Here is a 54,474-nt window from a genome sequence, read left to right on the forward strand (position 1 = left end):
CGGCATGAGTGACCGGGTCATGGTCATGCACGAAGGCGAAATGATGGGCATCCTCGATCGCGGCGAAGCGACCCAGGAAAAAGTCATGCATCTGGCCTCCGGCCACAAGGTTCATTGAGTTCGTACTGCAGGGCTCGGTAGAAGAAGAACAAGAGGATAACGAACATGAGCGACGCGATTTTGCAAAATAAACCGGCCATGACGCCGACCAGAAGCAAACGGCGGCTGCCTACCGAATTGAGTATTTTTCTGGTGCTGATCGGCATCGGGCTGATCTTTGAACTGTTCGGCTGGATCGTCCGCGATCAAAGCTTCCTGCTCAATTCCCAGCGTCTGGTACTGATGATCCTGCAGGTGTCGATCATCGGCTTGCTGGCTATCGGCGTGACTCAGGTCATCATCACCACCGGCATCGATCTCTCGTCCGGCTCGGTGCTTGCGCTTTCAGCGATGATTGCCGCGAGCCTGGCGCAAACCTCCGACTTCTCCCGGGCGGTGTTCCCGTCGCTGACCGACCTGCCGGTGTGGATTCCGGTCGTCGTCGGTCTCGGGGTCGGGCTGCTGGCGGGCGCCATCAACGGCAGCATCATTGCCATAACCGGCATTCCGCCGTTCATTGCCACGCTGGGCATGATGGTCTCTGCGCGCGGTCTGGCACGCTTCTACACCGAAGGTCAGCCGGTGAGCATGCTCTCCGACTCGTACACGGCCATCGGCCAGGGCGCGATGCCGGTGATCATCTTTCTGGTGGTGGCGGTCATCTTTCACATTGCCCTGCGTTATACCAAGTACGGCAAGTACACCTACGCCATTGGCGGCAACATGCAGGCGGCACGCACTTCGGGGATCAACGTCAAGCGCCACCTGGTCATTGTCTACAGCATCGCCGGGCTGCTGGCCGGGCTGGCGGGGGTGGTTGCCTCGGCGCGGGCGGCAACCGGTCAGGCCGGGATGGGCATGTCTTATGAACTGGACGCCATCGCCGCTGCGGTCATCGGCGGCACCAGTCTTTCCGGTGGGGTGGGACGGATCACCGGTACGGTGATCGGTGCGCTTATCCTCGGCGTGATGGCCAGCGGCTTTACTTTTGTCGGGGTGGACGCCTATGTTCAGGACATTATCAAAGGCCTGATCATTGTCGTGGCCGTGGTAATCGATCAATATCGCAACAAGCGCAAAACCAAGCGCTGATTTAATCACCTGCATCAAAGGGCCTTTTAAGGCCCTTTTGTGCGTTGGAAGTTGCAGGAACCGATTCGCTGTCAGTGGGTCAGAGCCTCATCAAGCAACATGCTGGTCAGATGTTCGCCCGCATTTCAGGGGTTTTACGGCATTTGCTGTACAAAAATCCTTCAATTGTGTTGCCGAGCCCGCTAGCCGGCCTTAGACTGCCGCCCCTCGTAAATTGAGTGCCAGGTGGCGCTTGGAGATTATTGGTTTGTACGGCAACGTCAGGCCGCTCCTCAATGCACGTTTTTTTATAGAGAAATAAATGACAAAGGAAAAGTTGCTGGCCATGCCGGCCGATGACTACATGAACGCCGAGCAGCACGCTTTCTTCGTCGAGCTGTTGCAGGGCATGAAGGTCGAGATCCATGAGCGTATCGAGCAGAGCCGCATTGCGATCGAGAGCCTGGACACGCCTGCCGACCCTGCCGACGCCGCTTCGGTCGAAGAAGAGCGTCACTGGCTTGTCAACGTGATCGATCGCGACCAGCGCATGCTGCCCCAGTTGGAAATGGCCCTTTCGCGTATTGCCGATGACACCTTCGGCTGGTGCGACGACAGCGGCGAGCCAATTGGCCTCAAGCGCCTGCTGATCAGCCCGACCACCAAGTATTGCATCGAAGCGCAAGAGCGCCACGAGCAGATCGACAAACACCAGCGCCAGGCCTGATACGCAGGCAGCCGCGACTGAGTGACCAGACCGGGAGGCAAGCAATTGCCTCCCGGTTTTGTTGTGCCCGGAATTTGTCGAAAACGCCTTGATCGCCTTCGTTGGGCCGCTAAGACCAACAGCGCATGGCACAAGGCCGTTATCTGGCGTTTAATAGCACCATAACGACAATTACAGAAGGGGTGACGCAGCATGGCCGAGAACCTATCCATGGCAGCCGGATTACCGCTGGCCGATACGCCCGACGCTGCATCGAACTGGTGGGTGCCGGCGGTGCAAAGCGTCGTTCTGTGCCTGCTGTTCGCCGCCATGAGTGTTGCTGGCCTGTCGATGTATGTCGTCGTTCCTCTGGCGTTGCTGGCGGTCTGGTTGCCGCGCCTGGTGCGCAGCAGGCAGCCGCTGCCACGCGGTGCAGTGGGCAACAGTGATATCGCCTTGTTGGCCCGTGACCTGTCGCGCACCACCAGCCATAACGCCCTGTCTGCGGCCCAGGTGGCCTTTTCCGTTGGCCAGCTGGCTGGCAAGGTGCAATCGCAACTGGGGGCTGCCGAACAGATCGTCAGCAGTGCCGAGCAAATGATCGCCACTGAGCAGCAGACCGCCCAGTTGAGTCAGCAGGCGTTGGTTGCCGCCAGCGAGGCGCGGCAGCGTAGCGAGTCGGGCAGCAGCGTGCTGAATGAGTCCATCGAACGCATGCACCGCTTGAGCAAACGTGCTGTCGGCAGCCGTGAGCTGATCGAGGCGCTGAGCCAGCGCAGTGAGGAAATCCAGCGTGTGACGCTGGTCATTCAGTCGATTGCCAGCCAGACCAACCTGCTGGCGCTCAATGCCGCCATCGAAGCTGCACGGGCTGGTGAGCACGGACGCGGTTTCGCAGTGGTCGCCGACGAAGTCCGCGGGCTCGCTGGCCGTACTGCCAGCGCTACCGGGGAGGTCGGGCAGATGGTCGCGGATATCCAGCAGCGCACCGCGCAGGTCGTTGAGCAGATTCGCGAGCTGTCGTCCGATCTGGATGTGGGGGTCGAGCAGGTCGAGCTGACCGGCGAGCACCTGGGCAATATCGCCCGGCTTGCGGTTGAGCTGGAAAGCCAGGTCGGCGAAATCGCTCAGGGCGCGAGTAGCAATCAGAATCAGTTGGCGAGCCTGTTCGACGCCGTCGAGCACATGCGCAGTGATCTTGCCGTCAGCGATGAGCAGACCCGGCACCTGGCCAAAGCCGCAGTGCAGATGGAGGGGCAGGCCGAGACCATCAGCCAGCGCCTGGCGCAGGTCGGTCTGGATGAATACCACCAGCGCATTTATGACCTGGCTCGCGAGGGTGCGCGAATGATTACCGAAAAGTTCGAGGCCGATATCGAGCAGGGGCGGGTCAGCCTGGAGGACCTGTTCGATCGCAATTACAAACCCGTCGCCAATACTTCACCGACCCGCTTTACGACGCGGTTCGACCGTTACACCGATCAGGTGTTGCCAGCACTGCAGGAACCGCTGCTGTCACGTCATGAAGGTCTGGTATTTGCCATCGCCTGTACGCAACAGGGTTATGTGCCGACGCACAACAACGCCTTCAGCCAGCCTTTGACGGGCGATGCGACGGTGGATAATGCGCGCAATCGGAGCAAGCGCAAGTTCGATGACCGTACCGGCATTCGCTGTGGCAGCCACCAACAGCCGGTCCTGCTGCAAACCTACACGCGAGACACCGGCGAACTGATGCACGATCTGTCTGTGCCGATCATGGTCAACGGGCGGCACTGGGGTGGGCTGCGCCTCGGTTACAAACCGCAAGGTCGTTGATACGTGTAAACAGGCCAGTAACAGACTGGCCTGTTAGTGGGATGGTTAAATGGAAGTATGATTGAGCGGAGAGGATTATCTGCGCGCGTGTAGGTTATTTGTTAGCAAGCAATAAAGTTATTGCGATACAGGTTGTAGGAACTGTCTGAAAATGCATTACCCGTCTTGACTGCTCACTGTCTTTAAGCAAGCTGTTTAAATCAACGTTATTTACGTTTTGATTTAAGTGCGGCCTTTTTATGGCTTGCCTCTAAGGATGGAAAAGTTATGAGCGAGAAATGGAGTTTCCAGCAGTCAGCAGCAGTTTCAGAGGTTGCAACGCGACGCGTCAAGGCGCGCGTAGGGATTTTCTTCGACGGCACGGGAAATAATCGCGTTAACAGTCAGATCGGTGCCGACTGCCAGGCATTGATCGAGATCAATGAGGGTAAGCACATTAAAGAGTGTGCAGGGCGTCATGTTCAACCGGGCAGTAGTTACAGTAATGAGCCGAGTAATATAGCCAGGCTGGTCGATATGTATCGTCTGCAAGCTGTGGCCGAAAATGACGGTGAAGGGCTGAGGGTGTATTACCCGATCTATGTCAGCGGGGCCGGCACTACTTCCGGAGGGCGTGATTCTATATGCCCTGGGCAAAGTTTCGGTCGTGGTGCCACCGGCGTGATTTCCAAGGTGGAAAATGCATTCAGAAAGCTGGAATCGGTATTGAAGGCGTTCCCCCGCGACAACCCCGATTGTGTGCTGGATGCGCTGGAACTGGACGTGTTCGGCTTCAGTCGAGGTGCAGCGTCTGCCAGGCATCTGGTCAATGAAATCCTCAAGCAGCGCTCCGGCATGCTCGAGCCCATACTCGGAAGCCGCAAGGTCAGGTTGAGCGAACGTTTCAGCTGGGTTAATGACAGCGTACGGCTCAAGGTTATCGGCCTGTTCGACACCGTTGCCGCCATAGGCAGCTTCAAGGACATGGGCAATACCCGGGATGCGAGCAACAGAAGGGTCAATCTGTATCTGCCACCCGGGTGCGCGCAACAGGTTTTACACCTGGTGGCACGCGATGAGCTAAGGCGCAATTTTGCGCTGAACAGTGTTCTGCCAGTGTGGCCCAGGGAAATCATTCTGCCGGGTGCGCATTCCGATATCGGTGGGGGTTACCCTCCGCAGATGGAAGAAAGCGTACTGCTCACGCGCCCCCGCAGCAGTGTGGTCAGCCGTGGCAGCCCGTGCGAGGAGGCGCCGAGCTGGAAGGAGGCACAGGCTGACTTGACCCGAATGAACCGCGATCACTGGATCGACCCGCTCGATAGTCAGGCCTGGCTGAGGGTTCAGGCTTGCGAGAGCAAGTGTTATCCGTGCAGAAAAAGCTTGAATGGCATGAGTACAGTTGTTGCCGCAGTGGGCATGGGCCGCCAGGTATTTGGCCACCTGTCGAGGGTATCTTTGCTGGTGATGCACACACTGGCGTGTGACGAGGGCGTGCCTTTCAATCCGGTGCCACTGACCCCCGAATTCCAGCTGCCTCCCGAGCTCGAGAACATCTCTAGCCGGTTGATCGACTATGCGCGAGGCGGGCCTTACCTGCTGGACAGTCATGAAGAGGCATTACTACGCTGGCGCTATATCCATCAGTCTGCGCACTGGAATGCAGTGGTCGGCAGAGCGGGGACTTTTGGCGACGCCGTTTTCGTGCACGCACCACAATCAGGCGGCCGAATATTGCATCCCAATATCGGCCAGCCCGGTTATCCGCAATAGTCATCAACGCCCGAGTAGCTCACTCGGGCTTTTTGTGAAGGCGCACATTCAGCTCGTCGACCACCATCGCCCATTCGGCGTCTTCGTGCAGCTGTTCCTTGAGAAAGTCAGCCTGACGCGGCGTCCAGAACTCTGCATCAATCAGTTTGACGTCGTCGGGCAGGGGATGGCTGGCGATAAACTTTTCGATGCTCTCATCATCGGAATCCAGCGCCAATTGGGCGAACAGGTCGTTGATGGTAGTTGTAGTCTGTTCCATGTCATCTCCTCACCGGGGGATATCCCCGTATTCATCAGTTCTTATGGGAGTGGTGGGCACAGGCAAGAGTTCGATGCATTTGGCCGTGTAGAAAAGATGACTTTTTCTGCAGCGGATATAAGTGATATGTTTCGGCTATCGCAGGATGCACCCACCGCAGGCTGGAACCCGTCCAGTCTTTGCGCCGTGCCCGGGTTGAGCGCAATTTTCAGAGCACCAGCGCTTGCACGACACTGCTGTGTACAAAAGGTATATATCCCGTAGCAGCCATGAGCCGGTAGAATCCGCCACCCGTCTGCACAAGGTTTGTGGCGGCGCTGTCTGCGCCTCTGCGTGCAGCATGCCGAAAAATTTCCGGCCACATGAAGCGGTCTATGGATGAATCACTTTCTCGACTGCCCTGACATCAGGCAGCCTCATTTCATGTTTGAGGGTTTGTACTTTGGCTGTAAGTAATCTGGATACCCATGCCTTGTTCGTGCTCGGCGACCTCCGCGCACAATTGGTCAAGCAGTTCCAATCCCGTTTTGTCTACATCACCGAGCAATCAGCCGAAGGCATTTACATCGCTGAAATCGATACCGAAACCGCACTGGTAGTCGACGACAAGCCGCGTCTTGAACTCAAGGTGGGCGATCATTTCCGCGCTTCTGTTCTGCCCAGCCGCGAGGGCGGCAAGCTTGAATTGAAATTCCGTGAAATCAAGACCACCGTCTACGGGCTGGGCGAATATGCCTTCGTCGATATCCCCGAAGGTCACGGTATCGTGTTCAAGGAAGGTCAGACCGTCTTCATGGTCTTCGCTGCGCAAGAGCAACTGCAGATCGGCATGAGCAAACTTCTGAAAGGCGCAGTCGGCAAGGCCGCCAAATGGCGCAAGGGCGAGCTGACGTTCAAGGCCAGCGAGTAACACCGGCCAGGCGTCGACTCAGCCGCCTGCCGATTCTCCGTTGCCGGTACCGCTGCTGACTTCTGCTGGCACGTCATCACCGGCCATGCGCTTGCGGAACAGCGCCGTGCGCGCCAGCAACAGGGTCGTCACCGGTACCGTGATCGCCAGCAATACCGGGATCAGCCAGGCGTGGATCACCGGTTCCGACTTCAGCGACGAGAAATAGATGATCGACGCCAGCGCAACGCACCAGGCGCCCAGCGTCGACGCCAGGGCAGGCGGGTGCATGCGCTGGAAAAAGTCCTTGAGGCGCAGCAGCCCGAGCGCGCCGGTCAAGGCGAACAGGCTGCTGGCGATCAGCAGCCCGGCGGTCAGTATTTCGACCCAGAAAGGCACTGTATTCGGCAGTCCGGTCATTCGATCACTTCTCCGCGCAGCAGGAACTTGGCCAGAGCGAACGAGCCGACGAAGCCGAACAGGGCAATCAGCATGGCCGCTTCGAAATACGTGTCACTGGCGTAGCGAATGCCAAGCACCAGCATCATCAGCATGGCAATGATGTACAGATAGTCCAGCGCCAGCACCCGGTCCTGGGCTGAAGGCCCCTTGAGCAGGCGCAGCAGGGTGATCACCATCGCCAGGGCGAAGATCAGCAGGCTGATCAGGATGGCGTTGTCGAGCAATGCACTCATTGAAAGATCTCCATCAACGGTCGCTCATAGGTGGTTTTGAAGTGCTCGATGAACTGTGCCTCGTCCTCCAGATCGAAGACATGCATCAGCAACACGCTGCGATCCAGTGCCAGCTCCGACCATACCGTTCCGGGTATTACTGTGGTGACCATCGCCAGCGCGGCGAGGCCGTGGGCGTCGTGCAGCTCCAGTGGAATGCGTACGAAGGCCGAACGTGGCGGGCGTTTTTCAAGCCGCCAGACGCTCAGGCCCACCTGCACGTTGGAGACCACCACATCGCTTCCCACCAACCATAGAAATTTCAGGATCGTGCCGGGTTTGCGAATACGTACCGGCAGCGGGCGCAACGGAGCCATCAACAACGGCGCGAGAAAACCCAGCACCGCGCCCAGCAGCAGGTGGCCGGGGCTGATAGACAGGTTCAATACCAGCCACAGCAGCCAGAGTGCCAGCGACAGGAGCGGGGCGGGAAACAGGCGCTTCATGGCCGTTCCTCCTGGTCTACTTCCTGACTGGTGGGGCCGGGTATCGGGCGTGTGGCGAGCACTGACTGCACATACTGTTTGGGCTCATGCAGCGCTGCAGCGGTGTCCTGGGTGTAGCGCAACAACGGCTCGGCCTTGAAGGTCAGCGCGATGCACAGACCCAGAAGAATGATGATCGGCAGGCATTCGTTGCGGCGCAGCATCGGCGAAGGACGCTCGTGTGGTGTCCAGAAACGTTGCGTGCCGAGCCTTGAAAAAGCGATCAGTGACGCCAACCCGGAAAAGATCAGCAGACCGATCAGCATCCATGCCTGAGTGGAAAGCGCCTCATCCTTCGCGACGTCCAGCCCTAGCGGGTTCATCAGGGCGCTGATCAATGTGAGCTTGCCGATGAATCCCGAGAGCGGTGGCATGCCGATGATCAGCAAGGCGCAGGCAATAAAACTCAGGCCCAGAAAAGCCATGGTCATGGGAATGACCTGACCGACCACCACCTTCTGTTCGTCGTCCAGGTTGGCGCCGGGCGGCGGATGCAGAGACTCCAGGGTACGAGGCAGTTGATCCACGTCGTATTCCAGGGGGATCTCGTTGGCCGAGCGGGAGCGTTCGATCAGTTCGCCCAGCAGGAACATGGCGCTCAATGCCAGCGTCGAACTGACCATATAAAACAGCGCGCCCGAGGTCAGGCTCGGCTGGGCGAAACCGACGGCGGACAGCAGAATGCCTGCGGACACCAGTATGCTCAGGCTGGCGAGGCGTTCCAGGCGTTGGGCGGCGATGATCGCAATGGCCGCGGTGAAAATCGTCGCCATGCCGCCGTAGATCAGCCAGTCGCCGCCGAAGAAGGCCGACGCACCGGCCTGACCGGAAAACAGCAGTGTCCACAGACGCAACAGGGTGTAGACCCCCACCTTGGTCATGATCGCAAACATCGCTGCCACCGGCGCACTCGCTGCCGAGTAGGCGGGGACCAGCCAGAAGTTCAGCGGCCACATGCCAGCCTTGGCCAGAAAGGCCGTGGCCAGAATCGCAGCCCCGGCATGCAGCAAGCCCAGATCGGACTCCGCCACCTGCGGGATCTTGATTGCCAGGTCGGCGAAGTTCAGCGTGCCGGTCACCCCGTAAATCAACGCGGCACCAATCAGAAACAGCGACGAAGCCAGCAGGTTGATCGAAATGTAATGCAGGCCCGTGGACACTCGTGCCCGGCCGGAGCCGTGCAACATCAGGCCGTAGGACGCCGCGAGCAGCACTTCGAAGAACACGAACAGGTTGAACAGGTCAGCAGTCAGGAACGCGCCATACAGCCCCATGAGCTGGATCTGGAACAGCGCGTGGAAGCTGGCCCCGGCCCTGTCCCAGCGAGCCAGGGCGAACAGCAGGGCGCAGACACCGACAATTCCGGTCAGTACCAGCATCATCGCCGACAGGTGGTCCACCACCAGCACGATGCCGAACGGTACGCCCCAGTTGCCCGGCAGATAGACACCGATCGAGCCGCTGCTGCCACTGTGTTGTACCCAGAGAAACAGCACCACGGAAATGCCCAGCCCGAGGATGCTGGAAAACAGATTGATACGCCCCTTGAGCGGCCGATGCTTTTCGCCCAGCCAGAGCATCAGCCCCGCAGTCAGCAGCGGCAGCAGGATGGGCGCGATGATCAGTTGGTTCATCCAGCTCATGCCTTGGGCTCCCGGCCATCTACATGGTCGGTGCCGGTCAGGCCTCTGGAGGCGAGCAATACCACCAGAAACAGCGCAGTCATGGCGAAGCTGATGACAATCGCGGTCAGCACCAGTGCCTGTGGCAACGGGTCAGTGTAATTGAGCAGGTCCTGGGGAATGCCATCCTTGATGATCGGCTCCCTGCCGATGAACAGGCTGCCCATGCTGAAGATGAACAGGTTGACCCCGTACGACAACAGGCACAGCCCCATGACCACCTGAAAGGTACGTGGCCTCAGGATCAGCCAGACGCCCGAGGCGGCCAGCACGCCGATGGCGATTGCAATGACTTCTTCCATCAGAGGATTCCTTGCGGGTTGGCGACAGGCTTGGGCAACTGCGTCGGCCGATGGCTGCGCACCGACTGGTGAGCCAGTGCGGTGAGGATCAACAGCGTCGACCCGACCACCACGGCGTAGACGCCGACATCGAAGAACAGCGCGCTGGCGATGTGGATATCACCCAGGATCGGCAAATCGACATGGGCGGTGTGGGTGGTCATGAACGGATAACCCAGCACCATCGAGCCCGCGCCGGTCAGAACCGCGCACAACAGGCCTGTGCCCATCCAGCGTAGCGGACGCAGGCTCATTTGCGCCTCGACCCACTGGGTGCCTGCCACCATGTATTGCAGGATGAACGCCACCGACATCACCAGGCCGGCAACAAACCCGCCGCCGGGCTGGTTGTGGCCGCGAACGAACAGGTACATCGAGATGATGAAGGCGATCGGCAGCAGCAATCGAACCAGCGCTGCCGGGACCATCATGAAACCGAGTGCGGTATCGCTGGCGCTGCGCGGGTTGACCAGATCCGTCACCACGTCACGGGCCAGCAGGCGCTGCTGTGCTGGCAGCAGGATGCTTTCCTTCGGTGGACGGAAGCGTCGCAACAGGGCGAACACGGTCATGGCAACCGCCGCCAGCACAGTGATCTCGCCAAACGTATCGAAGCCGCGGAAATCCACCAGCATCACGTTGACCACGTTGGTGCCGCCGCCCTGGGGCAGTGCGCGACTCAGGTAGAAGGACGAGATGGCGTTGGGCGTCTGGCGGGTCAGCATGGCGTAGGAGAGTATCGCCATGCCCAGACCCACGAGCACCGCCAGGCCGAAGTCGCGTATGCGCCGGGTGCGGGCACGCAAGCGTGCACTGAGCGGAGCGACGTCTTCATTGCGTCGCGGCAGCCAGCGCAGGCCGAGCAGGATCAGCACGGTAGTCACTACTTCCACGACCAGTTGCGTCAGCGCCAGATCAGGGGCCGAGAACCAGACGAAGGTGATGCAGGTCATCAGCCCGCAGACGCTGACCATGACCAGTGCTGCCAGACGGTGATATTTACCTTGCCAGGCCGCGCCTATGGCGCAGGCAATCGCGATGAGCCATAGCGTGACAAACACCCCGGAGCCCGGAATCTTCGGCCGGTCGCCCCAGGTCAGGCCGCTGAAATACATCGGAATGAAGCCGCCCAATACGGCCGCGAGCACCAGTAAAAACAGTTGTGGCTGCAGGCGGCGAGTGCTGACCTTGCGTTCAAAACGGCGCGCCCAGTGCATCATCACCACCTGGCTGCGCTCGAAAAAGCGCTTGCCATTGAGGCGTCCCACCAGCGGCGGGGCGGTGATGCGCTCGTGCTTGAGCGGCTTGCGCAGCAACAGATACAGGATGATACCGCCCGCCATAGCCACCAGGCTCATGACCATCGGCAGGTTCCAGCCGTGCCAGATCGCCAGGCTGTATTCGGGCAGTGTTCCGCCGACCACCGGACGCGCAGCGGCGGCGAGCAGCGGGGCGACCGATTGCGCCGGGAAAATCCCCACCACCAGACACGTCAGGACCAGCAGTTCCACCGGCGCACGCATCCAGCGCGGCGGTTCGTGCGGCAAGTGCGGAAGATCCTTGGCCGCCGGACCAAAAAACACATCGACCGTGAAGCGCAGTGAATAGGCAACGCTGAAGATCCCGGCAATGGTCGCGATCACCGGCAAGGCGATCTCGACCCAGGCAGTGGCGGAGATGAACACGGTTTCGGCGAAGAACATTTCCTTGGACAGGAAGCCGTTGAGCAGCGGTACGCCTGCCATCGACGCGCTGGCGACCATCGCCAGTGTCGCGGTATAGGGCAGCAGCCTTACCAAGCCACTGAGACGCCGGATGTCGCGGGTCCCGCTCTCATGGTCGATGATGCCGGCGGCCATGAACAGCGACGCCTTGAAGGTGGCGTGGTTGAGAATGTGGAACACTGCAGCCACTGCAGCCAGCGGGCTGTTGAGACCGAGCAGCAGGGTGATCAGGCCCAGGTGGCTGATGGTCGAATAGGCCAGCAGGCCCTTGAGATCATTCTGGAAGATGGCCGCGTAAGCGCCGAGAATCAGCGTGCAGGCCCCCGCGCCACTGACGATCCAGAACCATTGCTCGGTGCCGGACAGCGCCGGCCACATGCGCGCCATGAGAAACACCCCGGCCTTGACCATGGTCGCCGAGTGCAGATACGCCGACACCGGTGTGGGCGCGGCCATCGCGTGCGGCAGCCAGAAATGGAACGGGAACTGGGCGCTTTTGGTCAGTGCGCCGATCAGAATCAGGGTGAGTAACACCGGGTACAGGGCGTGTGCACGAATCGCGTCACCGGCGGCCAGGACACGGTCCAGGTCGTAACTGCCGGCCACATGGCCGAGGATCATCATGCCTGCCAGCAGCGCCAGACCGCCCGCACCGGTGACCATCAGCGCCATGTAAGCACCGCGTCGGGCATCGGCACGATGGTGCCAGTAGCCGATCAGCAGGAACGAGAACAGGCTGGTCAGCTCCCAGAAAAACACGATCTGAATCAGGTTGCCGGACATCACCAGTCCGAGCATGGCGCCCATGAAGGCCAGGAAAAACGCAAAGAAGCGCGGCACCGGATCGTCCGGCGACATGTAATAACGCGCGTACAGCGAGACCAGCGCACCGATGCCCAGCACCAGCATCGAGAACAGCCAGGCGAAGCCGTCGATGCGCAGAACGAAGTTCATGCCCAGGCTTGGCAGCCAGAAATACTCTTCACGAATCACGCCGCCGTCGGCGATCTGCGGGAACCACAAGGCCATCTGCACAGCGCCGATGAGGGCGATCAGACCGGCCAGAAACGATTCTGCGTTACGCGCGTTGTGCGGCAAAAAGGCCGCCAGACAGCTGCCGATGAAAGGCAGAAGCAGTAGAACTATCAGGGACATAGGCTTCTAATCTGCAGGGGAATGTCAAGCATCATACGTGCCAGACACCCCGATACCAAAGGGACGGTTTCCGAAATTTCCTACAAAAAGTGTCTGATTTTTTAATTAAGTAAATAATTGCTTCCGGATATAGCGACAGGTCGTTGAAATAGTTTTGAAGAAACGAGGTGTTTCACGGCCTGCGATACCCACTGTTCATTCAGCTTTGCGCATGCCTTGTTGTTCTTCCTCTTCGTCGACAATGTTCTGTTCATCAGGCGCAGAACGCCGCTTCATTTCGCTGACGATCACCCCGGCCACAATCAATGCCGCGCCCAGCAGGGCGATACCCGGCAAACGTTCACCGGCGAGTCTTCCGACAATCCCGGCCCAGACCGGTTCACCCGCATAAATAACGGTGGCGCGGGTAGGCGAAACACTTTTCTGCGCCCAGTTCATGGCGATCTGGATCACCGCACTCATGGCCCCAAGTCCCACAGCACTGAGCATCAGCAGCCAGGAAAAATCCGGCAAGTGTTCCTGAGTGGGAACGATCATCAGAAATGCCAGCGCCGAGGCGGTCGCCAGTTGCACCACCGTGACTCGCCGCACATCGACCTCACCGGCATAGGCACTGATCATGATGATCTCGGCGGCGATGGCCACCGCGCTGATCAGCGTCACGATTTCGCCGGAACTGAGTTGCAGGGACGCACCCTGCGGCCCGGCTACCAGCATCAGCCCGGTGAAGGCGAGGACGATGCCCAGTGTCGGCATCAACCCTGGCCGCCTGCCGAGTACCAGCCATTGCAACAACGGCACGCAGGGTACATAGAGCGCCGTGATGAACGCGGACTGGCTGCTGGGAATGGTCTGCAGTCCGATGGTCTGCAGACCGTAACCGAGCATGATTGCGATGCCGATGAAGGCGCCGGCCTTGAGCTCGAGAAAGGTAAGACCGCGCAGCACCTTCATTGAAAACAACGCTACGATAAGCGCTGCGGCGGCGAAGCGCAGGCCGACGAAGAACATCGGCCCGCTGACGGTCATCGCGTGCTGGACCAGCAGAAAGGTGCCTCCCCAGAGCATGGTGATCAGAATCAGTACGGCTTCTGCCTTGCTGATGCGGGGTATGCGGCTGATAGACTTCATGTCAGCTCCGGATTCCTGTTAATTGCCATGCGCGCGATGAGAGGCTGAACACTCTGACAGTGTTCCTGGGCTGGGCAGTATAATGCGCAACGGTTTGATGTGAGCACCAGCATGCACAAAGAAAATTCTCAGCGCCCTCCGGTGCTGCAGCACGTCAGCCAGAACGTGCGGCGTCTGCGCAACAGTGCGGACCTCAGTCAGACGGCTCTGGCGGAAAAGTCGGGGGTCAGCCGACGCATGCTGGTCGCTATCGAGGCCGGCGAGAAAAACGTCAGCCTGGCGACCCTTGATCGTGTGGCCGAAGCCCTGCAAGTGGCGTTCAGCGACCTGATCCAGGCACCTGAAAATCGTGATTACAGCCGTATCAACGAGCTGGCATGGGCAGGTACGATCGCGGGCAGCAAGGCGGTTTTGCTGGCCAGGGCTGTTGCCCGGCGCGAGGTGGAGTTGTGGGAGTTCTGTCTGCAGCCTGGGGACGCCTATATCTCGGAAGCCGATCCCGATGGCTGGAGTGAACAGGTCTACGTCGTCGAAGGGCATCTGACGTTGCGCTTGTCCGAACCTGCAGCCATTCAGCAGGTGGCTGCGGGCGAGTTCTTCATGTTCCCCAGCAATCAGCCGCACCGCTATTGCAACGACGCCGATGTGCCCCTGCGATTTGTGCGCAATGTCGTGCTCTGACCTTCCGATTCTTTATCGCAACCCGACCGAGGCGCTGTTCGATGACCGAAGATTCCAACCAGACGGCTGACATTCTGATCATCGGCGGCGGTCTGAGCGGCACCATGCTGGCGGCGCAACTGCTGCGCAGGCCGGGCCAGCGCCGAATCCTGATTATCGAAACCCGCAGCGAACTCGGCCGGGGCGAGGCCTACAGTGCGACGGAGCCGGGCCACACGCTCAATGGCAACGCTGCACGGATGAGCGTCGATCCGGATAACCCGGATGACCTCACTCAGTGGCTGAGCGACTATCTGGCCGCCGGGGGCTGGCCTGAAGCTGCCGAGCAGAGGGTGCCGGTTGCCGAACTGTTTCCGCCGCGCGGTGTGTTCGGGCTTTATGTCCAGCAGCGATTGCGTGAAGCCCGAAGTGCTGGTGAAGCTTTTGGCTCGACCGCCGTGCATGTGCCTGGCGAGGCAGTTGACCTTCAGGTCCATGCAGGTGGCGTCAGTGTCTCGCTGGCTGACGGTCGTATGCTGCGCGGCAGCCGCGCCGTGCTGGCGACAGGCATGTACGCGGCTTCACGTACTCCGCGACGTGATTCGAACGAGCTGAACACTGCAGCGCTGGATCCCTGGGATGTGGCGGTGATGAGAAAGCTTGATCCGCAGTCGAGGGTGCTGATCATCGGCTCTGGTCTGACTATGGTCGATGCGCTGGTCTCGCTGGAAACGGCCGGGCATCGCGGTGCCATTCAGATTTTTTCCCGGCACGGCCTGCTGCCGCATGTCCGGCGTCAGCCGCCGGAATGGTCTGATTTCCTGGGTCAGGATCCGAGTATCCGCAGCACTCGGCAACTGGTGCGCAAAGTGCGTGAACAGTGCGAGCTGGCCATCGAAAGTGGTATTGACTGGCAGGCTCCGCTGGACACCGTGCGCGCCAACGTCGGCAGGCTGTGGAATCAGGCCAGCGACCAGCAGCGCCGCCAGTTCGTCCGTCATGTCCGGCCGTGGTGGGAGAGCCACCACCATCGTTCCCCGCCACCGAGCGCTGCGCTGCTGGCGCGGCTGATCAGGCAAGGACGGCTGAGCATTGATGCGGCCTCGTTGCAGGGCGTGGCAAGCCTGCCGTCAGGTCAGGTACAGATCAGTGTTCGTCGGCGTGGTGAGAGTCAGCCGACGCAGGTCACCGGCGATGCGTTGATCAACTCCACCGGTATCGAGTACGACTGGCGGCGCGTGGATCGCCCGTTGCCTCGGCAGTTGCTGACGCGCGGGCTGATCCAGCCTGGCCCGCTTGCACTCGGTATCGCCGCCGACGCCACTGGCGCAGTGCTCGACGCACAGGGTCAGTACTCGGCGCGCCTGTTCGCCATGGGCCCGCCATTGCGGGGCATGTGGTGGGAAAGTACCGCAGTCACCGACGTGGCGATTCAGGCCAAGGCGCTGGCGATGCATTTGTCATAAAGCGCCGCGCGCTCAGAAGAGGACGCAGAGCGTCCGGAACGGCATACCCACGCGGAGCATGGGCACGATGGTGTTCTGCCGGACGCCGATCGTTCCTCACGCTCCAGCGTGGGAATGCAGTTCGTGGCGCGCCGCGTCAGCTCTCGGCGCAGCGCCGCGGAGCATGGGCACGATAGTGTTCTGCCGGACGCCGATCGTTCCCCACGCTCCAGCGTGGGAATGCAGTTCGTGACGCTCTGCGTCACACAGTGGTTCTGTGATGTCAGGTAGATTGGGGATCGACTCAGGTCACCTTTTCGCCCCTCGGCGACTTACTTTGATGGGGCCAAAGTAAGCAAAGCCCCAAGCTCCGTTTCCGGCCCGACTTCGTCGGGTTCCTTCGCCCTGTCACTGATCCGGGGGGCGCCGCAACGGGCCATCCATGGCCCGGTGCGGCTAGCCTGGCGTCCTGCCAGGCTACCCCCGGATCAGCGCCAGGACTCAGCCGTCACTTACGTCGCACTCTGCGTCGTCAGTACCATCGTGCTCGAAAAGCACTTCGCTGGCAGCGTGCGGACAGCGATCGTTCCTCACGCTCCAGCGTGGGAATGCCTTTCGTGACGCTCTGCGCTTCACACCGACAGGTGCAGCATGCGGTCGCCCTGGAGGTTTTCACCCGGTCTGCGTTTGTTGACTGCCAGCTCGCCAATCTTGATCAGACGTGTGCGCGTGACGTTGCGGGTCAGGCCCAGCAGGCTGGCGGTGTGCACCTGGTTGTGGTGGCAGAAGCGATAGGCGGTTCTGAGCAAGGTGTCTTCGACCTTCTCGTGCAAGGCACCGGCCTGTTCTTCAAACAGCTTTTGAAACGCCCGGTTGAGCAGTTGCTCGGCTGATTCGTCGGACGGGTTCTGTTCATCCTGACGCTCGATTCTGAGGTTGGACATGCGCAGGTCATCACGCTGAATGACGCCTTCACGACACACCAGCAGGGTGTGATGGATGACGTTTTCCAGCTCGCGAATATTGCCCGGCCAACTGTAGGTCTTGAGCTTGTGCTCGGCTTCGGGGCTGATCCGTACCGGACCATGCCGCAGCCGCTGGCTGTAGACCTCTATGAAGTGCCGGGCCAGGGGCAGGATATCGCCCGGCCGGTCGCGCAGCGGGCTCAATTCCAGATTGACCACGTCGAGCCGGTAATAAAGGTCTTCACGAAAATGCCCGGCGTTGATGGCCTTTTCCAGCTGCACGTTGGTCGCCGCGAGGACGCGCACGTCAATCGGCACACTCTTGCGCGAGCCCAGACGTACCACTTCACGCTCCTGAAGCACGCGCAGCAATTTGACCTGCAGGGTCATCGGCAGGTCGCCGATCTCATCGAGAAACAGCGTGCCGCCGTTGGCCTCCTCAAACCAGCCCGCCTTGGCGCTGATCGCTCCGGTAAACGCGCCTTTTTCGTGGCCGAACAACTCGGCCTCGATCAGGTTCTCGGAGAACGCGCCGCAGTTGACCGCCACGAACGGTTTGTCGCGGCGGGCGCTGAGTTCGTGGACGTGACGTGCGACCAGTTCCTTGCCGGTGCCGGTCTCGCCAATGATCAGCACGCTGGCATCGCTGGGCGCAACCTGACGCACGTGAGCGAGCAAGGCTCGGGACTTGGGGTCTTCGAACACCTGCGCAGTGGCCCTGATCGAGGTGGCCAGTGCAGGTGAGTGCGGTAAGGTCAGCAGTTGCCCGGACATCACTTGGCCTGCGGGGGCAGATCGTTGGCGATCATTTCGCCGAACGGGCCCGTCAGGTTGGTGATGCCGCGCCCGGCGAGGCTGGCGTAAGGCTCAGGCAGCAGCGGGAAGACCAGTTCGGCGAAGCGATAAGCTTCCTCCAGATGCGGGTAACCCGAGAAAATGAAGCTCTCGATGCCCAGGTCGGCGTATTCCTTGATGCGTGCCGCGACTTCTTCGGGATTGCCGACCAGCGCCGTGCCTGCACCACCACGTACCAGTCCGACACCGGCCCACAGGTTAGGCGCGATCTCCAGGTTGTCGCGGCGCCCGTCATGCAGCGCTGCCATGCGCCGCTGGCCTTCGGAATCAAAACGCGAAAAGGATTTCTGCGCCGCAGCAATGGTGTCATCGCTGATGTGTTTGATCAGCGTGCTGGCAGCTTTCCAGGCTTCCTCGCTGGTTTCGCGGACGATGACGTGCAGGCGAATGCCGAACTTCACGGTACGTCCCTTGCGCGCTGCCCGCTCACGGACATCGGCGAGCTTCTGCGCCACGGCTGCCTGTGGCTCGCCCCAGGTCAGGTACACGTCCACCTGATCGGCCGCAAGGTCATGCGCCGCGTCGGAGGAACCACCGAAGTACAGCGGTGGATAGGGTTTTTGAATCGGCGGGTAAAGCGCCTTGGCGTTCTGCACGCGCAAGTGCTTGCCTTCGAAGTCGACCGCTTCGCCCTGCAGGACGCGACGCCAGATTTTCAGAAATTCGTCGGTGACTTCATAACGCTCGCTGTGGTCGAGAAAGCTGCCATCGCCACGGTTTTCGTCCGGGTCACCACCGGTCACCACGTTGATCAGCAGCCGGCCGCCGGAAAGGCGATCCAGCGTGGCTGCCATGCGTGCCGAGACGGTCGGCGAGATGATGCCCGGGCGGATCGCCACCAGGTACCTCAGGCGCTCGGTCAGCGGCACCAGCGCCGAGGCGATGACCCACGAGTCCTCGCAGGAGCGACCGGTAGGAATCAATACGCCGTAATAACCCAGGTCATCGGCGGCCTGCGCTACCTGTTTCAAATAATTGAGGGTGACGGGACGTGCGCCCTTTGTCGTGCCCAGATAATGGCCATCGCCGTGAGTCGGAAGAAACCAGAAAACGTTCATGACAAATCCTTGGAAGTAATCAGCCAGGTAGTAGCTGAAGGAACCCGCTGTCGGTTGGCAGACACCTCACCAGCAGCGTTCGAGGTGGGGCCATTTATAGAACGTCTTTTTTATTCCGCAAAAGAACGTTAAACCATATTTTTAGATCCTAAATGCATATGAGTGTCGCAACCCCGATAAAGCCTGCAGGGCAGCCCTTTGAATACAACGCTTTGGCGTCGGGCGGAGCCGCACCGACGCCTTATCTGTCGAGCGTCGACGTACTGACGGTCTGGCTGTCAGGGTAAAAAACGTCCCCAGCCCGGCAGGTTTCCCGGCGCTCGTCAGGCTGCCGAAACTTTTCTCCGACCGGCCCTGTCACTTTTCCAGGACCAACAGGAGTCAGACCATGGCAAGGGCAATCTGGAAGGGCGCAATCAGCTTCGGGCTGGTGCATATACCGGTCGCGCTGGTCTCGGCGACAACGTCGACCAGTGTCGATTTTGACTGGCTCGACAAACGCAGCATGGACCCGGTCGGCTACAAGCGAATCAACAAGGTCACCGGCAAGGAAGTCACCAGCGAAAACATCGTTAAGGGCGTGGCGTACGAGAAGGATCGCTATGTGGTGCTCAGCGAGGAGGAAATTCGTTCTGCGCACCCCAAATCGACGCAGACCATCGACATATTCGCCTTCGTCGACAGCCAGCAGATCCCTTTGCAGAACATCGACACGCCTTATTTCCTGACCCCCGACAAGCGCGGCGAGAAAGTTTACGCGTTGTTGCGCGAAACCCTGGTCGATACCAAAAAGGTCGCCTTGGCCAATGTCGTTCTGCATACCCGCGAACACCTGGCGGCGGTCATGCCGCTGGAATCGGCGCTGGTGATGGTGATCCTGCGCTGGCCTGCCGACGTGCGTGAACTGGACACACTGGAACTGAGCGATGCCGTGACCGATGCCAAGTTGAACAAAAGCGAACGTGACATGGCCAAGCGTCTGGTCAAGGACATGAGCGCTGACTGGCAGCCTGAGCAGTATCGCGACACCTTTCAGGACAAGATCATGCACTTGGTCAAGACCAAGGCAGACGAAGGCGAGATCGAGGATGTCGAGACCGATCCGGCCGAGGAAGAACGCAAGAGTGCCGATGTCATCGACCTCACCGACCTGCTGCGGCGCAGTCTGGCGGGCAAGGGCGGTGCCAGTAAAGGCAAGGCGAGCAAGCCTGCGGCGAAGGAAAAACCGGCCGACAAGGACAGCCCCAGGCCCAAGCGGCCCGCCGCGCGCAAGAAAACCAGCAAAGCCTCTTGAGCCCTACGGAGTGACCGGTGATGGCCAAGCCCGCCAGTGAGTACACCCGCAAGCGCAATTTCGACATCACCTCCGAGCCTGCGGAAAGCAAACGCAAGGGCAAAGGCAAATCGCAGCCCGGTGCGCTCGGTTTCGTGATCCAGAAGCATGACGCGCGTAACCTGCACTACGACTTCCGACTGGAGCTGGATGGCACGCTGAAGAGCTGGGCCGTGCCCAAGGGCCCGAGCCTGGACCCCACGCAAAAGCGTCTGGCAGTGCATGTCGAAGACCATCCGCTGGACTATGCCGACTTCGAGGGGAGTATCCCGCAGGGGCAATACGGCGGCGGTGATGTGATTGTCTGGGACCGGGGTGTCTGGCAACCGCATGGTGATCCGCAAAAGACCTACGAGGACGGCAAACTCAAGTTCACCCTGGTCGGCGAGAAGCTCAGCGGCGACTGGGCGCTGGTGCGGACCCGGCTCAAGGGCAGCGGCAGCAAGGAACAGTGGCTGCTGATCAAGGAAAAGGATGACATCGCGCGACCTGCTGCGGAGTACGACATTACCCATGAGCAGCCGCAAAGCGTGATCAGTGGTGCTCATGTGGGCAAGCATCGCAGCACTCCGAAAAAGTCTGCGGCCAGTGCTGCAAGCGGCAAAGCCAGGGCCGCGACACCTGCTGCATCAAAGGCGGCGAAGGCAGCTGCAAAGCCGACGCGCAGGAAAGCGAAATCGGCTTTCCCGGACACGCTTTCGCCGCAACTGGCAACGCTGGTAGACGCGCCGCCAGCCGGTGACTGGCTGTACGAAATCAAATTCGATGGCTATCGCATGCTGACCCGTATTCAGGGTGACGATGTGCGTCTGTTCACCCGCAACGGGCATGACTGGACCGAGCGACTGCCGGAGCTGGTCAAGGCGCTAAAGGGCATGAAGCTGCGCGACAGTTGGTTCGATGGCGAAGTGGTGGTTCTCGACGAGCGGGGGCTGCCCGATTTCCAGGGGCTGCAGAATGCCTTTGACGCGGGGAACAGCAAGGACATTCTGTATTACCTGTTCGACATGCCGTTTCTGAGCGCGGAAGACCTGCGTGAAGTGCCGCTTGAGCAGCGTCGTGACGCCTTGCAGCAAGTCCTCGACGCGCAGAAAAGTCGCCTGTTGCGTTATTCGGATGCCTTTCAGGCGGGCCATCAGGACATTGTCGCGAGTGCGGCGGCAATGGGTCTGGAAGGGGTCATCGGCAAGCGTGCCGGCAGCGCGTATGTCAGCAAGCGCAATGCCGACTGGATCAAGCTCAAATGCCGCTTGCGGCAGGAATTCGTGGTCGTCGGCTACACGGCGCCGCAGGGCAGCCGTTCGGCGTTCGGGGCCCTGTTGCTTGCGGTCAATGCCGGTGAGGACGGGTTGGTCTACTCCGGGCGGGTCGGCACGGGGTTCACTGAAGTGAGCCTTGAGCAATTGCATAAACAGCTGAAGAAATTGCAGTGCAAGGATTCACCGCTGGCCAGAAAGCTCACCGCGTCCCAGGCCCGTGGCGTGCAGTGGGTGAAGCCGCAACTGGTCTGCGAAGCCGAGTTCGCCCAGTGGACCCGCGAAGGTATCGTCCGCCAGGCCGCCTTTGTCGGACTGCGCAGCGACAAGCCCGCCAAGGACGTGGTGCGTGAAGACGCTCAGCCTGCCAAGGCGGCCAGCCAGACTCCAGCCGCAACGGCAGCGCCCAAGGCGCGCAAAAAGGCCGCGCAGGGAAAAGTTGATGTGGCGGGCACCGGGATCAGTCATCCGGACCGCGTCATCGACAGCAAGACCGGCACCCGCAAGATCGAACTTGCGCAGTTTTACCAGTCCATCGCCGACTGGATTCTGCCCTACCTGAGCAAGCGTCCCGTGGCCCTGCTGCGCTGTCCGGAGGGCATCGACGGTGAGCAGTTTTTCCAGAAGCATGCCGAGCACCTGGCGATCCCGCACATCAGGCAACTGGATCGTGCGCTGGACCCGGGGCACGCCGCGCTGATGGAAATAGATTCGGTGTCGGCACTGGTCGGTGCTGCGCAAATGGGCGCCATCGAGCTGCATACCTGGGGGGCGACGCGTGACAGGATCGAAACGCCGGACCATTTCGTGCTGGACCTTGATCCCGATCCGGCACTGCCCTGGCGCAGCATGATCGAGGCCACGCAAATGGTGCTCGCTGTGCTGGAAGAGCTGGGTCTGGAGGCGTTCCTCAAGACCAGCGGCGGCAAGGGCATGCACATCATCGTGCCCTTGGCGCGGCATGCAGACTGGGACACCGTGAAGGCGTTCGCCAAGGCCATCGCCGAGTTTGCCAGCCGTCAGTTGCCGGAGCGCTTCACCGCCACCATGGGACCGAAAAACCGCGTCGGAAAAATCTTCATCGATTACCTGCGCAACAGCCGCGGCGGCAGCACCGTGACCGCCTATTCAGTACGCGCCCGGCCAGGGTTGCCGGTCTCGGTGCCGATCGCGCTGGATGAACTGGCGGGTCTTAAGTCTTCGGCACAGTGGGACATCACCAACCTTGAACAGCGTTTGAAGCGGCTCAAGGACGACCCGTGGGCCGGCTACAGCAACCGGCGCAAAATCACGCAGAAGATGTGGAAACAACTGGGCGCGAAGCGGCCTTGAGGCGAGGTCGCTGTCCGGGGTTTGCAAAGGGATGCGTGGCCGGCACGCCTGGCAATAACCGACATGCCGGCCGCACGCTGAGTGCTTAGAGAATCCGGTACAACAGACGCTCGACCCGGACGCGGCTGACACGCTTGAGAAACTTGCGCACGCCTTCCGGGTAGTTGGCCAGAGTGTCGAGTTCGTCGTACTGGTTGACGCGCTGTGTGTTGCGCATCAAATGAGCGATTTCCGCTTCCCGTGGCTCGCTCCACTGGCCCTTCGGATCGTCGATCAGCAAGGCGTTTTCCAGGTCCAGATTGAAGGCGCGCGGGTTCAGGTTGTTGCCGGTCAGCAGGGTATAGCGCTGGTCGACCCAGATACCCTTGAGGTGGAAGGTGTTATCACCGTGTTTCCACAGATGCACATTGAGGCGGTGCTGGGCGATTGCCTTCTGATGCTTGTGGGCAAAGCGTCGCAGGCTGATCTCATAGAGATAGGGCAGGGCGGAGATCACCTTGAAAGGCTCATCCGGATCGATGAAGAAGTCGTTGGCGGTCTTGTCGCCAATGATGATATCGACCTGCACGCCGCGCTTGAGCGCCCGATTGATCTCGCGGGTGACGGCGACCGGCAGGTTGAAGTATGGCGTGCAGATGGTCAGCTGGATCTTGCTCGACGCGATCAGGTCACAAATGGCGCGGTTGAGACTGTTGCGCGGTCCGACGCCCAGCAGCGGAATGACGCGCATTTCGCCGTTTTCCTTTTCGCCCGCCGAGGTGTCGTAGGCGGCGCGTTTCAGGTCGCCGCGAAACGCGCGGATCTCGCTGCGCAAACTGCGTGAGCTGGGCGGCGATTGCAGATCGAGGCGGTGCACGGCCGGCGAGGAGAGTATTTCTTGCTGCACCAGATTCTGGAAGGCGTCGGCCAGTGCTGCGCTTTCGATCAGGTGATAACGGTCCAGACGATATTTGTCGAGCTTGTGCAGGTAGACGTTGTTGATGCTTGCGCCGCTGTAGATCACACAGTCGTCGATCACACTGCCCTTGAGGTGCAGCACGCCGAACAGTTCTCGGGTCTGCACCGGCACGCCGTAGATCGGAACTTCTTCATCGTATTCGAGGTTCTGCGCCTGATACCACGTCGAGTTGCCGGGCTGGCGTCCGGCACCGATCAGCCCGCGCTGCGCGCGGAACCAGTCGACCAGTACCACCACATCCAGCTCCGGCCTCGCGGATTTGGCGGCGTACAGCGCGTCGAGAATCTCCTGGCCGGCTTCATCCTGTTGCAGGTACAGCGCAATGATATAGATGCGCCGGGTGGCCGAGGCGATCCTTTCCAGCAGGCAGCGTCGATAGTCGGCGGCAGAAGGAACAATGGAGATTGCATCGCTCTGCACGGCAAAACCGCGAAGTGCTGCCAGGGTCGAGCGTCGGAAAGTGGACTGCATAGGCCTCTCGATGGGAAAACCAATAGCCTGTGAGCTTACACGACAGTCGGCCTTCTGTGGCTGTCGCCAACCTGTTTCAAGGCATTGCGGAACGCTACGGGCCGCCATGCGCGCTGATTGCTCACGCTGCAGCGCGGGAACGACGCGTTTGGCGTTGCGCGGTTATCACTTTTCATGCGTAAACAAATGATAAGCATTACCAGTAACATCTGATATCATTTCGCATCCCCCGATCGGTGATGTCCAGGACGGTTGCTTCCGATCTCGTTCAACTTGTCTTCAGGACCTATTGATGAACTCCCCATCGTTCCCGATGCGCCTTACGTTGCTCGCGTTTTGCTGTTCCATTGGATCTCCGGCCTGGGCCGCTGCAGAGGCTGCTACCCGGCAGGACGGCCCTGTGGTGCTGGGCGAGACCGACATCAGTGCCGACAAGGCCGACCCGCATGCGCTGCCGCCGGTCTATGCCGGTGGGCAGGTGGCGCGCGGCGGGCAACTGGGCGTTCTGGGCAATGCCGACATCATGGACGTGCCGTTCACCATGACCAGTTACACCGAACAGCTGATCGAGGACCAGCAGGCCGAAACCGTCGGCGACGTACTGCTCAACGATGCATCGGTGCGTCAGTCGAGTGGTTATGCCAACGCTTCGCATATCTTCGTCATTCGTGGCCTCAAGCTGACCACCGATGATATTTCCTACAACGGCCTTTACGGCGTACTGCCACGCCAGATCATATCGACCGATGCGCTGGAGCGCGTTGAAGTGTTCAAGGGCCCCAACGCCTTTATCAACGGTGTGACCCCGACCGGTTCCGGGATTGGCGGCGGCGTGAACCTGCAGCCCAAGCGCGCGCAGGACACACCGACGCGTCGTTTTACCACCGACATCAGCACCGACGGTCGGATCGGCGAGCATCTCGATCTGGGGCAGCGCTTTGGCGAAGGCAATCGCTTCGGCGCGCGTCTCAACCTGTCGCAGCGCGAAGGCGAGACGGGTGTCGAGGACGAAGAGCATCGCAGCAAGCTGTTCGCGCTGGGGCTTGATTACCGAGGTGACAACTTCCGTCTGTCCGGCGATTTTGCCTACCAGAAGCAGCGCATCAACCAGAGCCGCAACACGGTGTTTGTCGACAGCGCCCTGACCAGCGTGCCGCATGCCCCGGACTCGGACACCAATTACGCGCCGAACTGGACCTGGACGGAAACCGAAGACACCTTCGGTATGAGCCGCGCCGAGTACGACCTCAACGAAGACTGGACGCTGTACGCCGCAGTGGGCGCCAAGCACACCCGCGAGGTCGGCATATACGGCTCGCCAACCGTCCACGATGCCGCAGGCAACACCACGGCCGCACCGTCCTTTATCCCGCACGACGAAGACAACAAGACCGCCATGGCCGGCATCAACGGCAAGCTACAGACCGGTGCGGTCAGTCACAAGGTCAACGTCGGCCTGTCCGGTATCTGGACCGAACAGCGCAGTGCGTATCTGTTCGGCGGCACCTCCAGCAACAACCTTTACGACCCTGTTTCCCAGGAGCGTCCGGCACTCGACAGTTTCACCGCAGGCGATCTGAATGATCCCGGCATTGTCGGCAAGAGCCGCATGCGCAGCGTCGCGTTCTCCGACACATTGGGCTTTTTCGATGATCGTCTGTTGCTGACCGCAGGCCTGCGTCGCCAGCAACTGCGCGTTCAGGGGTATGAATACGGCAGCGGCCCGCGCAATGCACTGTACGACGAAGCCATCACCACGCCGGTCTACGGGGTGGTATTCAAGCCTTGGCAATATGTGTCGTTCTACGCCAACCGCATCGAAGGTCTGGCGCAAGGTCCAACGGCTCCGGATACAGTCACCATCAACCCTGGCGAAGTTTTTGCGCCGTCGCGTTCGAAACAGGTGGAGGCGGGCGTCAAGCTGGACATGGGCACGTTCGGCGCGAGCCTGGGCGTGTACCGCATCGAGCAACCGGCTGACGGCTACCAGGTTCTGGAAGGCACCGAGTCGCGTTATGTTCGTGATGGTCAACAGCGCAACCGCGGCGTGGAGATGAACGTGTTTGGCGAGCCTGTCAGCGGCCTGCGTCTGCTGGCCGGTCTGACCCTGATGGATACCGAGGTGAGCGGCACGTCCGGCGGCAGCAACGACGGCAATCGCGCCGTGGGTGTGCCGACCTTCCAGTTCAACGCGGGTGCCGATTGGGATATCCCCGGGATCGAAGGTGCGGCCATCAATGCGCGCATGCTGCGCACCGGTGGGCAATATGTCGATGCTGCCAACAACCAGAGCATCCCGACCTGGAATCGCTTCGACCTGGGCGCACGCTATACCTTCAACGTTGCGCAGAAGGACGTGACCCTGCGTGCCAATGTCGAGAACCTGATGAACAAGGATTACTGGGCATCAGCCAATGGCGGTTACCTGACTCAGGGCGAGCCGCGCACCCTCAAGCTGTCGGGCACTATCGACTTCTGATTGACTGGCCGCATCGCAGGATGCGGCCAGCCGCTGGATCAGTAGCCGTTACGCTTCAGAATCGTTTCAATGCTTTCTTTCGCTGGCCGCTCGTAGAACTTCAACAGTTCGGCGGTGCGGTTGGTGAAGAAGCCGTCCGCGCCATCATGACTGATCCGCTTGAAGTCCTCTGCGTCGTCCACCGTGTACGGGTGGATCACCATGCCTTTCTCGTGGGTCAGGTTGTTCATCCAGGGTTTGACCAGGTCCATGTAGCTCTGGTCGCCACCCTTGGCCAGTTGCGACGAAGGGCCGGTGCCGATGGCGCCGTGGGCCTTGGCCCAGTCAATCCACTGCTCGAACTCCTGCGGTGATTTGACTTCCTGTGTCGCGTAATAGCTGGCCTTGTCCTTGGCCCCGGAGTCCTTGAACGCGACGCTGGACTTGGGCTCTATCGAGCCTTCGCCAATCCACAACAGCATGACCTTGGGCACTTTCGGCATTTCTTTCTGCAGCAGTTCCAGGCTTTGCTTCTCGAACGTCTGCAGGACCACGCGTCCCGGCATGTGCGCGACGTTGACATGGCCGGCCGCTGCCGCAGGGCGCTGGTCGAGCCAGCCGCGTTTGGCCAGTAGTTTTTTCAGGTCGGCTTCGACACCGGGAAACTTGTTCGGCACCTTGGTCTCGATGTACAGCCCCGGCTTGTTCGCGCCGCCCTCGGCGATGTCGATGACCTCATCCAGCGTCAGGATCTGCAACCCGTTGTAACTGTCGCGGGCCCTGTCCGGGTAAGCCTTGTTGAACCACGAACCGGCGTCCAGTTGCTTGAGCTCCGCCAGGGTGAACGTGCTGACCGGGTCTTTCACCCGTGCCGGGAACACTTGTGCGATGTTGGTCGTGCGTTCAAGCACGTCATCGTGCAGTGCTATCAGCACGCCGTCCTTGGTCCGCTGGATGTCCATTTCCAGGTAGTCCGCGCCCAGATCGCGCGCCAGGGTGTAGGCCGGGATGGTCTCTTCCGGCGCGTCGAACGAAGCACCACGATGGGCGATCACGGCCGGCCAGGGCAGGCCGTATTTCTCGCTCAGCACCTTGCCTGGGGCGTCCGCCGCCGCTGCCATGCCTGACGACAGCATCAGGCCTGACATGACAGCCGCAGCCAAAAGGGTCTTTTTCAACAGGGTGGTGGGAAATCCTTGCATGGGCGGGTGTTTCCTTGTTTTTGAGAAAGCCTGTTTTATGGGCAGCCTGCGCGCCAGCTCATAGCGGCACTGCTCGCGCCGCTGCGCGCGACGATAGCGCACTCTGCTGATTGCCAGGTCTGCTTGCTGGTTAGTCTGTCCGGAAAATGCGTCCACTTTATGAATGCCCGGCGCGTTCGGGAAGGCTTTTTTCAGTTCCAGCGTCAGCAGCCCTGCACAAGCGCGTCGAGTCGCGTTAAGGTCAGCGTTTTGCTGATCGAGCGGGAGCGCGCATGACAACGGTATTGGTGCTGGTCGAAAACCTGGACACGTATTTGCCGATTCTTGAAAGCAGCGGTTATCAGTTGATTCGCGCCCCGACGGCCGAACTGCGCGCCGAGGCGATTGCTACGCACGGGCAGAGCATCAACGCAGTGGTGACCCGCGGGCCGCTGGGATTTTTCGCCGAGGAAATGGATGCACTGCCGCAGCTGCGCATCATTTGCGTAAGCGGCGCCGGTTACGAGAAGGTCGACCTGCCTGCCGCGCAGGCGCGGGGCATCGTCGTGACCAATGGTGCCGGCGTCAACGCCGCCACCGTGGCCGATCATACGATGGCGTTGCTGCTGTCGTTGGTACGCGACATTCCGCAGGTCGATGCGTCGGTGCGACGCAGCGAATGGCGCAAGGTGGTACGCCCGTCACTGGCAGGCAAGCGCTTGGGGATCGTCGGGCTGGGGGCAGTGGGGCTGGCGATTGCCAGGCGTGCTGCCGCCTTCGACATCGCCATCGGTTACCACAACCGCAAACCGCGCAGCGACTGCGATTACACCTGGCATGCGACGGCGCAGGCCCTGGCGGCCGCGTCGGATTTTCTGGTCATCGCCACGCCCGGTGGCAGCGGCACGCAGCACCTGATCGACGCTGGGGTGCTTGAAGCGCTGGGCCCTGAGGGGTTTCTGGTCAACATTGCCCGCGCCAGCGTGGTGGATACCCAGGCGTTGGTCAGTGCACTGCAGAATCAGCAGATTGCCGGAGCCGCGCTGGACGTGTTCGACGATGAACCAACGGTGCCGGACGTGTTCAAGACCCTCGGCAATGTGGTGCTGACACCGCACGTGGCAGGTCTGTCCCCCGAGGCCTCGAGAGACAGTGTGCAAATGGTCAACGATAACCTGCTGGCGTTTTTTGCCGGGCAACCGGTGCTGACGCCTGTGACTGAATGAGCAACCGTGCAGCGTTGCATGCGAGGCATTGCTGTAACGCCCATTCTGCTGATTTTGCTGCCTGTTTATAGTCCGCCCGGGCTGTACGACATCAAACAGGGAGCAGGACATGGGCAAAGCAGATAACACGCGCAACGGGATACGGATCGGTCTGGTAGGGGACTTCAATGCGGATGTCCCCGCGCATCAGGCCATTCCATTGGCCTTGCAAAGGGCGGCGGAGGCCAATCACGTATCGGTCGGCTTCGAATGGTTGCCGACGCCGCTGATCGGCAGCGGTGCGCAACTTGCCGGATTCGACGGCCTGTGGTGCGTGCCGGCCAGTCCGTATCTGGACATGCAGGGCGCGTTGACGGCCATTCGTTTCGCTCGCGAGCATCGGGTGCCGTTTCTGGGGACCTGCGGGGGCTTTCAGCACGCGTTGGTCGAGTACGCACGCAACCAGTTGGGCTGGGCAGACGCCGAACATGGCGAAACGGCGCCGGACGCAGCGAACGTAATCATCGAGCCGCTCAGTTGCTCACTGGTCGAGTCGGTGGCAGCGATCCAGTTGCAACCCGACACGCTGATTGCCCAAGCCTATGGCAGGCTCGATATCGAAGAGCGCTACCACTGCCGCTACGGCCTGCGCCGCGAGCTGGAATCGTCGCTGTTCGGCGAGCATCTGAAGGTCAGCGGGCGCGGTTCCGAGGGCGAAGTGCGCTGTATGGAGTTGCAGGGGCACCCGTTTTATGTCGCCACACTGTTCCAGCCGGAGCGCGCTGCGCTGCAGGGTCAAACGCCTCCTGTGGTGGCCGCGTTGGTCCGTGCCTGCCTGAGCAAGCCGGCATGATGGCCGCCCGGTTTACCAAGCCTTACTTTGCCGTGGTGTTCACTTCGCTGCGCACGCCTGACGATGATCAGGCGTATGCAGAGGCGGCGCAGCGCATGGTCGGCCTGGCCCGACAACAGCCCGGCTTTCTGGGCGTGGAGTCGGCGCGTGGCGAAGACGGCCTGGGCATCACCGTGTCCTACTGGACTGACGAAGCCGCGATCCTCGCCTGGAAACAGCAGGCCGATCACGCCGAGGTCCGCGAGCAGGGGCGTTCGTGCTGGTATCAAGCGTTTACCACGCGAATCTGCCGGGTCGAGCGTGACTACGCATTCAATGCGTAGCCCTTCAGGGCATTACCGGTGGTACATAAGCCAGCGTGGTGCCCAGTGCCCAGAGCAGAAACAGCACCAGCGGCGTGTGGACCAGCAGCTGCACGAACGAGAAGCCGATCAGGTCACGCGCCTTCAGGCCCAGTACACCCAGCAGCGGTAGCATGTAGAACGGGTTTATCAGGTTGGGCAAGGCTTCGGCTGCGTTGTAGATCTGTACCGCCCAGCCGAGGTGGTACTGCAGGTCGTTGGCGACTTGCATCACGTAGGGCGCTTCGATGATCCACTTGCCACCGCCTGACGGAATGAAAAAGCCCAATATGGCCGAATAGACCCCCATCAGAATCGCGTAAGTGTCGTGGGAGGCAATGCTGGTGAAGAACGTCGAGATGTAGTGCGCCAGGGTTTGCGCGTCGCCGCCCTTCACCGTGGTCAGTAGCGCGGCGATCGAACCGTACAGAGGGAATTGAATCAGCACGCCAGTGGTGGTGGGCACCGCCCGAGCGACGGCGTCTAGAAAACTGCGCGGTCGCCAGTGCAGCAGGGCGCCGAGCATGATGAACAGGAAGTTGTAGGTGTTGAGCCCGGAAATGGCGGTGATCGCCGGTTTGTTCGAGAACTCGTTGAACAGCCAGCCAACCCCCAGCAGCACCATCAGGATGATCAGCAGCGGGCTGTATTCCAGCCATTCACCAGGCCGTGTGCGGGGCGGCAGTGGCGGCAGATTGAAGGCCGGATCGACACCGCAGGCTTTGGCATCGCGGGCGCTGTTCGGACCCGGCGCGGTGGCGTAGGCAACGATCAGTGAGATGACCACCAGCGCGGCGAGCATGACCCCGGATTGCCAGAGAAAGATGGTTTCGGTGAACGGGATCACGCCGGTAATCGCCAGGATCGACGGCTGCAGACTGGCCGGGTTGGCCTGCAGTTGCGCGGCCGAAGACGACAGCCCCAGCGCCCAGACCGCACCCAGGCCCAGATAGGCTGCCGCGCCCGCTGCACGGTAATCCATGCGCAGGTCGGTGCGGCGTGCGAGGGCACGCACCAGCAGGCCGCCGAACACCAGCGACAGGCCCCAGTTGAGCAGCGAAGCGAGCATGGAAATCAGCGCCACCCAGGCGACTGCCGAACGGCCGTTGCGCGGCACCCGGGCCAGGCGGTCGATCAGGCGCACCGCAGGCGGTGAGCTGGCGACCACGTAACCGCCGATGACCACGAAGGCCATCTGCATGGTGAACGGAATCAGGCTCCAGAATCCGTCACCGAACGCCTTGGCAGCCTCGGCCGGACGTGCGCCGATGGCCAGCGTCGCCAGCGTGACGATGACCACCGCCAGTGCGGCAAATACCCATGAATCAGGAAACCAGCGTTCAGCCCACGCGGCACAGCGCAAGGCAAATCGGGCGGAGCGGCTTTCTTCTATGTTGGCGGCCATCTGGGGCACCTCTTTTTGTAATTATTATCGGGGAGTTACTTGAACAGCCGACTATTGCGGACGCAGAGCGTCCAGAACGGCGTTCCCACGCTGGAGCGTGGGAACGATGGGGGCTGGCTATGCATTTCTTGACGCTCTGCGTCATACGGTTGTGCAGGCCACACGAGCGTGTGGCAACGAGAGGCGCGTCAAAGATGCCTGCGCTCAGAAACTCATCTCGATGACGTCGTCCGGCACGATCAGCCTGCCTGCTGTTTTGGCCACGATTTCTTCCACGCTGACCCCCGGCGCGCGTTCGCGGAGGATGAATGCGCCGTTTTCGATTTTCAGGTACGCCAGGTCAGTCAGCACCTTGCGGATGCAGCCCGCACCGGTCAGCGGCAGGCTGCAACGGGTGAGCAGTTTGGATTCGCCGTCCTTCGACGCATGGGTCATGGTGACGATGATATTGTCGGCACCCGCCACCAGGTCCATCGCGCCCCCCATGCCTTTTACCAGCTTGCCGGGGATCATCCACGAAGCGATGTTGCCTTCGATATCCACCTCGAAAGCGCCAAGCACCGTCAGGTCGACATGGCCGCCGCGGATCATCGCAAAGGATTCGGCCGACGAGAAAATGGATGCGCCGACGCGTGCGGTGACCGTCTGCTTGCCGGCATTGATCATGTCCGCGTCGATGGTGTCTTCGGTCGGGAAGGCGCCCATGCCCAGCAGGCCGTTTTCCGACTGGAGCATGACGTCGATGTCATCGGGCACGTAGTTGGCCACCAGGGTCGGAATACCAATGCCAAGGTTTACGTAATAACCGTCCTTGAGTTCACGGGCGACACGTTGAGCCATTTGTTCGCGGGAAAGTGCCATCGTCTGAAGCCTCTTTGTTGTTGTAGGACCAAGGCTGCGCTATCAGGATTTTCTGACGGTGCGCTGTTCGATGCGTTTTTCGAAAGTGCCCTGAATGACCCGGTCGACGTAGATGCCGGGGGTGTGGATCTGGGTGGGCAGCAGCACGCCGGGCTCGACGATTTCCTCGACCTCGACCACGGTGATCCGTCCGGCGGTGGCCACCACCGGGTTGAAGTTCTGTGCGGTATGACGATAGATGACATTGCCGAAATGGTCGGCTTTCCAGCCCTTGATCAGCGCGAAATCACCGGTAATGGCCTCTTCCAGAATCACGTTGCGGCCGTTGAACTGACGGGTTTCCTTGCCTTCGGCGACCGGCGTCCCGTAACCGGTCGCGGTATAGAACGCGGGAATGCCCGCGCCACCGGCGCGCAGTTTTTCCGCCAGGGTGCCTTGTGGCGTGAGTTCGACTTCCAGCTCGCCGCTGAGCAGCTGTTTTTCGAACAAGGCGTTCTCGCCCACATAGGACGAAATCATTTTCCGGATCTGCCGGTCTTCCAGCAGGATGCCGAGTCCGAAGCCGTCAACGCCGCAGTTATTGGAAACCACGGTCAGGCCCTTGATGCCCATGCGCTTGATCTGCGCGATCAGGTTTTCCGGGATGCCGCACAGGCCGAAGCCGCCGCAGAGTACCGTCATGTCGTCGGTCAGCCCGGCGAGGGCTTCTTCGTAGGTCGCTACTCGTTTATCGAGTCCAGCCATGATGATCCGCCTTTTATAGTTGTTGACCGGCAGTCGCACTGCCGGAGGATCGGGTGACCTGCATCTTCTCTCGACGGGACTGATTTGTTAATTTTGTTTTTCTGATCAATTCATAAGAAAAGCAAATATATGAACGTGAAGCAGCTTCGCGCTTTTCTGGCCGTAGCGCAGTACCTGAGCTTCGCTCAGGCCGGAGAGCGGCTGAACGTTTCGCAACCGGCCTTGAGCCTGACGATTAAAAGCCTGGAAGAAGACCTTGGCGGACAGTTGTTGACGCGCACCACGCGCAATGTGGGTCTGACGCCCGAAGGCGAAACCCTGTTGCCGCTGGCGCGCCAGTTGCTGGCCGACTGGGACAACACCGAAGAACTGCTGCGTCAGCGTTTTACCCTGCAAATGGGGAGGGTGTCGGTCGCCGCCATGCCGTCGTTCGCCGGCAATCTGCTGCCAGCGGCCTTGAAGGTGTTTCGTGGGCGCTACCCGCGCGTCAATGTGGCGGTGCATGACGTGATCAACGAGCAAGTGCTGGAGATGGTCCGCCATCGCCGTGTCGAACTGGGTATCGGCTTTGAGCCCGAGTCGAACAGTGCCCTTTCGTTTACTCCGTTCTATATGGATCGCTTCGTCGCCGTGGTGCCCCGTGAGTCGCCGCTGGCCGAGCGGCGCGAGGTCGCCTGGGAAGAACTGCTGCGTGAGGACTTCATCGCCCTGCAACGCCCGTCGGCGGTACGTTTGCTCCTGGAGCAGGCCATCGAGCCCCGCCACGGCAAGCTGGCGGTCGCGTTCGAGAGCCATCAGTTGTCGACCATCGGGCGCATGGTTGCCAATGGCCTGGGCGTCAGCGCGGTGCCGTCGCTGTGCATCGGGCAGATGCAGGAACTGGGGGCCTGCTGTGTTGCGCTGGTAGAGCCGCTGATCGAACGGCGTATCGGGCTGATGATGCTCGCCGATCACAAGCTTTCAGCGGCGGCCCATGCGTTGTGCGAAGTGTTGATCGAGAATGCTCGCAACAGTCGATAGCGACTATCACGGCGGATGATTTTTGCTGCGTCGGGGGCGGGCGTAACCTTGCTTCATTCCTGAAATGAAGCCCGACCGGAGGCCCCCGATGAACCGTATGCTCGCCCTTGCGCTTGTCCTGACATTTACTGTTGCACTGGTTTCCGGCTGCTCCACTCACCACGCTGTCGAGCAGCGGGCATTCAGCGCTGAAGAAAGCCATCAGCTGGCCCTTGAAGACCTTAATCGTCGCGGCCTGTCGTTTGATGAGTATCAGGCACGCAAGGCGCAATTGATGGCGGACCCACAGATCCAGCAGGCGCGGGACTTCGATGAAAAAGGCGAAACGAGTGTCGACCTGGGTATCACGGGTCAGCAGCCACAAGGCTAACAGTCTGTCTGAACATGGCTTTCCGTAAAAACTGTACTGCTGTAATTGGCCGTCAACTGTCCGTGTGTTTCCTTGACCGCCTTCGATAGGGTGAGTACCTGACTCACTGATCCGGACAGGCAGCATGTTTCTCTCTTTCGATTTGCTTCTGGCATTCACACTCTTCGCGTTCGTCACTTCCATCACTCCCGGCCCCAACAACATGATGCTGCTGGCCTCGGGCGTGAACTTCGGTTTCAGTCGCACCCTGCCGCACATGCTGGGTATCAGTGTCGGTTTTTTCGTTCTGGTGCTGGCCGTCGGCTTCGGTCTGGGCAGTGTGTTCAAGGCCTGGCCGGTTCTTTACACGATTCTGCGCTACGTGGGCGCTGCCTATCTGCTTTACCTGGCCTGGAAAATCGCCACCTCGGGGCCGGCCTCCGACAACGTCGACAGCCAGGGCAAGCCGCTGAGTTTCATAAGCGCTGCGCTCTTTCAATGGGTCAATCCCAAGGCCTGGATCATGGCGATCGGGGCGATCAGCACTTACACCCCCATGCAGGGCTACTTCTACAACGTGGTGGTGATTTCGGCAGTGTTTGCGCTGATCAACCTGCCCAGCGTGGGCGTCTGGGCAGGCTTTGGCAGCTTGCTGCGCAACGTTCTGCGCGATCCGCTCGGGTTAAGTATTTTCAACGGCGTGATGGCAGCGCTGTTGGTGGCCTCGTTGTATCCGCTGTTCATCGAGCATTGAAGGTTCTACAACGCCAGTTGCAAATGCCCGCCAGCCTGCTTGTGACGCGCCTGCAAGCGGCGTTGCAGACCGTGGTGGAAATGTTCCAGCCCTTCATGCAGACGCTCGGTGAGGATTTCGTCCAGCGTACCGCCCTGTTCGTTGTCGTCGTAGCTGACTTGGGTATCGATGGCGAAGATGCCGTGCAGCACTTCCTGTGATTTGAGCGCCGACAGCACCGGTTTGAGCGCGTAATCCACGGCCAGCATGTGCGCGATACTGCCGCCGGTGGCCAGTGGCAAGACCACTTTGCCATGCAGCGCGCGCTCGGGCAGCAAGTCGAGCAGGGTTTTCAGTGCACCTGAAAATGATGCCTTGTACACCGGCGTACCGATCAGCAGGCCATCGGCCTGACTGACCGCTTCGATCAATTCCAGTACCTGCGGACTGTCGAAGCGGGCGAAAAGCAGGTCCTCGGCATTGAAGTCGCGTATGCGCAATGTGGTGACTTCAACGCCGTGACTCTGCAGCCAGCGGCTGGCGTGGGCCAGCACAACGCCGGAACGGGATCTGGGGGAGGGACTGCCTGAAAGTGAAACGACGCGCATGTGGGATGTCCTTGCGATAAGCGTAAATCTGCAAAGCAGCTTATGTGCCAGCCTTCTTGTGCGTCTGGCTATGGCCCGCAGCCATTGGCTCTGCGTGTGTTGCGTGCCGCGAGAGCGGGATCGTCGCGCTGATGCAAAACCCGTCAACTGTTGAACAGCTGTTGCTCTGGCAACAGTCTGGCGTTGTGCGACGGGCAAAAAAAATCCCTGCACAACCGCGTGCAGGGAGATTGGAGAACCGCCGTCTGGGTCAGTTGCGAAAGGCCGCACCGGTCTGTATCACACTGGCCGAGCCGAGCAACTGGCTGATGAAACGGCTCCAGCGGGTGATATCGGCCGGGCCGACGAACACCACATCCTGCGCCTTGAGTTCGAACTGCCCCGCCAGCAGGTAAGCGGTGGGCTTTTTGGCGTTGAGGTGGTAGACGGTAGAGGGCGCCTGGGCAAAGTTTTCCGCACCGCGTATGACGTACACCGCATCGCCGTCTGCGCTGTCCGGGCTGAGTCCGCCGGAATTTCCCAACGCCTCGAGCAGCGTCAGGCGAGTGGTGCCGAACGAGATCACCTGAGGGTTACGGACCTCGCCCAGCACGTAGATCTTGTTTCGCGAATTGCTGTTGAGGTGCAGGTAATCGCCGTCCTTCAGGAAGATCCGGCTCAGTTGCGAGTCCCGGCGATTCAGCGAGTCGATGTCGATCAGGTAATCCTTGCCCTCCCGGCGCAAGGTCAGCCCGGCCAGGTTGGCATCGGTCAGGTCGACGCCGGCGACACTCACCGCCTGCACCAGGCTCAACGGAATGTTGGTAATCGGTTGCGGGCCGGGGACCTTGAAGGAACCGGACAGCAGTATTCGCTGGCTGTTGTAGCGCAGCACTTTGACGTCGACCTTGACCTCGGTGTACTGCGGCGCCAGGCCCATGCGCAACTGCTCACGAACCTCGCTGACCGTTCTGCCACTCGCGCGGATTCTGCCTACATAGGGGAAGTAGAGCGTGCCGTCGTTGAGCACTTCCCGGGTGTTGGCATCCAGCTGGTCCTGTGAGCCGGGCGCGGTCAGTTCCGGGTGTTCGAATACGGTAACCAGCAAGGTATCGCCAGCACCGATCACGTATTCCGGTGTCCTGTAGTCCAGCAGCGCCTGGGGCAGGGCCTTGGCCTCTGCAGTGGCGCGCAGTTGCTGTTGCTGCAGGGTTTTCGGGGTGACTTCGATCAACTGTGCCCGGGGTTCGTCCGGCGTGTCGAGGGTGACGTCATCCGGTGTCATATGTTGCCCCGGCGCGAACGCACAGCCTTGCAGCGCCAGGCTGGCCAGCAGTAACGCAGTAAAGCTTCGATTCATGACGTTTTTCCTTTCATGGCATTGCTCCTTTCTCGTTGCGTACCGAGGGTGTTCGGTGGGTGCTCAGGTCAGCGCCGGCATCAGAAGGCGTTCTTGTTGACGAACCCCTTGAGCAGCGTCAGCAGAATGATTTTCAGGTCCAGCCAGAGCGACCAGTGCTCGATGTATTCCAGGTCGAATTCGACGCGCATGCGCATCTTGTCCAGCGTGTCGGTTTCGCCGCGCCAGCCGTTGATCTGCGCCCAGCCGGTGATGCCGGGCTTGACCTTGTGGCGCAACATGTAGCCGCTGACCTGCCCGCGGTACTGCTCGTTATGGGCAATGGCATGGGGGCGTGGGCCGACGATGGACATGTCGCCGTGCAGCACATTGAAAAACTGCGGCAGTTCATCCAGCGACGTCCGGCGCAAAAAGCGCCCGAGCGGCGTTACCCGCGGGTCGTTGCGTGTCGCCTGAAGCACCACGTCGGTGTTTTCCTGGACGCTCATGCTGCGGAACTTCCAGACCATGATCGAGCGGCCGTCCAGCCCGTAGCGGCGCTGGCGGAACAGCACCGGGCCGGCCGAGGTGAGCTTGATGGCTGCCGCGATGGTCAGCAGCGGCACAGCGATCAGCAACAGGATCAGGCTCGACAGCACGATGTCTTCGGCACGTTTGGCCAGGCTCCAGGCACCGTCCATGGGCGAGTCGAAAATGCTGATACTGGCCAGGCCGTTGATGCTTTCACTGCGCGCATGCAGCAGGTCGAACATGAACACATCCGGAATCAGATATACCGAGGCGGTGGTGTCGCTCAGGCCGCTGATCAACTCGCGCAGTTGCGGTTCGGCGCTGAAGGCGAGGGTTATGTACACCTTGTCGATCCGGCCTGCGCGGGCATCTTCGATCAACTGCTGCAGGTCACCCAGTACTGGCGGGCGGCGCTTGTGTGCCTGCAGATTCATCTGCTGCGGGTGCCCGTCGTAAAAACCGAGCAGGATCAGGCCCATCCAGGGCGCAAGGGCGATGGACCGGGCCAGCCGCTCGCCGACCTGGCCGGTGCCGACGATGGCCACCCGACGCGTGTTGAAGCCACGCCGACGCAACGTGTGCAGGGTCAGACGGATCAGCAGCCGGTAGCCGCAGAGCACGGCGAGTGCCAGCGCGAACCAGCTCATCTGGCCGTTATCGGGCAATTGCGTCTGGTTGAGCAGCAGGCTGTTCAGCGACAGCAGGGTGATGAAGGTCATCGCCCAGTAACTGAAGACCTTGGTCAGCTCGCGCAGGATGCGCTCGCCACGCCATGAGCCATACAGCTGGTGATACTCGCTGACCCAGTGAAAGACCAGCACCGCGAGGAAAATGTGCGACCAGGCTTCCGTGCTGCCGGTGACCGTCAGCCCGGTTTGCCAGTACCCGATCAGCACGATGACGGTCAGGTCCAGCAAGCGATGGGCGAGCGAAAGCGCTGACTGATGGGCACGCAGAATGCCGCGGACTGAAGTACGCATTGGGAGGGCTCGCTCAGACGGTTTTCAGGGAGACGACACGGCCTGGCAGTTCGCTGCCTGCCTCCGGCGATGCTTGAACGACCCATTGCGACTGAGGCGGGCGCGCAATATGAGCCCTGTGCGAGATGGCCAGGCGGTCCTCGACGAAGGCTTTGATCTCCTGCTCGAAGCGCGCGACCGAAAACCGCTCGGCATTGGCCCGGCAGGCCTCGGGAGAGATGCGCGATTGCGCCGCTTCGAATTCGCCGATGGCGGCGCTCAGTGACGCGACCGTTTGCTGTCGGTAGAACACGCCGGTCGGCTGCGGGTGATCCAGGCCGCGCACGGTCTCCATGACGCCGCCCTTGGCGAAGGCGATGACCGGCGCGCCGCAGGCCTGGGCCTCGACCGGGCTGATGCCGAAATCCTCCTCGGCAGCGAAGACAAACGCCCTGGCGCTGCGCATGTGCTCCAGCAGCACGCTGCCTGGCTGAAAACCCAGCAGCGTCACGTTGCTCACCTGGCTGGCAATGGCCTGCGCCTTGGCCAGGTCCGGCCCGTCGCCAATCATGATCAGGCGTTTGTCAGGCATCGCGGCGAAGGCTTCGACGATCATCGGCATGCGTTTGTAAGGCACCATCCGCGAGGCGCTGAGGTAGAAGTCTCCGCGCGCGCCTTGGGCGGTGAAGCCGAGCGTGTCCACTGGCGGGTAGATGACGGTGGAGTCGCGCCGATAAGCCTTGGTGATGCGCGCTCCGATAAACCCGGAATTGGCAATGAAGGCATCCACGCCGGTCGATGTGCGTTGGTCCCACAGGCGAATGTAATGCAGGATCAGGCGCGCCAGACCACTCTTGATGCCCTTGCTCAGCCCTGACTCCTGAAGGTACTGATGCTGCAAGTCCCAGGCATAGCGGATCGGCGAGTGCACATAGCTGATGTGCAATTGGTCCGGGCCGCACAGCACGCCCTTGGCCACCGCGTGGCTGCTGCTGATGATCAGGTCATAACCGGACAGATCCAGTTGCTCGATGGCCAGCGGCATCAGCGGCAGGTAGCGCGAGTAGTGTTTGCGGGCGCCGGGCAGCTTCTGGATGAACGTCGTTCTGGCGACCTTGCCATGCAGGTATGCGCGGTCCTGATCGCTGAGGAAGTCGATGACCGCAAACAGGTCCGCAGCGGGCCAGACGTTGATCAGTGACGCGAGCACGCGCTCGGCACCGGCGTAGCTCACCAGCCAGTCGTGGACGATAGCGATTCTCATGGGCGTTCCTTGCTGTAATGGCCCGCGCTACTGCGGACGCGACGGCGCGCATCCTGGCGTTGCTGTTGTGGATTCAGGATTTGCCGGTGGACGATTCGGCGGTAACGTCCAGTCTGCTTTGCGCCTCTGGGCCGGACGCCAGCAACGTATCGATGCGCTGGGACAGGCGTTGCGCGGAAAGCTCCCAGGAAAAGCGCTGGACGTTTTGCAGACCTTGGACACGAAGTGCCTTGCGCAAGGGCGCGTCCAGCAGAATGCGCTGCATGGCTGCGGCCATGTGGCTGACATCCAGTGGGTCGAAATACAGTGCACTGGCCTGCAGAACTTCAGGGATCGATGCAGCGTTGGCCGCCAGCACCGGGCAGCCGCAAGCCTGGGCTTCGAGCGGCGGGATGCCGAAGCCCTCGTAAAGCGAAGGGAATACGAAGGCGGTAGCGCCCTGGTATTGCGTGATCAGTTCAGCATCACTGAGGCGACCCAGAAAACGGATACGCGGATCACGGCAGGCGAGGTGCTGCAGGTTCGGATCGGCGAACAACCCGCTGGCTGCGCCGACAATATGCAACTGCAGATCCGTGTGGCCACGCAGGCTGAGAAAGGCTTGAATCATGCGTCTGAAATTCTTGTGCACGGCCGGCGAGGAAACGGCCAGCAGGTATTTAGGCTGATCGACGTTCGTCGGACCCGGTATGAAATCGTCGCTGACCGCAGCCGGTAAGACGAGCACCTTGTCTTCGGCGTAGCCATAGAACGAGGATATTTCTTTGCGCGAGAAGTGGCTGCCGGTGATCAGTGTTCTGGCGCGTGACAGCAGGATCGGGGTGATGGTCCGATAGGCCAGCCGGAACAGCCGGGTGTAGCTTTGCGGGTAGCGCACATAGTTGATGTCGTGGTGAGTCGCAATCTGGTTGCCATACAGCATGGGCCCTGTGTTACTGATCGAGATCAGCAGCGGACTGCCACGACGCTTCAGGTACAGCGGCAGATCGATCTGTTCCCACGCATGCCCGGTGCAGCGCCCGATGCAGTGCGCCTCCAGTGCGCTGGCGCAGTCATGCAGTCTGATATTGCGCGGGGCAACGAATACCAGATCGTCGCGCAGTCGTTTCAGCGCTCTGCACATCTGCTCTGCGTAGCGCTGTACGCCACTGATGTCCTGGGTAAGGAACCGTGCATTGATGAAAATCATCTTGAGCATCCTGCTGATGAAGGTGAGCGGGCGGGTGCCACACCGTGTCCGTGATGTCGTCAAAGGGGGCGATTGCGCCCGTGCGCCGTGCTACGTGCTGAGGTCCTGCAAGGTCTGGGCGAAGATGCTTTCGTACTGGTCCAGCATCAGGTCCAGGTTCATCAACGACGCGACGCTGTTGCGCGCCTGGCTGCCGAGGCGTGCCAGCAGTTCGGGCTGCTGATGCAGCCTGAGCATCGCCAGCCCCAGTGAGTCCGGGTCATCGGGGCTGCACAGCAAGCCGTTGAGCGGTTCCTGAATGATTTCCGTCAGCCCGCCCATGCGGCTGGCGATGACCGGCAGCGAATGCGCGCAGGCCTCGACCGCGACCATGCCGAACGGCTCATTCCACAGGGAAGGCACAATCGCCACGTCGATCTGGCGGTAGAAATGTTCGGGTCTCTGAAAACCGACGAAGCTGATGTCGGGGGATGTGACCATGGCCCTGAAGCGCTTTTCATCGGATGGCTGTCCGCGCCCGGCAATCTGCAGGGTGGCTTTGAACGGCAGATGCTGGAACTGATCGATCAGCCACTCCAGCCCCTTGTTGGTCGACAGTGTGCCCAGGTAACCGAAGCGCAACGGCGCGGTATCGACAGGTGCTCTTGGCTGCTCGCGACTCGCTGGCGTAAACGGGCTGGCGTTATGCACCACATACCCTCTGGCGTTCTTGAAGTAACCCTGCGCCTGCAGTGTGTCGAGCATGAAGCGGCTGACACCGACCACAGCGCCGACCTGTTCCGACTGTTGTGCATGATGGCTGCGCAACCGTGTGCACGTGGTGCAGCGGCGCTTACAGCTTTTGCCCTTGCTGAACATCGTGCTTGCCGGGCAGAGCAGGTAGAAGTCATGCAGGACCTGCACGATCGGGCAATCAGCCTGAGTGATCTGGTCCCATGCCGAGACCGACCAGCCCGTCAGGTTATGGCACACCACCAGTTCCGGTTGCTCCAGCTTCATCACACGCTCTACGTACTCGCGCATGTCTGCGTTGTAGCGATCACGCCAGTGCCAGGCAAACCGCGTCAGACGGCCTGGGCGCTGGGCCATGAAGTGCCAATAGCAGTTGAGCAGGCCGGCCCGATAGACCTTCACCCGATTGACCTCCGCCAGTTGCAAGCCAGGCCGGTCGGTGGTGGCCAGTACCGCGACGCTGTGCCCACGCTGCTGCAGACCCTCGACGGTACGTTGCAGAATGATTTCTGCGCCGCCACCGATATCGGGTGCGTAGAGGCTGTTGATGAACAGGATTCTCATAGTGGGTAGGCCTTGTTCAGGCCCAGCCTGCCGGCCTCGCCCTCGCGAATGGCGTCGTTGAGCAGGTCCAGACGCAGGGCCGCGCCATAGCGCCAGGCATACAGGTTCAGCAGGCAGAGAAAGACCCGGCGGTTGAGTCGATAGCTGAGTGTGGAGGCTGCCCAGACATGCTTGTCGAACCAGGCCTGATTGCGTGCTGCGTAGTAGGCGCGCAGATCCGATCCGCCCAGCAGGTAGCTTTCATAGACATTGCGCGTACGTGCCTTGATGTTCCAGGAATCTTCCAGATCATCCAGCCGCGCGTCGGGCACCAGAAACAGCTTTCCGCCACCGTCGGTGATGCGCCAGGTGTATTCGCTGTCATCGCTGTACAGCTTGAGAGCATCCAGTGGCAGGCCGATCTTTTCGTAAAGGCTGCGATGGGCAAGCAGCCCCCCGTAGGTGGCAAAGGGCAGTTGCACGCGTTCCGGCATCAGCCGGGCCGCATCTGGCTGTCCCCAGGGCAGGCGTCGCCAGATCTTGTACGGCAACTGGGCGATGTGAAAGCCGAAGAAACTCGAGCGTCGCTGAATCGCGTATTGCAGCGGTACACCTGCGGCTATATCGGCTTGATGCGTGGGGCGAAAGCCGAGCACCGCGCAGTTGTCCTGGCCGTCGATGACTTGCCGTTCACGCAAGGACCGATGCAATACCTCGATGGCGTGCGCGGTCGGCGCGTTGTCGTCGTCCATCAGCCAGATGCACTCGTCTCCGGCCTGCAGCGCGGCGTTGATGCCCACCGAGTAGCCATTGGCCGAACCGGTGTTGTGCGATAGCCAGATCACTTGAACCTGATCGGGCCACTCGTCGCACAGCGCATGCAGCGGCGCGACGGAGGCATTGCTGACAACGATCACACGGCCGATCAGCGGACTCTCCAGCGAGCGACTGATCAGGGTGTGCAGATAGCTGAAACGGTCACCATAGGTGAGCGTCACCAGGGTGGTCTGGCGCGGCATGGTGCGGTTCCAAGGCGGGTGAGACAGGCGTGCGACGCATGTTTTCAGGACGCGTCGAGCGGCAGATTGCGGCGGGTTCCAGCGCTAGGCGCTGGCCTCGATTAGCGACAGGCTGCTGATCGGCAGCACCACTTTTTGCTGACGCTGCAACATATTGAGCAGGATCACTGCGCGCTGCGTACCGTCCTCGCTCAGAAAGATGGCCTCGACGTCACCCCAGCTGGCATGCGTAATCAGCACCGCGTCCCCTCGGGCAAACTGTGTTTTCGGCGCTGGTGTGGCCAGTCGCTGGCGGATCTGCTCGATCAGATGATCGCGAACCGGCACCGGGTGACCGCCAAAGGTCACGATGCGCGAGACTCCGCGGGTGGAGCGGATCGGGTACCAGTTGTCCTGCACCTGATCCATGTGAATGAACAGGTAACCGGGGAACAAGGGCTCGTCGGCCTGACCCCGGATGCCGGTTTTTTTTGCATCGGCCTGTAGCGGTCGATAGCACTCAAACTGCTGACGCCGCAAATGCTCTTCGGCGCGGGCTTCCTGCCGCGGTTTGGTCTGGATCAGGTACCAGCGGACATCCTGTTCGGAGCGGGACATGGTTAATTCCTTTTAATGAAACGGCTCGGTCAGCGGCAAGCAGCGCCCCGTCTATCGGGGCGCGGGGTGGTAGTTGTAGCCATAGGCGGCGCAGTCGTAGTCGGACGTCGTAGCCTTGCGCACCACCGCGTTGAAAATGGCGCCCTTTATCAGGATGCCGTTCTGCCCCAAACGGCGTTTGCAGGCTTCGATTTCCTGGACGGTGGTCATGCCAAAGCGCGCCACCAGCAGGCAAGTGCCCGCCTGACGACCCACCAGCGTCGCGTCGGTCACGGCCAGAATGGGCGGGGTGTCAATCAGAATCAGGTCATACAGCGGCGACAGTTCGGCAAGCATCTTGTTGAAGTTGTCATGCATCAGCAGTTCCGAGGGGTTGGGCGCGGCGAAACCACAGGAGATGAAATCCAGATGCCGGACACGCGTGGCGTTGATGACCTCGGTGCAACGCAGACGCGCCGCCAATGCGTCGGACAGCCCGTGTTTGGGTTGCAGACCGAAGAGGCGATGCAGGTAGCCTTTGCGCATGTCGGCATCGATCAGCAGGACCCGCTTGCCGGTCTGGGCAATGATGGTCGCCAGATTGCTCGATACAAACGACTTGCCGGCTCCCGGTGTCGGGCTGGATATCATCAGCACGTTGTTGCGTGCTTCAAGCATGGCGAAGTGCAGACTCGTACGCAGGCTGCGCAATGATTCGATCGCCAGCTCGGCGGGCGCGGCAATGCTCAGCAACTTCGAGTCCTTGCCGGCAGGGTCGCGCTTGTCCAGATGCTCCTGTTGACGCGAGTGGGGCAGCGACGCATAGACCGGCATACCCAGGTTTTCAATGACCTCGGCGCTTTCGACGCCGCGATAGAACGCCTGGCGCACGAAAACGATGGTCATTGCGACCAGTGCGCCGAATAGCGTGGCAATCAGCACGATCAGCGTCTTCATCGGTTTGACGGGTCTTTCGACATTGGTGTCCGCGTTGTCGATGACCCGGACATTGCCGATGTTGCCGGCGCGCAGAATGTCCTGCTCCTGGCTTTTGTTGAGCATCAGTGTGTAGGTCTGGCTGATGACCTGCATATCGCGGGTCAGACGCAACAATTCCTGCTGGGTCATGGGCAGCGCATCGATTTTCTTCAGCAGGCCCTGTTTCTGTTGTTCCAGCTGGTTCATCTGGCTCATCAGGCTGCGATAGGTCGGGTGCTCTCGGGTATAAAGCCGCTCCAGTTCGACGCGCTTGAGCTTTAGTTCGGAAAGCATCGATTCGAGACTGACCACCTGATCAAGCACCCCCTTGGTCTCGATACTCAGGTCCACCGATCGGGCACTGGTCTGGAATGTGTTCAGCGCGGTTTCCGATTCCTCCAGCTGCTTGCGCACGGCCGGTAACTGCGAACGCAAAAACTGCAGTCGCTGGGCGGCTTCGGCCGAACTGCGCTCGACGTTCTGGCGTACATACAGATGGCTGACCTCATCGAGAATCCGGTTGGCCCGCTGTGCGTCCTGGTCCTCGATCGACAGGTAGATGATCCCGGAGTCTTTGCCGGCCTCTATGATTTTCAGGCGGTTTTGATAGAGCAGCGCGGTGCTGAGCGTGCGTTGTCTGGAGACAGTGAAATCGGTACCGGGCCGCGCCTGCAGCGTAGCGACCTGGATCTTGATCCCTTTGCCTTCGACGACGCGATTGACGGCACCGCCGAGCAGCAGATTGTGTTCGTTATCGTAGAGCGAGAACTGTCCCGGCTTGCCTGCGGTCAGGGTGAGCTTTTCACCCAGCAGGTGCTCCGGCACTTCCAGTTGGAACAGCTCTATTTTTTCGCCGCCCCACGCATAATGGGTCAGGCCGAACAAAGGCTGCGCCAGTTCACCGTCGCGTGCGGGCTTGAAGGTGCGATACAGATAAGGACCGATCACAGGGAAGAAGTCGGGCGTCTGGAGCGTACTGAGCTTCAGATCGTCGACGACCTTGCCCAACAGCGCGCGGGACTTGATCAGCTCGATCTCGGTGGTCGCCTGCGACACCGAGAGTGGCTTGGCGCTGACCTCGGGGGTACCCTCGATGCCGATTTTTCGCGGCTCTATCTGAATCATGGCGGTGGCCTGATAGACCGGCGTGGCCAGAATGGCATAGCCCAGGCCGATCAGAAAAAACAGGCTGACGGTCCACAGGATCAGGGCTTTGTGATCGAACAGCATCCGCAGGACGGTCGCCAGATCAATCCGGGGGTCCGGTTGGAAATTCAGGGGAGGATGGCTCATGACGGTCATTTATCCTGTTGCTCCTGATCGGAAATGGGGAAGCCAGTCTTCGATGCAGCGCGAGAGCTGCACGTAGGTCTGTTCGAAGGCTGACGCGGGCCGCCGGTAAGGGTCGGTGATGTCGAGCGGGTCTTGCCATTTACCGATCAGAAAGGCTTTGCCGCGTACCTCGGGGGCGAGGTCGAGAACGTCGGAAAAATGCGCCTGTTCCATCAACAGAATCAGATCGGCCTGGCGCAGCAGCTCGCGGCTCATCTGGCGAGCTGCATGCCGCTGAGGCTGCACCCGATGCGACTGCAGAACCGCGTGTGCCTCCGGGTCAATCGAAGAGCCCGACAAGGCGGCGATGCCTGCCGACTGAATACGCACCTGCGTATCCTTCAGGCGCTGATGCAGCATCGCGACGGCCATCGGGCTGCGGCAGATGTTGCCCACGCACAACACCAGCACACTACTGAACATGAGCTTTGCCAGTAGCCGGCCACAGGCGCCGGCGCAGATTGGCGAGCATGTTGCCCGCCACTTTCCACAACGTTTGCAGTTTGTGACGAGGGGCGAGTGCGGCCAGCGACAGGCACACCGTCTGCATCAGGAAATACTGGTAGAGCGGCTGATTGCCCAGGCGGTTGTAATAGTTGGCCAGGCTTGAGCAGGTCTGCAGGTTCATGTGCAACTTGCGTTTGTCACTGCGCATCGAGAACACCCCGCCAGGGTGCATTCGATAGGCGGCCGGCTTGATCCCGGGCATAAACTTGCCCTTGCCGTAGGCCCCGAGCAGCGACCACCAGCACATATCGTTCAGCGGTGCATTCCACAGGCTCAATTCGTGCGGCATCTGACTGAACATGTTGCGAAAGCAGACGGTCAGGGTCGACAGGCGTCTTGCCTGTTGCAACTCCAGCGCCGAGGCATCGGCGCGCAGATGACCTTGCAACTGCACGCCGTACTGACCGTGTTCATCGAAGACAAACGCGTCGTGATAGGTGATGACGTAATCCGGATGCGCTTCGAGAAAGTCCACTTGCAGCTGCAGTTTTCGCGGATCGGTCCAGTAATCGTCAGCTTCGCAGTAGGCGATGTAGCGACCGCGCGCTTCGCCAAACAGGCCGGGGACGCAAGCTCTGCCCTGACTGTACTGATTGATCTGCTGATAGAAGGGCCGAATGATCGTCGGGTGCCGCTCGGCGTAGTGCGCAATGATGCGCGCGGTAGCGTCTGTGGAGGCGTCGTCGTTGATCAGGATTTCGTACCTGAAATCGGTCTGTTGTGACAAAAGCCCGTCCAGCGCCTGAGCGATGAAGGCCTCCTGATTGTAGGCCGGGCATATGATGCTCAGCAGCGGCGGCGCCAGGCAGGTTTCGTCGGTATTCCTTACAGTGTCGTCCATGGCTCAAGTACTCGGTTTACTGAACAGAACATATAGTTTCGATGCCAGCGGCCGGTGACTCGTCGCCACCAGCATCAGGGTGACAAGCCCGCTGAGCGCGAGTGCCAGAAGCACGCTGCTACGGCTTTCACCGGCAATCAGATTGAATACCGGGGCGCTGACCATCAGGCCTGCAGCGGTCATCGCGCTGATACGCAGGATGTCGCTCAACCATTGGCGATGAAGACCGGGGGCCAGGTGTCGATGCACGATGACTGGCCATATCGCGAAGGACGTCGCACGCAGAAAAAACCACGCCAACGCCGCGCCGTACACGCCTTGGTAATGGATCGCGAGCACCATCACCGGCACGCTGACCAGCGTCGAAATCAGGCTGTACCACAGGTGCAAATGCATTCGGCCATAGGCGTATTGCAGATAGAACTGAAAGGCACTGGCGGCCATGATGGCGCTGCCCAGTGCGTACCAGCCGAGCACCGGGCGACTCCAGCGTGCGGCGACCGGATCGCCGGTCCAGGCGAGAATCAACGGCTCTGCATACAGGGCAATGACCGCCGCCAGGGGAAACAAAAAAGTACAGGCGAAGCGATTGGCGGCTAGGAACAAGGCGTGCATCTCGTCGCGCCGGCCCTCGGCCAGCAACACGGTCAGGCGCGGCAGTAGCGTCTGGACCAGCGGGTTGGTCAGCATCCCGATGCCGGTGGCGATCAATACCACCAGTGAGAAGTAGCCGTACTGGTCCAGCGGCAGCAGATTCGACAGAAGTGCCTTGTCCACCTGGGTCAGCACGATCCACAGCACAGCGCTCAGCGACAGGCTGGCGGCGAAGGGCAGGATCGGCTTGATCAATGGCCAGTCCAGGCCGGTCATCCAGTGCGGCGCAGGCATCTGCCCGCGGGCCTTGCCGGCAAACCACAGGGTTTCGATCAGCCCCACCGCGAGTTGAAATTCAAAGAAGTCCCGTGGGTCCCGGGAAAACTGACTGACCAGCACCAGGCCGCCGACGTAGCGCAACGTTGCGATCGACACATTGGCAGCGTTGAGCCAGCCATGCTGCTCAAGGCCCTGTATCGCGCTTTTGTACAGCGTCGAACACAGGCGCAGCGCAATGATGATGCCCATCAAGGTGATGCAATGCGTCAGGGTCTCGGGTTGCAGGGTATTTGCGTTCAGCCAGTTCGCGGCAATCCATGGGCTGGCGCTATAGACCAGCAGGGCGCTGAGCATTGCCATCGGCAGAAAGATCAGTTCGAACGAGCGCAACAGACTGCCCAGACGTTGTTTGCGTACAGGAGTGTCTCGCTCGTGCGCTACGGCACGCACCAGGCTGGGCGACAGACCGGCATCCAGCAATTGCAGCCAGGCCTGCAGCAGGGTGAAGAAACCGATCAGTCCATACGCTTCGGCACCCAGGTGGCCCAGATAGAACGGCATGATCAGAATTCCGATCAGCAGCACGTAAGCCTGCCCGCCGTAATTCAGGAGGGTGTTGCGGATGAGGGAGTATTTGCCTGGCATGATGGTCAGCAGACCCGTGCAACGGGGCAAGCCCGGTAGTCATTTTCAGTCTCGCTGCAAGCTGCGATCAGGGTGCGGATGACCAGGTCCTGTTCGCTTCTCAGCAGGCCTGGATAGATCGGCAGGCACAGCACTCGTTCGCTCAACGCTCTGGAGACCGGCTGGCCTGCTTGAGGCTGCAGATATTCAAGGGTATCCAGTGAGGGATAGAAGTAGCGGCGGGGGTTGATCTTGTGCTGGTTGAGTGCGATGCGCACGCTCAACAATTGTTGCTCGTCGCGCAGTGCCACAGGGTAATAACTGTTATTCCGCTGGCTCTCGGCCTGGAGCGTCTGCAGATCCAGGTAATCTTGCAGCGACAAGGTGTAGTGGTCGGCTATCTCCGCGCGTTGTTCGAGAATGTTGCCGATGTTGTCGAGAATGCACAGGCCCATGGCGGCGGAGAATTCGTTGAGCTTGGCATTGATGCCGATACCATCGATCCGGTCGACGCCGGAAATACCGAAGTTGCACATCAGATGGGCTTGTCTGGCCAGTTCGTCATCGTTAGTGATGATCGCGCCGCCTTCAATGGTGTGAAACAGCTTGGTGGCATGAAAACTCAAGGTGCTGATGTCGCCATGATTGAGCACCGACTGGCCTGCGTGACGCACGGCGAATGCGTGTGCGCCGTCATAGACGACCTTGAGCTTGTGTTCGCGGGCTATGCGCTGAATGTCTTGCACGTCACACGGATTGCCAAACACGTGGGTGGCGACGATCGCGGTGGTGTCTTCGGCAATACTGTTTTCGATGTGTTTCGGCGAGATGTTCCAGGTGTGCGCATCGATATCGGCAAAGATCGGGCGGATGCCTTCCCATTGCAGCGAGCTGCTGGTCGCGACAAAACTGAATGGCGTGGTCACCGCGCTGCCACTCAGCCCCAGCGCCCGATAGGCCACTTGCAGGGCCAGGGTGCCGTTGTTGGTCAGAATAATGTGCCTGACACCCAGGTAATCCTTGAGTCGTTCCGTCAGTTCCTCGGCCAGCGGACCGTGATTGGTCAGCCAGCCACGTGCGTAGATGCCTTCGACATAGCGTTTGAACTGATCGATATCACCCAGATACGTCTTGGTCACGTTAATCATCGAAGCCTCCATGTTTCTTTGAATCAGTGCGTTGCAAGCGGGTAACCGGGCATCTGTCGCTCACATCCATTGATTGCCGGGCACGCTACCGCCGAATCGGTCGATCCAGTGAGAGCGCTGTTTAAGCAGAATCAACGCGCAAGCGTCGTGTAAGTCGCATTGCAACAGGCAACGCTACCGCCACACCGAACGCATTCAGCATTTAAAAAAGGAAGTGAGAGTCAACAGACATCCGCCAGCGCTTGATAAGCGCTGTGGAAATAACTGACAGGGTGGGACAGGACAGCAGTCAACTTCGGCTGATTATTCCAACGCTATGCTCTGCGGCATTTGCGTAAAACCGGAATGTGCCTGACGGTCCTATATATCGGTGGCGGCAGGGTATCTGTCAAATTATTTCGTCAGGTTTCTGTTAGATTTTTGATAAATGGTAGAGGTAAGAATCTAACGTATTGATTTATAAGTGTGTCAAAAAAACACCATCTTTTGATGTGTATTTGATGACACAGCTGACCGGCGCTGTCGTGCGTCCGGAGAACGACAAATTTTACGGTAGCCCTTTTCTTTATATTCCATTCTTGTCTATATAAATTCTAATTGATAGTTTTTGGTTCTATCTGGTTTCGTGCATCATCCTCTTCATGGTCTGTGAACAAGGAGCGCGCATGAACGAGTCAGTGCTGTATTTGGATTACGCCGCCACCACGCCTGTGGACGAGCGTGTCATCAGGGTGATGGTCGATTGCTTGGGGGCATCAGGCAACTTCGGCAATCCTGCCTCCAGCTCCCATTCGTTCGGCCAAAAGGCCCGCCTTGCAGTGGAACTTGCCCGCGAGCAGGTCGCGTACCTGGTAGGTGCACAGGCGTCGCAGATCATCTGGACTTCCGGCGCGACCGAGTCCAGCAATCTGGCTCTAAAGGGCGTTGCTCAACAGCGCGCAAAGCGGCAGGCGACAATACCTGGAGGCGGTCCCGGTCATATCATCACCAGCCTGATCGAGCACAAGGCTACCCTCGACACCGCCCGTCAACTTGAGGAGGAGGGTGTCGAGGTCACTTGGCTGGCGCCGGACAGCGCGGGCCTGATCAGTGCCGATGCAGTCAGTGCAGCCTTGCGTGACGATACATTTCTGGTCTCGCTGATGCTGGTCAATAACGAACTGGGTACCGTCAACGACATCGCCGAAATCGGCAGGCGCGTACGTGGGCACGGGGCGCTGCTGCATGTCGACGCGGCGCAGGGCGCTGGCAAGTTGCCGATTGATCTCAGCCAGCTCGCGGTGGATTTGATGTCGCTCTCGGCACACAAGATTTACGGGCCCAAGGGCATTGGCGCTTTGTACGTGGGTCCGCGCGCGCAGCAGCGTGTTCTCGCCCAGATTCATGGGGGAGGGCACGAATGTGGCTTGCGCTCCGGGACACTGGCAACGCATCAGATCGCCGGAATGGGCGCGGCCTTTGCCCTGGCGGCAGAAGTGCTCGAAGGGGAGGTTGTTGAAATACAGCGGCTGAGCAATCTTCTTTGTAGGCGCCTGGCCGAGATTCCCGGGGTGTGTATCAACGGCAGTCCCACGCAGCGGATTGCCCATACACTCAGTTTTACATTCACTCATAACGATCTGGACGTCGCCGCGCTGGGTGAGCGTCTGGCCTTTTCGTCCACCTCCGCCTGCAACTCGGCGAAAAACCTGCCGTCGCATGTTCTGCTGGCCCTCGGGCTGAGCCCGCAGGCCGCGAGCCAGACCATACGCCTGAGCCTGGGGCGCTTCACTCGCGAGCAGGACATAGAGCGTGCGGTCGACTCGATTCGCACCTCTCTTGTTCAGCCCGCGTTCTGGGCTGTTGCTCAGGCTCGATGAGTGCCATTATCTGAACCGGTGAAAGCAGTCAATTTCCGGGTCAGCAGGAGAGTCAATGAGCACGCAATCCAATGCCAGTTCAGAAGTGGCAGAACGTTTGGCGCAAACCCGCGCCTTGATGAGCAGGGAGCGCATCGATGCCTATCTGGTGCCGTCAGCGGATCCGCACCTCTCCGAATACCTGCCCGGCTACTGGCAGGGGCGTCAGTGGCTGTCGGGTTTTCACGGCTCGGTCGGTACGCTGATCATCACCCAGGATTTTGCCGGCATATGGGCTGACAGCCGCTATTGGGAGCAGGCCACCAAGGAGCTTGCCGGCAGCGGCATCGAGCTGGTGAAACTGATGCCCGGCCAGCAAGGTCCACTCGAATGGCTGGCAGATGAAGCCAAGGCCGAGAGCGTGGTTGCCGTTGACGGGGCGGTTCTGGCCGTTGCTTCTTCGCGCACTTTGGCAAGCAGGCTCTACGAACGTGGTGCGCGGCTGCGGACCGACATCGACCTGCTAACCGAGCTGTGGCAGGACCGCCCCGCGTTGCCGTCTCACCCGATTTACGAGCATATGCCTCCCCAGGCTTCACTGGACCGTAGCGAAAAGCTCGCGCGGGTCCGGCAGATCATCGTCGAGCGAAAGGCTGACTGGCATTTCATTGCAACGCTGGACGACATCGCCTGGCTGTTCAATCTGCGTGGCGCGGACGTTTCCTACAATCCGGTGTTCATCGCGTTTGCCTTGATCGGTCCGCAAAACGTCACGCTGTTCGTGGACTCGAAGAAAGTACCGGACTCGGTACGTGCGCGCCTGGAGCGCGACGGTATCAACCTTATGGAGTACACGCAGATTGGCGCCGCCTTGCGCGAACTGCCGAAGGACGCGCGACTGCTGGTCGATCCGGCCCGGGTTACCTGTGGACTGCTCGATTACCTGGACAGTGAGGTCACGCTGGTAGAAGGGCTTAACCCGAGCACGTTGCTGAAATCGCAAAAAACCGAGACCGATACGGCTCATATCCGTCAGGCAATGGAACAGGACGGCGCGGCGCTCTGCGAGTTTTTCGCCTGGCTGGACAGTGCGCTGGGGCGAGAGCCTGTCAGCGAACTGACCATCGATGAAAAGCTCATGCAGGCACGCGAGCGACGTCCGGGTTATGTCTCGCCCAGCTTTGCCACCATTGCGGGTTTCAACGCCAATGGCGCGATGCCTCATTACCGCGCTACCGAGGCGGAGCATGCGCGGATAGAAGGTGATGGTTTACTACTGATCGATTCGGGCGGCCAGTACCTTGGCGGCACCACCGACATCACGCGGATGGTGGCGATCGGAACACCGAGTGTCGAACAGAAGCAGGACTGTACGCGCGTCCTCAAGGGTGTAATCGCACTGTCGCGTGCTCACTTTCCCAAAGGCATTCAGTCGCCGCTGCTGGACGCAATTGCCCGGGCGCCAATCTGGAGTGAGGGTGTCAATTATGGCCACGGCACCGGGCATGGCGTGGGGTATTTCCTGAATGTGCACGAGGGGCCGCAGGTCATTGCCTATCAGGCACCTGCAACGCCGCAGACAGCCATGCTGCCGGGCATGATCACGTCCATCGAGCCGGGTACGTACCGGCCTGGACGCTGGGGGGTGCGTATCGAAAATCTGGTGATCAACCAAGAAGCCGGCAAAACCGAGTTCGGCGAATTTCTGCGCTTTGAAACGCTCACGCTTTGCCCGATCGACACCCGTTGCATCGAGGTGTCGATGTTGAACGCAGAAGAGCGCACTTGGCTGAACGATTACCATGTTCAGGTGCTGACGCGGTTGAGCCCGCTGTTGCAGGGCACTGCGCTGTTGTGGCTGCAGGCCCGTACGATCCCTGTCTGATCAAGCCTTCCCGTTGCCGCAGGCTAGTCCTGCGGTAGCGGATCAGCCAGTGGTGCAGCTTTCCTGCAGACGATGATCATGCTGCGGCTGGTGTAGCCCGCCGGGTTCAGGCCGAACGGATAGTCTTCGGGCTCCTCGGTAGCATCGCCGGACTTCGCGATGACCTTGAATGTTCTCGAAGCGCAGGAGTTGGTAGCCAGCGCGTAGCATTTTGCCCAGGACGATGTGAGGCCTGAGCAGTTGATGTGGATGCCTCGCTTGCTTTGCGTGACGGGCTTGGATGTGGCTGCACAACCTGCCACAGCCAGTATGGCCAATACGACAAAAATGTATTTCATTCCTTTCCTTAGCGGGCCATTGCTGATCGCGATCCATCCGAT

General features: G+C 60.4%; 48 protein-coding genes (1 of these 48 only partly in view). 19 read left to right on the forward strand and 29 right to left on the reverse strand.

The annotated features are described in order from the left end of the window. The 5 genes from JOE33_RS23370 to JOE33_RS23390 all read left to right on the forward strand — a co-directional run. Positions 1-118, forward strand: partial view of a sugar ABC transporter ATP-binding protein gene (locus JOE33_RS23370; RefSeq protein ID WP_122579137.1) — the 3' end only. The gene continues 1,460 nt to the left of window position 1, outside the view; only the last 118 of its 1,578 coding nucleotides appear in the window; its start codon lies beyond the left edge, outside the window; its stop codon occupies positions 116-118. A gap of 47 nt (positions 119-165) precedes the next feature. Next, positions 166-1,191: an ABC transporter permease gene (locus tag JOE33_RS23375; RefSeq protein ID WP_003370536.1), complete on the forward strand. Its 1,026-nt coding sequence runs from the start codon at positions 166-168 to the stop codon at positions 1,189-1,191. 301 nt (positions 1,192-1,492) lie between these two features. Beyond that, positions 1,493-1,897 carry a TraR/DksA C4-type zinc finger protein gene (locus JOE33_RS23380; protein WP_002554078.1) on the forward strand — a complete coding sequence of 135 codons (405 nt, stop codon included), beginning with the start codon at positions 1,493-1,495 and terminating at the stop codon, positions 1,895-1,897. A gap of 192 nt (positions 1,898-2,089) precedes the next feature. Continuing rightward, positions 2,090-3,694 (forward strand): methyl-accepting chemotaxis protein, encoded by a 1,605-nt coding sequence (locus JOE33_RS23385; protein WP_187625394.1) that lies wholly within the window; start codon positions 2,090-2,092, stop codon positions 3,692-3,694. A 267-nt stretch (positions 3,695-3,961) separates the two neighbouring features. Next, positions 3,962-5,446, forward strand: coding sequence for a DUF2235 domain-containing protein (locus JOE33_RS23390; protein WP_187625393.1), 1,485 nt, complete (start codon positions 3,962-3,964; stop codon positions 5,444-5,446). 19 nt (positions 5,447-5,465) lie between these two features. Here JOE33_RS23390 and JOE33_RS23395 read toward each other — a convergent pair whose 3' ends face one another. Beyond that, on the reverse strand, positions 5,466-5,705 hold the full coding sequence (locus tag JOE33_RS23395) for a DUF2789 domain-containing protein (protein WP_010430756.1): 240 nt from the start codon (positions 5,703-5,705) through the stop codon (positions 5,466-5,468). A gap of 442 nt (positions 5,706-6,147) precedes the next feature. Between JOE33_RS23395 and JOE33_RS23400 the strand changes: the two genes are divergently transcribed. Then, on the forward strand, positions 6,148-6,615 hold the full coding sequence (locus JOE33_RS23400; protein ID WP_010430754.1) for a hypothetical protein: 468 nt from the start codon (positions 6,148-6,150) through the stop codon (positions 6,613-6,615). An 18-nt stretch (positions 6,616-6,633) separates the two neighbouring features. Here JOE33_RS23400 and JOE33_RS23405 read toward each other — a convergent pair whose 3' ends face one another. From JOE33_RS23405 to JOE33_RS23435, 7 genes are all read right to left on the reverse strand, one after another. Beyond that, a complete protein-coding gene (locus tag JOE33_RS23405; RefSeq protein ID WP_122694425.1) occupies positions 6,634-7,014 on the reverse strand; it encodes a Na+/H+ antiporter subunit G in 381 nt (126 codons plus the stop codon). Beyond that, on the reverse strand, positions 7,011-7,289 hold the full coding sequence (locus tag JOE33_RS23410) for a K+/H+ antiporter subunit F (protein ID WP_002554071.1): 279 nt from the start codon (positions 7,287-7,289) through the stop codon (positions 7,011-7,013). Before JOE33_RS23410 ends, JOE33_RS23405 begins: the two co-directional genes overlap by 4 nt. Beyond that, positions 7,286-7,774 (reverse strand): Na+/H+ antiporter subunit E, encoded by a 489-nt coding sequence (locus JOE33_RS23415; protein ID WP_096102793.1) that lies wholly within the window; start codon positions 7,772-7,774, stop codon positions 7,286-7,288. Before JOE33_RS23415 ends, JOE33_RS23410 begins: the two co-directional genes overlap by 4 nt. Continuing rightward, positions 7,771-9,456 (reverse strand): monovalent cation/H+ antiporter subunit D, encoded by a 1,686-nt coding sequence (locus JOE33_RS23420; RefSeq protein WP_010430744.1) that lies wholly within the window; start codon positions 9,454-9,456, stop codon positions 7,771-7,773. Before JOE33_RS23420 ends, JOE33_RS23415 begins: the two co-directional genes overlap by 4 nt. Next, complete coding sequence (locus JOE33_RS23425) at positions 9,453-9,797, reverse strand: Na+/H+ antiporter subunit C (RefSeq protein ID WP_002554068.1); 345 nt, start codon at positions 9,795-9,797, stop codon at positions 9,453-9,455. Before JOE33_RS23425 ends, JOE33_RS23420 begins: the two co-directional genes overlap by 4 nt. Further along, positions 9,797-12,715, reverse strand: a complete 2,919-nt coding sequence (locus JOE33_RS23430; RefSeq protein ID WP_122694423.1) for a monovalent cation/H+ antiporter subunit A — start codon at positions 12,713-12,715, stop codon at positions 9,797-9,799. Before JOE33_RS23430 ends, JOE33_RS23425 begins: the two co-directional genes overlap by 1 nt. 195 nt (positions 12,716-12,910) lie before the next feature. Then, positions 12,911-13,846 carry a DMT family transporter gene (locus JOE33_RS23435; protein WP_187625392.1) on the reverse strand — a complete coding sequence of 312 codons (936 nt, stop codon included), beginning with the start codon at positions 13,844-13,846 and terminating at the stop codon, positions 12,911-12,913. A 111-nt stretch (positions 13,847-13,957) separates the two neighbouring features. On the opposite strand from JOE33_RS23435, the gene JOE33_RS23440 reads away from it, so the two are divergent. Both JOE33_RS23440 and JOE33_RS23445 read left to right on the forward strand, forming a co-directional pair. Then, on the forward strand, positions 13,958-14,527 hold the full coding sequence (locus JOE33_RS23440; RefSeq protein ID WP_054992622.1) for an XRE family transcriptional regulator: 570 nt from the start codon (positions 13,958-13,960) through the stop codon (positions 14,525-14,527). A 41-nt stretch (positions 14,528-14,568) separates the two neighbouring features. Then, positions 14,569-15,972, forward strand: a complete 1,404-nt coding sequence (locus tag JOE33_RS23445) for an FAD/NAD(P)-binding protein (protein WP_187625391.1) — start codon at positions 14,569-14,571, stop codon at positions 15,970-15,972. A 611-nt stretch (positions 15,973-16,583) separates the two neighbouring features. On the opposite strand, the gene JOE33_RS23450 is transcribed toward JOE33_RS23445, so the two are convergent. Beyond that, entirely contained in the window at positions 16,584-17,690 is a 1,107-nt protein-coding gene (locus JOE33_RS23450) for a sigma-54 dependent transcriptional regulator (protein WP_054992585.1), read from the reverse strand. Next, positions 17,690-18,829, reverse strand: coding sequence for an FMNH2-dependent alkanesulfonate monooxygenase (gene ssuD, locus JOE33_RS23455; protein WP_187625390.1), 1,140 nt, complete (start codon positions 18,827-18,829; stop codon positions 17,690-17,692). Before ssuD ends, JOE33_RS23450 begins: the two co-directional genes overlap by 1 nt. A gap of 388 nt (positions 18,830-19,217) precedes the next feature. On the opposite strand from ssuD, the gene JOE33_RS23460 reads away from it, so the two are divergent. Together JOE33_RS23460 and ligD are read left to right on the forward strand one after the other, a co-directional pair. Beyond that, the gene (locus JOE33_RS23460; protein WP_054992586.1) at positions 19,218-20,123 is read left to right on the forward strand and encodes a Ku protein; all 906 of its coding nucleotides are present in this window, start codon (positions 19,218-19,220) and stop codon (positions 20,121-20,123) included. Positions 20,124-20,143: 20 nt separating this feature from the next. Continuing rightward, positions 20,144-22,750 (forward strand): DNA ligase D, encoded by a 2,607-nt coding sequence (ligD, locus tag JOE33_RS23465; protein ID WP_209924138.1) that lies wholly within the window; start codon positions 20,144-20,146, stop codon positions 22,748-22,750. Between the two features lie 85 nt (positions 22,751-22,835). Here the strand turns inward: ligD and pssA are convergent, their stop codons facing one another. Next, complete coding sequence (gene pssA / locus JOE33_RS23470; RefSeq protein WP_010434972.1) at positions 22,836-24,179, reverse strand: CDP-diacylglycerol--serine O-phosphatidyltransferase; 1,344 nt, start codon at positions 24,177-24,179, stop codon at positions 22,836-22,838. Between the two features lie 292 nt (positions 24,180-24,471). Between pssA and JOE33_RS23475 the strand changes: the two genes are divergently transcribed. After that, positions 24,472-26,658, forward strand: a complete 2,187-nt coding sequence (locus JOE33_RS23475; protein ID WP_054992588.1) for a TonB-dependent receptor — start codon at positions 24,472-24,474, stop codon at positions 26,656-26,658. 38 nt (positions 26,659-26,696) lie between these two features. Here the strand turns inward: JOE33_RS23475 and JOE33_RS23480 are convergent, their stop codons facing one another. Further along, entirely contained in the window at positions 26,697-27,839 is a 1,143-nt protein-coding gene (locus tag JOE33_RS23480; protein WP_096138900.1) for a glycerophosphodiester phosphodiesterase, read from the reverse strand. A 272-nt stretch (positions 27,840-28,111) separates the two neighbouring features. On the opposite strand from JOE33_RS23480, the gene JOE33_RS23485 reads away from it, so the two are divergent. From JOE33_RS23485 to JOE33_RS23495, 3 genes are all read left to right on the forward strand, one after another. Beyond that, positions 28,112-29,044: a 2-hydroxyacid dehydrogenase gene (locus tag JOE33_RS23485; protein WP_187625388.1), complete on the forward strand. Its 933-nt coding sequence runs from the start codon at positions 28,112-28,114 to the stop codon at positions 29,042-29,044. 109 nt (positions 29,045-29,153) lie between these two features. Then, positions 29,154-29,876, forward strand: coding sequence for a CTP synthase (locus JOE33_RS23490; RefSeq protein ID WP_010434968.1), 723 nt, complete (start codon positions 29,154-29,156; stop codon positions 29,874-29,876). After that, entirely contained in the window at positions 29,873-30,199 is a 327-nt protein-coding gene (locus JOE33_RS23495) for an antibiotic biosynthesis monooxygenase (protein WP_010434967.1), read from the forward strand. Before JOE33_RS23490 ends, JOE33_RS23495 begins: the two co-directional genes overlap by 4 nt. A 4-nt stretch (positions 30,200-30,203) precedes the next feature. Here JOE33_RS23495 and JOE33_RS23500 read toward each other — a convergent pair whose 3' ends face one another. The 3 genes from JOE33_RS23500 to JOE33_RS23510 form a co-directional block, all read right to left on the reverse strand. Beyond that, positions 30,204-31,622: a TIGR00366 family protein gene (locus tag JOE33_RS23500; RefSeq protein ID WP_187625387.1), complete on the reverse strand. Its 1,419-nt coding sequence runs from the start codon at positions 31,620-31,622 to the stop codon at positions 30,204-30,206. A gap of 204 nt (positions 31,623-31,826) precedes the next feature. Beyond that, a complete protein-coding gene (locus JOE33_RS23505; RefSeq protein WP_096103339.1) occupies positions 31,827-32,483 on the reverse strand; it encodes a CoA transferase subunit B in 657 nt (218 codons plus the stop codon). A gap of 42 nt (positions 32,484-32,525) precedes the next feature. Then, the gene (locus JOE33_RS23510; protein ID WP_003391701.1) at positions 32,526-33,227 is read right to left on the reverse strand and encodes a CoA transferase subunit A; all 702 of its coding nucleotides are present in this window, start codon (positions 33,225-33,227) and stop codon (positions 32,526-32,528) included. A gap of 129 nt (positions 33,228-33,356) precedes the next feature. Here JOE33_RS23510 and JOE33_RS23515 point away from each other — a divergent pair, with 129 nt between their 5' ends. The 3 genes from JOE33_RS23515 to JOE33_RS23525 all read left to right on the forward strand — a co-directional run bounded on the left by JOE33_RS23515 (position 33,357) and on the right by JOE33_RS23525 (position 35,350). Continuing rightward, positions 33,357-34,247, forward strand: coding sequence for a LysR family transcriptional regulator (locus JOE33_RS23515; protein WP_187625386.1), 891 nt, complete (start codon positions 33,357-33,359; stop codon positions 34,245-34,247). 88 nt (positions 34,248-34,335) lie between these two features. Beyond that, the gene (locus JOE33_RS23520; RefSeq protein ID WP_032611540.1) at positions 34,336-34,617 is read left to right on the forward strand and encodes a lipoprotein; all 282 of its coding nucleotides are present in this window, start codon (positions 34,336-34,338) and stop codon (positions 34,615-34,617) included. Positions 34,618-34,741: 124 nt separating this feature from the next. Continuing rightward, complete coding sequence (locus JOE33_RS23525; protein ID WP_187625385.1) at positions 34,742-35,350, forward strand: LysE family translocator; 609 nt, start codon at positions 34,742-34,744, stop codon at positions 35,348-35,350. Between the two features lie 5 nt (positions 35,351-35,355). Here the strand turns inward: JOE33_RS23525 and ssuE are convergent, their stop codons facing one another. From ssuE to JOE33_RS23590, 13 genes are all read right to left on the reverse strand, one after another. Beyond that, positions 35,356-35,937, reverse strand: coding sequence for an NADPH-dependent FMN reductase (gene ssuE, locus JOE33_RS23530; protein ID WP_010434956.1), 582 nt, complete (start codon positions 35,935-35,937; stop codon positions 35,356-35,358). A gap of 250 nt (positions 35,938-36,187) precedes the next feature. Next, positions 36,188-37,276, reverse strand: coding sequence for a polysaccharide biosynthesis/export family protein (locus tag JOE33_RS23535; protein WP_096103342.1), 1,089 nt, complete (start codon positions 37,274-37,276; stop codon positions 36,188-36,190). A gap of 80 nt (positions 37,277-37,356) precedes the next feature. Continuing rightward, positions 37,357-38,766, reverse strand: coding sequence for an undecaprenyl-phosphate glucose phosphotransferase (locus tag JOE33_RS23540; protein WP_187625384.1), 1,410 nt, complete (start codon positions 38,764-38,766; stop codon positions 37,357-37,359). Between the two features lie 13 nt (positions 38,767-38,779). Continuing rightward, positions 38,780-40,009 carry a glycosyltransferase family 4 protein gene (locus tag JOE33_RS23545; protein ID WP_122694414.1) on the reverse strand — a complete coding sequence of 410 codons (1,230 nt, stop codon included), beginning with the start codon at positions 40,007-40,009 and terminating at the stop codon, positions 38,780-38,782. A gap of 73 nt (positions 40,010-40,082) precedes the next feature. Next, positions 40,083-41,198, reverse strand: a complete 1,116-nt coding sequence (locus JOE33_RS23550) for a glycosyltransferase family 1 protein (protein WP_187625383.1) — start codon at positions 41,196-41,198, stop codon at positions 40,083-40,085. A gap of 90 nt (positions 41,199-41,288) precedes the next feature. Beyond that, positions 41,289-42,494, reverse strand: a complete 1,206-nt coding sequence (locus JOE33_RS23555) for a glycosyltransferase family 4 protein (RefSeq protein WP_187625382.1) — start codon at positions 42,492-42,494, stop codon at positions 41,289-41,291. Then, complete coding sequence (locus tag JOE33_RS23560) at positions 42,491-43,492, reverse strand: glycosyltransferase (protein WP_010434948.1); 1,002 nt, start codon at positions 43,490-43,492, stop codon at positions 42,491-42,493. The genes JOE33_RS23555 and JOE33_RS23560 overlap by 4 nt, the downstream gene beginning before the upstream one ends. A gap of 84 nt (positions 43,493-43,576) precedes the next feature. Then, entirely contained in the window at positions 43,577-44,089 is a 513-nt protein-coding gene (gene rfaH, locus JOE33_RS23565) for a transcription/translation regulatory transformer protein RfaH (protein WP_010434947.1), read from the reverse strand. A 51-nt stretch (positions 44,090-44,140) separates the two neighbouring features. Further along, on the reverse strand, positions 44,141-46,348 hold the full coding sequence (locus JOE33_RS23570) for a polysaccharide biosynthesis tyrosine autokinase (protein ID WP_187625381.1): 2,208 nt from the start codon (positions 46,346-46,348) through the stop codon (positions 44,141-44,143). Next, complete coding sequence (locus JOE33_RS23575) at positions 46,349-46,801, reverse strand: low molecular weight protein-tyrosine-phosphatase (RefSeq protein ID WP_032611513.1); 453 nt, start codon at positions 46,799-46,801, stop codon at positions 46,349-46,351. Next, positions 46,791-47,726, reverse strand: a complete 936-nt coding sequence (locus JOE33_RS23580; protein ID WP_032611510.1) for a glycosyltransferase family A protein — start codon at positions 47,724-47,726, stop codon at positions 46,791-46,793. Before JOE33_RS23580 ends, JOE33_RS23575 begins: the two co-directional genes overlap by 11 nt. A gap of 3 nt (positions 47,727-47,729) precedes the next feature. After that, positions 47,730-49,244 (reverse strand): oligosaccharide flippase family protein, encoded by a 1,515-nt coding sequence (locus JOE33_RS23585; protein ID WP_187625432.1) that lies wholly within the window; start codon positions 49,242-49,244, stop codon positions 47,730-47,732. A gap of 5 nt (positions 49,245-49,249) precedes the next feature. Beyond that, positions 49,250-50,371, reverse strand: a complete 1,122-nt coding sequence (locus JOE33_RS23590) for a DegT/DnrJ/EryC1/StrS family aminotransferase (RefSeq protein WP_187625380.1) — start codon at positions 50,369-50,371, stop codon at positions 49,250-49,252. A gap of 665 nt (positions 50,372-51,036) precedes the next feature. Here JOE33_RS23590 and JOE33_RS23595 point away from each other — a divergent pair. Both JOE33_RS23595 and JOE33_RS23600 read left to right on the forward strand, forming a co-directional pair. Then, a complete protein-coding gene (locus JOE33_RS23595) occupies positions 51,037-52,230 on the forward strand; it encodes an aminotransferase class V-fold PLP-dependent enzyme (protein ID WP_187625379.1) in 1,194 nt (397 codons plus the stop codon). 55 nt (positions 52,231-52,285) lie between these two features. Beyond that, complete coding sequence (locus JOE33_RS23600; RefSeq protein WP_187625378.1) at positions 52,286-54,094, forward strand: aminopeptidase P family protein; 1,809 nt, start codon at positions 52,286-52,288, stop codon at positions 54,092-54,094. Positions 54,095-54,117: 23 nt separating this feature from the next. Here the strand turns inward: JOE33_RS23600 and JOE33_RS23605 are convergent, their stop codons facing one another. After that, a complete protein-coding gene (locus JOE33_RS23605) occupies positions 54,118-54,432 on the reverse strand; it encodes a hypothetical protein (protein WP_187625377.1) in 315 nt (104 codons plus the stop codon). Positions 54,433-54,474: the final 42 nt, after the last annotated feature.

The organism is Pseudomonas sp. PvP027, from assembly GCF_017833005.1.
Lineage (GTDB): Bacteria > Pseudomonadota > Gammaproteobacteria > Pseudomonadales > Pseudomonadaceae > Aquipseudomonas > Aquipseudomonas congelans.

Coding starts and splice junctions, on each gene's coding strand:
- JOE33_RS23375 (WP_003370536.1), top strand. CDS start 166: ATGAGCGACGCGATTTTGCAAAATAAACCGGCCATGACGCCGACCAGA.
- JOE33_RS23380 (WP_002554078.1), top strand. CDS start 1,493: ATGACAAAGGAAAAGTTGCTGGCCATGCCGGCCGATGACTACATGAAC.
- JOE33_RS23385 (WP_187625394.1), top strand. CDS start 2,090: ATGGCCGAGAACCTATCCATGGCAGCCGGATTACCGCTGGCCGATACG.
- JOE33_RS23390 (WP_187625393.1), top strand. CDS start 3,962: ATGAGCGAGAAATGGAGTTTCCAGCAGTCAGCAGCAGTTTCAGAGGTT.
- JOE33_RS23395 (WP_010430756.1), bottom strand. CDS start 5,705: ATGGAACAGACTACAACTACCATCAACGACCTGTTCGCCCAATTGGCG.
- JOE33_RS23405 (WP_122694425.1), bottom strand. CDS start 7,014: ATGACCGGACTGCCGAATACAGTGCCTTTCTGGGTCGAAATACTGACC.
- JOE33_RS23410 (WP_002554071.1), bottom strand. CDS start 7,289: ATGAGTGCATTGCTCGACAACGCCATCCTGATCAGCCTGCTGATCTTC.
- JOE33_RS23415 (WP_096102793.1), bottom strand. CDS start 7,774: ATGAAGCGCCTGTTTCCCGCCCCGCTCCTGTCGCTGGCACTCTGGCTG.
- JOE33_RS23420 (WP_010430744.1), bottom strand. CDS start 9,456: ATGAGCTGGATGAACCAACTGATCATCGCGCCCATCCTGCTGCCGCTG.
- JOE33_RS23425 (WP_002554068.1), bottom strand. CDS start 9,797: ATGGAAGAAGTCATTGCAATCGCCATCGGCGTGCTGGCCGCCTCGGGC.
- JOE33_RS23430 (WP_122694423.1), bottom strand. CDS start 12,715: ATGTCCCTGATAGTTCTACTGCTTCTGCCTTTCATCGGCAGCTGTCTG.
- JOE33_RS23435 (WP_187625392.1), bottom strand. CDS start 13,846: ATGAAGTCTATCAGCCGCATACCCCGCATCAGCAAGGCAGAAGCCGTA.
- JOE33_RS23440 (WP_054992622.1), top strand. CDS start 13,958: ATGCACAAAGAAAATTCTCAGCGCCCTCCGGTGCTGCAGCACGTCAGC.
- JOE33_RS23445 (WP_187625391.1), top strand. CDS start 14,569: ATGACCGAAGATTCCAACCAGACGGCTGACATTCTGATCATCGGCGGC.
- JOE33_RS23450 (WP_054992585.1), bottom strand. CDS start 17,690: ATGTCCGGGCAACTGCTGACCTTACCGCACTCACCTGCACTGGCCACC.
- ssuD (WP_187625390.1), bottom strand. CDS start 18,829: ATGAACGTTTTCTGGTTTCTTCCGACTCACGGCGATGGCCATTATCTG.
- JOE33_RS23460 (WP_054992586.1), top strand. CDS start 19,218: ATGGCAAGGGCAATCTGGAAGGGCGCAATCAGCTTCGGGCTGGTGCAT.
- ligD (WP_209924138.1), top strand. CDS start 20,144: ATGGCCAAGCCCGCCAGTGAGTACACCCGCAAGCGCAATTTCGACATC.
- pssA (WP_010434972.1), bottom strand. CDS start 24,179: ATGCAGTCCACTTTCCGACGCTCGACCCTGGCAGCACTTCGCGGTTTT.
- JOE33_RS23475 (WP_054992588.1), top strand. CDS start 24,472: ATGAACTCCCCATCGTTCCCGATGCGCCTTACGTTGCTCGCGTTTTGC.
- JOE33_RS23480 (WP_096138900.1), bottom strand. CDS start 27,839: ATGCAAGGATTTCCCACCACCCTGTTGAAAAAGACCCTTTTGGCTGCG.
- JOE33_RS23485 (WP_187625388.1), top strand. CDS start 28,112: ATGACAACGGTATTGGTGCTGGTCGAAAACCTGGACACGTATTTGCCG.
- JOE33_RS23490 (WP_010434968.1), top strand. CDS start 29,154: ATGGGCAAAGCAGATAACACGCGCAACGGGATACGGATCGGTCTGGTA.
- JOE33_RS23495 (WP_010434967.1), top strand. CDS start 29,873: ATGATGGCCGCCCGGTTTACCAAGCCTTACTTTGCCGTGGTGTTCACT.
- JOE33_RS23500 (WP_187625387.1), bottom strand. CDS start 31,622: ATGGCCGCCAACATAGAAGAAAGCCGCTCCGCCCGATTTGCCTTGCGC.
- JOE33_RS23505 (WP_096103339.1), bottom strand. CDS start 32,483: ATGGCACTTTCCCGCGAACAAATGGCTCAACGTGTCGCCCGTGAACTC.
- JOE33_RS23510 (WP_003391701.1), bottom strand. CDS start 33,227: ATGGCTGGACTCGATAAACGAGTAGCGACCTACGAAGAAGCCCTCGCC.
- JOE33_RS23515 (WP_187625386.1), top strand. CDS start 33,357: ATGAACGTGAAGCAGCTTCGCGCTTTTCTGGCCGTAGCGCAGTACCTG.
- JOE33_RS23520 (WP_032611540.1), top strand. CDS start 34,336: ATGAACCGTATGCTCGCCCTTGCGCTTGTCCTGACATTTACTGTTGCA.
- JOE33_RS23525 (WP_187625385.1), top strand. CDS start 34,742: ATGTTTCTCTCTTTCGATTTGCTTCTGGCATTCACACTCTTCGCGTTC.
- ssuE (WP_010434956.1), bottom strand. CDS start 35,937: ATGCGCGTCGTTTCACTTTCAGGCAGTCCCTCCCCCAGATCCCGTTCC.
- JOE33_RS23535 (WP_096103342.1), bottom strand. CDS start 37,276: ATGAATCGAAGCTTTACTGCGTTACTGCTGGCCAGCCTGGCGCTGCAA.
- JOE33_RS23540 (WP_187625384.1), bottom strand. CDS start 38,766: ATGCGTACTTCAGTCCGCGGCATTCTGCGTGCCCATCAGTCAGCGCTT.
- JOE33_RS23545 (WP_122694414.1), bottom strand. CDS start 40,009: ATGAGAATCGCTATCGTCCACGACTGGCTGGTGAGCTACGCCGGTGCC.
- JOE33_RS23550 (WP_187625383.1), bottom strand. CDS start 41,198: ATGATTTTCATCAATGCACGGTTCCTTACCCAGGACATCAGTGGCGTA.
- JOE33_RS23555 (WP_187625382.1), bottom strand. CDS start 42,494: ATGAGAATCCTGTTCATCAACAGCCTCTACGCACCCGATATCGGTGGC.
- JOE33_RS23560 (WP_010434948.1), bottom strand. CDS start 43,492: ATGCCGCGCCAGACCACCCTGGTGACGCTCACCTATGGTGACCGTTTC.
- rfaH (WP_010434947.1), bottom strand. CDS start 44,089: ATGTCCCGCTCCGAACAGGATGTCCGCTGGTACCTGATCCAGACCAAA.
- JOE33_RS23570 (WP_187625381.1), bottom strand. CDS start 46,348: ATGACCGTCATGAGCCATCCTCCCCTGAATTTCCAACCGGACCCCCGG.
- JOE33_RS23575 (WP_032611513.1), bottom strand. CDS start 46,801: ATGTTCAGTAGTGTGCTGGTGTTGTGCGTGGGCAACATCTGCCGCAGC.
- JOE33_RS23580 (WP_032611510.1), bottom strand. CDS start 47,726: ATGGACGACACTGTAAGGAATACCGACGAAACCTGCCTGGCGCCGCCG.
- JOE33_RS23585 (WP_187625432.1), bottom strand. CDS start 49,244: ATGCCAGGCAAATACTCCCTCATCCGCAACACCCTCCTGAATTACGGC.
- JOE33_RS23590 (WP_187625380.1), bottom strand. CDS start 50,371: ATGATTAACGTGACCAAGACGTATCTGGGTGATATCGATCAGTTCAAA.
- JOE33_RS23595 (WP_187625379.1), top strand. CDS start 51,037: ATGAACGAGTCAGTGCTGTATTTGGATTACGCCGCCACCACGCCTGTG.
- JOE33_RS23600 (WP_187625378.1), top strand. CDS start 52,286: ATGAGCACGCAATCCAATGCCAGTTCAGAAGTGGCAGAACGTTTGGCG.
- JOE33_RS23605 (WP_187625377.1), bottom strand. CDS start 54,432: ATGAAATACATTTTTGTCGTATTGGCCATACTGGCTGTGGCAGGTTGT.